The 42,045-nt window shown below is 66.0% G+C and carries 41 protein-coding genes and 1 tRNA gene; 25 read left to right on the forward strand and 17 right to left on the reverse strand.

Going from position 1 to position 42,045, the window contains the following annotated elements:
* Positions 1–216: 216 nt before the first annotated feature.
* On the reverse strand, positions 217–687 hold the full coding sequence (locus DBV14_RS01300; protein WP_185545889.1) for an Lrp/AsnC family transcriptional regulator: 471 nt from the start codon (positions 685–687) through the stop codon (positions 217–219).
* Between the two features lie 266 nt (positions 688–953).
* On the opposite strand from DBV14_RS01300, the gene DBV14_RS01305 reads away from it, so the two are divergent.
* From DBV14_RS01305 to DBV14_RS01320, 4 genes are all read left to right on the forward strand, one after another.
* Positions 954–1,880, forward strand: a complete 927-nt coding sequence (locus DBV14_RS01305) for an ABC transporter substrate-binding protein (RefSeq protein WP_260396774.1) — start codon at positions 954–956, stop codon at positions 1,878–1,880.
* Positions 1,881–1,960: 80 nt separating this feature from the next.
* Positions 1,961–2,905, forward strand: a complete 945-nt coding sequence (locus DBV14_RS01310) for an ABC transporter permease (protein WP_124457393.1) — start codon at positions 1,961–1,963, stop codon at positions 2,903–2,905.
* Positions 2,905–3,699: an ABC transporter ATP-binding protein gene (locus DBV14_RS01315; protein WP_124457394.1), complete on the forward strand. Its 795-nt coding sequence runs from the start codon at positions 2,905–2,907 to the stop codon at positions 3,697–3,699. The genes DBV14_RS01310 and DBV14_RS01315 overlap by 1 nt, the downstream gene beginning before the upstream one ends.
* Positions 3,699–4,217 (forward strand): GNAT family N-acetyltransferase, encoded by a 519-nt coding sequence (locus DBV14_RS01320; RefSeq protein WP_124457395.1) that lies wholly within the window; start codon positions 3,699–3,701, stop codon positions 4,215–4,217. The genes DBV14_RS01315 and DBV14_RS01320 overlap by 1 nt, the downstream gene beginning before the upstream one ends.
* Before the next feature lie 7 nt (positions 4,218–4,224).
* Here the strand turns inward: DBV14_RS01320 and DBV14_RS01325 are convergent, their stop codons facing one another.
* Positions 4,225–4,503 carry a hypothetical protein gene (locus DBV14_RS01325; RefSeq protein WP_124457427.1) on the reverse strand — a complete coding sequence of 93 codons (279 nt, stop codon included), beginning with the start codon at positions 4,501–4,503 and terminating at the stop codon, positions 4,225–4,227.
* A 101-nt stretch (positions 4,504–4,604) separates the two neighbouring features.
* Between DBV14_RS01325 and hemA the strand changes: the two genes are divergently transcribed.
* The 5 genes from hemA (at position 4,605) to DBV14_RS01350 (ending at position 9,715) form a co-directional block, all read left to right on the forward strand.
* Complete coding sequence (gene hemA / locus DBV14_RS01330) at positions 4,605–5,876, forward strand: glutamyl-tRNA reductase (RefSeq protein ID WP_124457396.1); 1,272 nt, start codon at positions 4,605–4,607, stop codon at positions 5,874–5,876.
* A 105-nt stretch (positions 5,877–5,981) separates the two neighbouring features.
* Complete coding sequence (gene prfA, locus DBV14_RS01335) at positions 5,982–7,070, forward strand: peptide chain release factor 1 (protein ID WP_124457397.1); 1,089 nt, start codon at positions 5,982–5,984, stop codon at positions 7,068–7,070.
* The gene (prmC, locus tag DBV14_RS01340) at positions 7,070–7,921 is read left to right on the forward strand and encodes a peptide chain release factor N(5)-glutamine methyltransferase (RefSeq protein WP_124457398.1); all 852 of its coding nucleotides are present in this window, start codon (positions 7,070–7,072) and stop codon (positions 7,919–7,921) included. The genes prfA and prmC overlap by 1 nt, the downstream gene beginning before the upstream one ends.
* Before the next feature lie 31 nt (positions 7,922–7,952).
* Complete coding sequence (gene grxD, locus DBV14_RS01345) at positions 7,953–8,279, forward strand: Grx4 family monothiol glutaredoxin (RefSeq protein ID WP_013543189.1); 327 nt, start codon at positions 7,953–7,955, stop codon at positions 8,277–8,279.
* 125 nt (positions 8,280–8,404) lie between these two features.
* Positions 8,405–9,715 carry a hemolysin family protein gene (locus DBV14_RS01350; protein WP_124457399.1) on the forward strand — a complete coding sequence of 437 codons (1,311 nt, stop codon included), beginning with the start codon at positions 8,405–8,407 and terminating at the stop codon, positions 9,713–9,715.
* Positions 9,716–9,725: 10 nt separating this feature from the next.
* Here DBV14_RS01350 and DBV14_RS01355 read toward each other — a convergent pair whose 3' ends face one another.
* Positions 9,726–10,436: a lytic transglycosylase domain-containing protein gene (locus DBV14_RS01355; RefSeq protein WP_124457400.1), complete on the reverse strand. Its 711-nt coding sequence runs from the start codon at positions 10,434–10,436 to the stop codon at positions 9,726–9,728.
* A complete protein-coding gene (locus DBV14_RS01360; protein ID WP_124457401.1) occupies positions 10,433–12,178 on the reverse strand; it encodes a proline--tRNA ligase in 1,746 nt (581 codons plus the stop codon). The genes DBV14_RS01355 and DBV14_RS01360 overlap by 4 nt, the downstream gene beginning before the upstream one ends.
* A 134-nt stretch (positions 12,179–12,312) precedes the next feature.
* Here DBV14_RS01360 and DBV14_RS01365 point away from each other — a divergent pair, with 134 nt between their 5' ends.
* Together DBV14_RS01365 and DBV14_RS01370 are read left to right on the forward strand one after the other, a co-directional pair.
* Positions 12,313–12,972, forward strand: coding sequence for an RNA pyrophosphohydrolase (locus tag DBV14_RS01365; protein ID WP_124457428.1), 660 nt, complete (start codon positions 12,313–12,315; stop codon positions 12,970–12,972).
* On the forward strand, positions 12,959–13,513 hold the full coding sequence (locus DBV14_RS01370) for a CNP1-like family protein (protein WP_124457402.1): 555 nt from the start codon (positions 12,959–12,961) through the stop codon (positions 13,511–13,513). The genes DBV14_RS01365 and DBV14_RS01370 overlap by 14 nt, the downstream gene beginning before the upstream one ends.
* 27 nt (positions 13,514–13,540) lie before the next feature.
* On the opposite strand, the gene proB is transcribed toward DBV14_RS01370, so the two are convergent.
* From proB to rplU, 4 genes are all read right to left on the reverse strand, one after another.
* Entirely contained in the window at positions 13,541–14,680 is a 1,140-nt protein-coding gene (gene proB, locus DBV14_RS01375; protein ID WP_124457403.1) for a glutamate 5-kinase, read from the reverse strand.
* A gap of 81 nt (positions 14,681–14,761) precedes the next feature.
* Entirely contained in the window at positions 14,762–15,838 is a 1,077-nt protein-coding gene (cgtA, locus tag DBV14_RS01380; protein ID WP_124457404.1) for an Obg family GTPase CgtA, read from the reverse strand.
* Between the two features lie 73 nt (positions 15,839–15,911).
* Complete coding sequence (rpmA, locus tag DBV14_RS01385; protein WP_124457405.1) at positions 15,912–16,172, reverse strand: 50S ribosomal protein L27; 261 nt, start codon at positions 16,170–16,172, stop codon at positions 15,912–15,914.
* A 12-nt stretch (positions 16,173–16,184) separates the two neighbouring features.
* Positions 16,185–16,496 (reverse strand): 50S ribosomal protein L21, encoded by a 312-nt coding sequence (rplU, locus tag DBV14_RS01390; RefSeq protein ID WP_007833243.1) that lies wholly within the window; start codon positions 16,494–16,496, stop codon positions 16,185–16,187.
* A 183-nt stretch (positions 16,497–16,679) separates the two neighbouring features.
* On the opposite strand from rplU, the gene DBV14_RS01395 reads away from it, so the two are divergent.
* From DBV14_RS01395 to DBV14_RS01440, 10 genes are all read left to right on the forward strand, one after another.
* Positions 16,680–17,672 (forward strand): polyprenyl synthetase family protein, encoded by a 993-nt coding sequence (locus DBV14_RS01395; RefSeq protein WP_124457406.1) that lies wholly within the window; start codon positions 16,680–16,682, stop codon positions 17,670–17,672.
* 51 nt (positions 17,673–17,723) lie between these two features.
* Positions 17,724–17,800 (forward strand) — tRNA-Pro (locus tag DBV14_RS01400).
* 112 nt (positions 17,801–17,912) lie between these two features.
* A complete protein-coding gene (pilB, locus tag DBV14_RS01405; protein ID WP_124457407.1) occupies positions 17,913–19,649 on the forward strand; it encodes a type IV-A pilus assembly ATPase PilB in 1,737 nt (578 codons plus the stop codon).
* A 24-nt stretch (positions 19,650–19,673) separates the two neighbouring features.
* Positions 19,674–20,903 carry a type II secretion system F family protein gene (locus DBV14_RS01410; protein WP_124457408.1) on the forward strand — a complete coding sequence of 410 codons (1,230 nt, stop codon included), beginning with the start codon at positions 19,674–19,676 and terminating at the stop codon, positions 20,901–20,903.
* Complete coding sequence (locus DBV14_RS01415; protein WP_124457409.1) at positions 20,903–21,868, forward strand: A24 family peptidase; 966 nt, start codon at positions 20,903–20,905, stop codon at positions 21,866–21,868. The genes DBV14_RS01410 and DBV14_RS01415 overlap by 1 nt, the downstream gene beginning before the upstream one ends.
* Before the next feature lie 8 nt (positions 21,869–21,876).
* Positions 21,877–22,485, forward strand: a complete 609-nt coding sequence (gene coaE, locus DBV14_RS01420) for a dephospho-CoA kinase (RefSeq protein WP_124457410.1) — start codon at positions 21,877–21,879, stop codon at positions 22,483–22,485.
* Between the two features lie 73 nt (positions 22,486–22,558).
* Entirely contained in the window at positions 22,559–24,055 is a 1,497-nt protein-coding gene (locus tag DBV14_RS01425) for an MBOAT family protein (protein ID WP_124457411.1), read from the forward strand.
* Between the two features lies 1 nt (position 24,056).
* Positions 24,057–25,082, forward strand: coding sequence for a hypothetical protein (locus DBV14_RS01430; protein ID WP_124457412.1), 1,026 nt, complete (start codon positions 24,057–24,059; stop codon positions 25,080–25,082).
* Between the two features lie 31 nt (positions 25,083–25,113).
* The gene (zapD, locus tag DBV14_RS01435) at positions 25,114–25,869 is read left to right on the forward strand and encodes a cell division protein ZapD (RefSeq protein WP_124457413.1); all 756 of its coding nucleotides are present in this window, start codon (positions 25,114–25,116) and stop codon (positions 25,867–25,869) included.
* Positions 25,866–26,075 (forward strand): DNA gyrase inhibitor YacG, encoded by a 210-nt coding sequence (locus DBV14_RS01440; RefSeq protein WP_124457414.1) that lies wholly within the window; start codon positions 25,866–25,868, stop codon positions 26,073–26,075. The genes zapD and DBV14_RS01440 overlap by 4 nt, the downstream gene beginning before the upstream one ends.
* A gap of 58 nt (positions 26,076–26,133) precedes the next feature.
* Here the strand turns inward: DBV14_RS01440 and DBV14_RS01445 are convergent, their stop codons facing one another.
* Genes DBV14_RS01445 through secA form a run of 6 tightly spaced genes read right to left on the reverse strand, consistent with a single transcriptional unit; the run spans position 26,134 to position 35,540 of the window.
* Positions 26,134–28,104: an acyltransferase family protein gene (locus DBV14_RS01445; RefSeq protein WP_124457415.1), complete on the reverse strand. Its 1,971-nt coding sequence runs from the start codon at positions 28,102–28,104 to the stop codon at positions 26,134–26,136.
* Between the two features lie 30 nt (positions 28,105–28,134).
* On the reverse strand, positions 28,135–30,108 hold the full coding sequence (locus tag DBV14_RS01450; RefSeq protein ID WP_124457416.1) for an acyltransferase family protein: 1,974 nt from the start codon (positions 30,106–30,108) through the stop codon (positions 28,135–28,137).
* Positions 30,109–30,151: 43 nt separating this feature from the next.
* Positions 30,152–30,625 (reverse strand): (deoxy)nucleoside triphosphate pyrophosphohydrolase, encoded by a 474-nt coding sequence (locus tag DBV14_RS01455; RefSeq protein WP_124457417.1) that lies wholly within the window; start codon positions 30,623–30,625, stop codon positions 30,152–30,154.
* A complete protein-coding gene (locus tag DBV14_RS01460; RefSeq protein WP_124457418.1) occupies positions 30,622–31,497 on the reverse strand; it encodes an ATP-binding protein in 876 nt (291 codons plus the stop codon). The genes DBV14_RS01455 and DBV14_RS01460 overlap by 4 nt, the downstream gene beginning before the upstream one ends.
* On the reverse strand, positions 31,494–32,723 hold the full coding sequence (gene argJ / locus DBV14_RS01465; protein WP_124457419.1) for a bifunctional glutamate N-acetyltransferase/amino-acid acetyltransferase ArgJ: 1,230 nt from the start codon (positions 32,721–32,723) through the stop codon (positions 31,494–31,496). Before argJ ends, DBV14_RS01460 begins: the two co-directional genes overlap by 4 nt.
* A gap of 30 nt (positions 32,724–32,753) precedes the next feature.
* Positions 32,754–35,540, reverse strand: coding sequence for a preprotein translocase subunit SecA (gene secA, locus DBV14_RS01470; protein WP_124457420.1), 2,787 nt, complete (start codon positions 35,538–35,540; stop codon positions 32,754–32,756).
* Positions 35,541–35,730: 190 nt separating this feature from the next.
* On the opposite strand from secA, the gene DBV14_RS01475 reads away from it, so the two are divergent.
* The 3 genes from DBV14_RS01475 to DBV14_RS01485 all read left to right on the forward strand — a co-directional run bounded on the left by DBV14_RS01475 (position 35,731) and on the right by DBV14_RS01485 (position 37,755).
* Positions 35,731–36,039 (forward strand): hypothetical protein, encoded by a 309-nt coding sequence (locus DBV14_RS01475; RefSeq protein ID WP_124457421.1) that lies wholly within the window; start codon positions 35,731–35,733, stop codon positions 36,037–36,039.
* A gap of 82 nt (positions 36,040–36,121) precedes the next feature.
* Entirely contained in the window at positions 36,122–37,108 is a 987-nt protein-coding gene (locus DBV14_RS01480; RefSeq protein ID WP_124457422.1) for an ornithine cyclodeaminase family protein, read from the forward strand.
* Positions 37,109–37,128: 20 nt separating this feature from the next.
* Complete coding sequence (locus DBV14_RS01485) at positions 37,129–37,755, forward strand: transcriptional regulator (RefSeq protein WP_124457423.1); 627 nt, start codon at positions 37,129–37,131, stop codon at positions 37,753–37,755.
* A 19-nt stretch (positions 37,756–37,774) separates the two neighbouring features.
* Here DBV14_RS01485 and DBV14_RS01490 read toward each other — a convergent pair whose 3' ends face one another.
* Both DBV14_RS01490 and DBV14_RS01495 read right to left on the reverse strand, forming a co-directional pair.
* Positions 37,775–38,758 (reverse strand): tripartite tricarboxylate transporter substrate binding protein, encoded by a 984-nt coding sequence (locus DBV14_RS01490; protein ID WP_124457424.1) that lies wholly within the window; start codon positions 38,756–38,758, stop codon positions 37,775–37,777.
* 19 nt (positions 38,759–38,777) lie between these two features.
* On the reverse strand, positions 38,778–40,025 hold the full coding sequence (locus DBV14_RS01495) for a pyridoxal-phosphate dependent enzyme (protein WP_260396772.1): 1,248 nt from the start codon (positions 40,023–40,025) through the stop codon (positions 38,778–38,780).
* Between the two features lie 102 nt (positions 40,026–40,127).
* On the opposite strand from DBV14_RS01495, the gene DBV14_RS01500 reads away from it, so the two are divergent.
* Positions 40,128–41,048 carry a LysR substrate-binding domain-containing protein gene (locus tag DBV14_RS01500; RefSeq protein WP_124457426.1) on the forward strand — a complete coding sequence of 307 codons (921 nt, stop codon included), beginning with the start codon at positions 40,128–40,130 and terminating at the stop codon, positions 41,046–41,048.
* Positions 41,049–41,090: 42 nt separating this feature from the next.
* On the opposite strand, the gene DBV14_RS01505 is transcribed toward DBV14_RS01500, so the two are convergent.
* A complete protein-coding gene (locus DBV14_RS01505) occupies positions 41,091–41,807 on the reverse strand; it encodes a hypothetical protein (RefSeq protein ID WP_260396773.1) in 717 nt (238 codons plus the stop codon).
* Positions 41,808–42,045 lie beyond the last annotated feature (238 nt).

Genomic DNA, 42,045 nt, shown 5'->3' on the forward strand with positions numbered 1-42,045 from the left:
GCGCAGAGCACACCGCCAGCGTGAGCGAGTTCAGAGCACTGGTTGATCAGCGAAGCACTCAGAGCGTGTCCATGTGAGAATGGCATCGGGTGCTCCCCGCAGCGAAATAAAGGAGGAGCGAAGCGGGGGACATTCGCGGAGGGGAGCACCCGGTGTCAGTCGCACGCGCCCCGGATGCGTCAGTCGCACGCGCCCTGAACGGACCCCGCCCCCGACTCAATCCAGCGGCAGCGCAGTAGTGCACTTGATCTCGTTGAGGCACACGCTCGAGCGCACCGCCGACACGCCCGGCATGTGCATCAACGTGTGCATCAGGAACTGCGAGAGCGCCTCCAGGTCCTGCGCCACGACCTTCAGCACGTAGTCGAAATCGCCCGTCACCGAATAGCACTCCAGGATCTGCTTCAGGTCCGCAATCAGGTCCTGGAACTTCGGCAGTTCGTCCACATGGCCGCGCGCCATCGTCACGTGGATGAAAGCGATCACCCCCAGACCCACGTGCCGCGCATTCAACCGCGCCGCGTAGCCGCTGATCAGGCCCAGCTCCTCCAGCCGCCGATGCCGCCGCAGGCACTGCGCGGGCGACAGATTGGCCACTTCCGACAGCTCCAGGTTCGACGCGCGGCCGTGCACCTGCAGGTGCTCCAGAATCTTCCGGTCGATCCTGTCGAGTTCGATCTCATGCAATTTCATCTCTTACATCCTCCGATAGATGAAATTATGTTGCCTAAAGCGGGGTAAGCACTACCGGTTGATGCACCTTAATTGTGCAAAGTACGATCTAGACTCCGAGGCTGCCGGAATTGCACGCTGCGATTCCGGACCGCTGAATTCCCTGCCCCGGCACGCGCCGGCGGCCTACTCAGACGCATCAATCCCCCAATCTGGAGACCTTCCACGTGAAAAACGCTTTGCTTCGCACTCCTTTCAGCGCCGTCGCCCTGGCCCTCGGCATGCTGGCCGCCGCGCCCTCCTTCGCAGCCGACACCAAGTCGGTGGCCGTGACGGCCATCGTCGAACACCCGGCGCTGGACGCCGTGCGCGACGGCGTGAAGGCAGAGCTCAAGGCGGCCGGCTACGAAGAAGGCAAGAACCTCAAGTTCAGCTACCAGAGCGCGCAAGGCAACGTGGGCACCGCCGCCCAGATCGCCCGCAAGTACGTGGGCGACGCGCCCGACGTGATCGTCGCCATCGCCACGCCGTCGGCACAGGCCGTGGTGGCCGCCACCAAGAGCATTCCGGTCGTGTACTCGGCCATCACCGACCCGGTCGCCGCCAAGCTGGTGAAGAACTGGGACGCCACCGGCACCAACGTGACGGGTGTGTCCGACCTGTCGCCGCTCGAAAAGCACATCGGCCTGATCAAGCAGGTGGTGCCCAACGCCAAGCGCATCGGCGTGATCTACAGCCCGGGTGAAGCCAATTCGGTGGCCATCGTCGCCTCGCTGAAGAAGGCCGCCGCCGACGCCGGCATGACCGTGGTCGAAGCCGCCGCCGCGCGCACCGTGGACGTGCCGACCGCGGCGCAAAGCCTGGTGGGCAAGGCCGACGTGATCTACACGCCGACCGACAACAACGTGGTCTCGGCCTTCGAAGGCATCGTGAAGGTGGCGCAACAGGCCAAGCTGCCCGTGGTTGCCGCCGACACCGCCACCGTCGAGCGCGGCGCCGTGGCGGCGCTGGGCCTGAACTACAGCGACATCGGCCGCCAGACCGGCAAGATCGTGGTTCGCATCCTCAAGGGCGAGAAGCCAGGCACCATCGCCTCGCAGACCAGCACCAACTTCGAACTGGTGGTGAACCCCGGCGCGGCCAAGCTGCAGGGCGTGACGCTGTCCGAATCGCTGCTGAAGTCGGCCAAGGTCGTCAGCACCAAGTAAGAAGCCTCGGCAGGCCGCCGTCCTCGTTGTTGCTTCAACGCGGGCGGCGGGCCTGTTTCTGCCTCGCCGGAAGCCCCCACATGTCCCTCATTGCATCGCTGGGCGCCATCGAGATCGGTCTGATATTTGGACTGGTCGCGCTGGGCGTCTTCATGTCGTTTCGCATCATCAATTTCCCCGACCTCACGGTGGACGGCAGCTTTCCGCTGGGCGCCGCCGTGGCCGCTACGCTGATCGTCGCCGGCTGGAACCCGGTGCCCGCCACCGTGGTGGCCTGCATCGCCGGTGCCGTGTCGGGCTGGGTCACCGCGTGGCTCAACGTCAAGCTGAAGATCATGCAGCTGCTGGCGAGCATCCTGGTGATGATCGCGCTGTACTCCATCAACCTGCGCGTGATGGGCAAGCCCAACGTGGCGCTCATCACCGAGCCGACCGTGTTCAGCATGGTCAGCTTCGGCGGCATGCCCGAGCAGTGGGCCAAGCCCCTGCTGCTGTTGCTGATCGTGATCGCGGCCAAGATCGTCGTCGACATGTTCTTCGCCTCCGAAGCCGGGCTCGCGATGCGCGCCACCGGCGGCAACGCGCGCATGGCGCGGGCACAGGGCATTTCGACCGACTTCCACACGATGGCGGGCCTGGCGCTTTCCAACGCGCTGGTGGCGCTGGCCGGCGCACTGTTCGCGCAGAGCCAGGGCACGGCCGACATCTCGATGGGCGTGGGCACGATCGTGATCGGCCTGGCCGCGGTGATCATCGGCGAGACGCTGCTGCCGGCGCGCAGCTTGGGTCTCACCACGCTGGCCTGCGTGCTGGGCGCGCTGCTGTATCGCTTTTTCATCGCGATGGCGCTGAACACCGATTTCATGGGCCTGCAGGCGCAAGACCTGAACCTGGTCACCGCCGTGCTGGTGGCGTTCGCGCTGCTGGTGCCGGCCTACAAGCGCAAGCTGGGCAAGCTGTTCGGCCGCTCCGGGAACGGCAATGGAAACAGCAATGGCAACGGCGCTTCGAAAGGGAACAACTGATGCTGCGCGCCCAACACCTTGAAATGACCTTCAACCCGGGCACGCCGATCGAGAACCGCGTGCTGCGCGGGCTCGACCTGGAAATCCCCACGGGCCAGTTCGTCACCGTGATCGGCTCGAACGGCGCGGGCAAGTCGACCTTCCTGAATGCGGTGAGCGGCGACCTGATCGTCGACAAAGGCAGCATCGAGATCGACGGCAAGGACGTGACCCGCATGAACGCCTGGCAGCGCTCGGGCATGGTGGCCCGCGTGTTCCAGGACCCGATGGCCGGCACCTGCGAGGCGCTGACCATCGAGGAAAACATGGCGCTGGCATGGAAGCGCGGCGAGCGCCGGGGCTTCGGCTTCTCGCTGAACCGCAACCTGCGCGAGCTGTTCCGCGAAAAGCTGTCGATCCTGAAGCTGGGGCTCGAAAACCGCCTGGCCGACCGCATCGGCCTGCTGTCGGGCGGGCAGCGGCAGGCCGTGAGCCTGCTGATGGCCTCGCTCAAGCCCTCGCGCATTCTTCTGCTCGACGAACACACTGCGGCGCTCGACCCCAAGACCGCGGCCTTCGTGCTGGAGCTGACGGCCAAGATCGTCGAAGGCAGCCAGCTGACCGCGATGATGGTGACGCACAGCATGCGGCAGGCGCTGGACTACGGTTCGCGCACGGTGATGCTGCACGAAGGCCAGGTGATCCTCGACGTGGCCGGGCCGGAACGCTCGGGCCTCGACGTGCCCGACCTGCTTCGCATGTTCGAGCAGACGCGCGGCGAAAAGCTCGACGACGACAAGCTGCTCCTGGCCTGATGGCACCGCCGGATACCGCACCGCTGGTGCGCGCCATGCGCGCCGACGACCTCGATGCCGTGCTCGCGATACAGCTCGCCTGCTACGGCGCGGGGTTCGTGGAGGACGGCGCGCTGATCGCACGACGGCTCGCCGCCGCGCCGCACACGGGCTGGGTCGCCGAGCACCAGGGCCGCGTGCGGGCCTACCTGGCGGGTTACCCGTCGACGGCCGGAAAGCTCACGCCGCTGCACGGCGAGTTCGAGGTCGCACCAGCCCCCGATTCGCTGTACCTGCACGACCTGGCGGTACACCCCGAGGCTTCGGGGCTGGGCCTGGGGCCGCGCCTGGTGCGCCACGCATGGGCCCATGCTGCGCAGGCGGGCTGGCGGCAATCGACGTTGGTGTCGGTGCAGGCCTCGGTGGGTTTCTGGGAGCGCCAGGGCTATGCGGCCGCGCAACCCGCCGGCCCGGCGCAGCAGGCCCGGCTCGCCACCTACCCCGGCGACTCGGTCTACATGGCCCGGCGGCTGGACTGACGCGGTTTCAGCGGCGCCAGCCGCGCATCGACAGCCACTGGACGGTGCCGCTCACCACCACCAGCGCGGCATAGGTCGCCATCGCCCCGTCGCGCCCGAACACCACCAGCCCGGCCACCAGCACCAGCACGCCAGCCACGAAAGTCGACGCCCATTGCACCCACCAGCGGGGCACGCCGGCGCGATGGCCGCCCAGGTAACGGCCCGCGAAGACCAGCACCAGCGCCAGAAAGGCCGCGGGTGCAACAAAATTAAGCAGGTGGTTGAGGAGGGCCAGCAGGTCCATCAGAGGGGCCGCGGACATGCGGCGAAGGTTATGGCTGTCATAGGGAATGCCATTTGTCCCTCGGCACGCGGGGAGCGGCTGCTGATTTTATAATCACGGCCATGTCAGTCTGGGCTCTCGGCTTGAACCACACGACCGCGCCGCTCGATCTGCGCGGTCGTTTCGCGTTCGCGCTCGATCAGATCGCCCCGACGCTGCAGAGTTTGCGCAGTTCCTTTGGCAGCGGCAGCCACCCCCAGGTCGAGGCCGCGATCATCTCCACCTGCAACCGCACCGAGATCTATTGCGCCTCCGAGCACATCGCGCTGGACCACACCTTCGGCTGGCTGGCCCAGAGCGGCGGCGTGGCCCCTGCCCTGCTGCGCTCGCATGCCTACACGCTGCACGACGACGAAGCCGCCCGCCATGCCTTCCGCGTGGCCAGCGGGCTCGACTCGATGGTGCTCGGCGAAGCCCAGATCCTCGGCCAGATGAAAGACGCCGTGCGCGCGGCCGAAACCGCCGGCGCGCTCGGCAGCACGCTCAACCAGCTGTTCCAGCGCTCGTTCGCCGTCGCAAAAGAAGTGCGCACCGCCACCGAGATCGGCGCGCATTCCATCAGCATGGCGGCTGCGGCCGTCCGGCTGGCCGGGCAGCTTTTTGAAGACCTGCACCAGACGCGCGTGCTGTTCGTCGGCGCGGGCGAAATGATCGACCTGGCCGCGACGCACTTCGCGGCCAAGGACCCGAAGTCCATCGCCATTGCCAACCGCACGCTCGAGCGCGGCGAAAAGCTGGCCTCGCGCTTCGGCGGCGAGGCGATGCGGCTGGCCGACCTGCCGGCGCGGCTCGCCGAATTCGACATCGTGGTGAGCTGCACCGCGAGCACGCTGCCGATCATCGGCCTGGGTGCCGTGGAACGCGCGCTGAAGGCGCGCAAGCACCGCCCGATGTTCATGGTCGACCTGGCCGTGCCGCGCGACATCGAACCCGAAGTGAAGGCGCTCGAGGACATCTACCTCTACACCGTCGATGACCTTGCGCAGGTGGTGCAGCAGGGCCAGGCCAACCGCCAGGCCGCGGTGGCCCAGGCCGAAGTGATCATCGACGCCGGCGTGCAGAGCTTCATGCACTGGCTGGGCCAGCGCGGCACGGTGCCGCTGATCCAGCAGCTCAACGCCCAGGCCGACGAATGGCGCGCCGCCGAAATGGCACGCGCCCGCAAGCTGCTGGCCAAGGGCGAATCGGTCGATGCGGTGCTCGAAGCCATGTCGCGCGGGCTCACGCAGAAGATGATGCATGGCGCCATGGCCGAGCTGCATTCGGGCGACGCCGCATCGCGCGAGCAGACGGCACAGACCATCTCGCGCCTGTTCCTGCGCAAAGAGCGTTAGCGACGCTGGTCGGCGGCCCGCCTTCAACGGCGCGGCCTTCTTTCTCGATGCGTCCTGCCGCTGCATCGCGGCGTCCCTCCTCTTTCTTTTCGAGCCCCTTTCGCCGTGAAATCCTTTCTGCGCCACCAACTCGAACGCTACGCCCAGCGCCTGGGCGAGCTCGACTTCCTGCTTTCGCGCGAAGACATCATGAGCGACATGGCGCAGTACCGCACCATCTCGCGCGAGCATGCCGAAATCACCCAGATCGCCGGCCGCTACGAGCGCTACAAGCAGCGCGAAGCCGACATCGCGGGTGCGAAGGACATGCTCGACGACCCCGACATGGCCGAGATGGCGCGTGAAGAAATCGCGGGCGCCGAAGCCGAGCTGGTTCAGCTCGAAGACGAGTTGCAGCGCCTGCTGCTGCCCAAGGACCCCGACGACGCGCGCAACGCCTTCATGGAAATCCGCGCGGGCACCGGCGGCGACGAATCGGCGCTGTTCGCGGGTGACCTGCTGCGCATGTACACGCGCTACTGCGAGCGCGTAGGGCTGCGCTGCGAGATCGTGAGCGAAAGCGCCAGCGAACTCGGCGGCTACAAGGAAGTGGTGATCCGCATCGTCGGCGACGACGTGTTCGGCAAGCTGCGCTTCGAATCGGGCGGCCACCGCGTGCAGCGCGTGCCGGCCACCGAGACGCAGGGCCGCATCCACACCAGCGCCTGCACGGTCGCCGTGCTGGCCGAGCCCGACGAAACAGTGGCCGTGCAGATCAACCCGGCCGACCTGCGCATCGACACGTACCGCGCCAGCGGCGCCGGCGGCCAGCACATCAACAAGACCGACTCGGCCGTGCGCATCACGCACATTCCGACCGGCATCGTGGCCGAGTGCCAGGACGACCGCAGCCAGCACCGCAACAAGGCCAAGGCGCTGCAGGTGCTGTCGGCGCGCATCCAGGAAAAAGACCGCAGCGAGCGCGCCGCCAAGGACGCGGCGATGCGCAAGGGGCTGATCGGCAGCGGCGACCGCTCGGACCGCATCCGCACCTACAACTTTCCGCAAGGGCGGCTCACCGACCACCGCATCAACCTCACGCTCTACAAGCTGCTGGCGATCATGGAAGGCGATCTGGGCGACGTGCTGGAAGCGCTGCGCGCCGCGCGCGAAGCCGAGCAACTGGCCGAGCTCGAATCGAGCCTGCCGGCCTGATGACCACGACCGCCTCCACGCCCTCCACCGTGTCGCAGGCGCTGGCCGCGGCCGTCGCGCTGGGCATCGACCGGCTCGACGCGCAGTTGCTGCTGCTGCACGCGCTGGGCCGTGCGCCGCACGACCGGGCATGGCTGCTGGCGCACGACACCGATGCGCTGGCGGAGCCGGCGTGGACCGCACTCGCATCGCAGTTGTCGCGCCGGCTGGCGGGCGAACCCGTTGCCTACCTGCTGGGCGAAAAAGAATTCCACGGCCTGAGCCTGCAGGTCGATGCACGGGTGCTGGTGCCGCGTCCGGACACCGAGACGCTGGTTGAATGGGCGCTGCAGTGCCTTGAAGGCCAAGCCGCCCCGCGCGCGCTCGACCTCGGCACGGGCAGCGGCGCAATTGCGCTGGCCCTGCAGCAGGCCCGCCCCGATGCACAGGTCGATGCGGTCGATGCCAGCGCCGACGCGCTGGCTGTCGCGCAGGCCAACGCACAGCGCCTGGGCCTGCCGGTTCGCTTTGCCCTGGCCCACTGGCTCGATGGCGCCGCCGGCGGCTATACGGTCATCGCCAGCAACCCGCCCTACATTGCCGCCGGCGACCCGCACCTGCCCGCGCTGCGCCACGAGCCCCTCGCCGCGCTGGTGGCGGGCGCCGACGGGCTCGACGACATCCGCCAGATCGTGCGGAACGCCCCCGATCACCTCGCCCAAGACGGCTGGCTGTTGCTCGAACACGGGCACGACCAGGCCGCGGCCGTGCGGCAGTTGCTCGCCGAACGCGGCTTCGCCGAAGTCCAAAGCCGGGAAGACCTGGCCGGCATCCAGCGCTGCTCCGGCGGAATCTGGCGCACGGTGAAATAATCCCCTCAGCCCCCACTTTTCAGGAGTCCCCATGTCCGACGCTCAGCAACGCATCGACGATCTCGTCAAAACCAACGAACTCGTGCTCTTCATGAAGGGGAATGCGAGCTTTCCGATGTGCGGCTTCTCGGGCCGCGCCATCCAGATCCTGAAGGCGGTCGGCGTCGACACCAAGACGCTGAAGACCGTCAACGTGCTCGAAGACGACGGCATTCGCCAGGGCATCAAGGAATACAGCAACTGGCCCACGATTCCCCAGCTCTACGTGAAGGGCGAATTCGTCGGCGGCTCGGACATCATGATGGAGATGTACGAGTCGGGCGAACTGCAGCAGGTGCTGAACGGCAACCCGGCCTGAGGCTGATGGCGCGCAAACCCGCGCCCTGAGCCACGCCCCCGCGGATCACGGCCATTCGCGAGGTTGCAGCTGATTGTTTTTCCCGGGCCGAGTCATGGCACCATGGCACTCTTCGCCGTGCCACCATGACCCTTACCCAAAGCCTGCTCATCATCGCGTTGCTGATCGCGATGAGCGCCTTCTTCTCCCTTGCCGAAATCACGCTGGCCGCCTCGCGCCGCCTGCGCTTGCGCCAGATGGCCGACGAGGGCGACCCGCGCGCCGAGAAAGTGCTGCGCGTGCAGGAGCAGCCCGGCCACTATTTCACCGTGGTGCAGATCGGCCTGAACGCCGTGGCCATCCTCGGCGGCGTCGTGGGTGAGGGCTCGCTCAGCCCGTATTTCGCGCGCTTCTTCGAGAACTGGTTGAGCGTGGAAGCCTCGGCCAGCGTGGCCTTCCTGTGCTCGTTCGTGATCGTCATCGCGGTGTTCCTGGTGTTCGCCGACCTGTTTCCCAAGCGGCTCGGCATGAGCAACCCCGAGCAACTGGCGGTGCGCATGGTCGGGCCGATGCAGGTGCTCATCACCACCTTCAAGCCGCTGGTGTGGTTCTTCACGCGGTGCACCGACCTGCTGTTCAAGCTGCTCGGCATGCCGATGGCGCGCGACGACAAGATCACCTCGGCCGACATCCTGGCCATGACCGAGGCCGGCGCACGGGCCGGCGTGCTCGCGGTGCGCGAGCAGCAGGTGATTGCCAATGTGTTCGAGCTCGAAACGCGGCTGGTCAGCAGCGTGATGACGGCGCGCGAGAGCATCGCGTGGTTCCTGCACGACGACCCCGAGTCGGTGCTGCGCGCACGCATCGTGGCCGAGCCCTTCTCGGCCTACCCGGTGTGCGACGGCGACATCGACCACGTGCTGGGCTACGTGGATGCCAAGGACATGTTCCAGCGCGTGCTGAGCGGGCAGCCGCTGGCCTTCGACCAGGGCCTGACGCTGCACAAGGCACTGGTCATTCCGGACCGTCTCTCGCTGACCGAAGTGCTTGAGCAATTCCAGCAGGCGCACGAAGACTTCGCGATCATCGTCAACGAATACAGCCTGGTGGTGGGCGTGATCACGCTCAACGACGTGATGAGCACGGTGATGGGCGACCTGGTGTCGATGCCCGACGAGGAGCAGATCGTGCAGCGCGACGAGAATTCGTGGCTGATCGACGGCATCACGCCGATCCAGGACGTGCAGCGCGCACTGCACATCGACGAACTGCCGCACGCCGAGGAATACGAGACGCTCGCCGGTTTCCTGATGGTGATGCTGCGCCGCGTGCCCAAGCGCACGGACAGCGTGACCTGGGGCGGCTACACCTTCGAGGTGATGGACGTCGACAGCTACCGCATCGACCAGGTGATGGTGACCAAGGGGTCCGCCACCGCCAAGGCCGTGTCCGCCTAGACGAACGCGTTCAGGCCGCCGAGCGGTCCCGTTCGCGCTCGCGGTCCTTGTCGTTGAACGCCCAGAGCCGCTGGTTCGCGAACACGGCATTCGGATACGGCGACTTGCCGCGGCTGCCGTTGTAGCGACCGAGCGTCATGTACAGGTCGCCGTTCTCGCGGTCGAGGTAGTGGCGCAAGATGACGCAGCCGAAGCGCAGGTTGGTCTGCATGTGGAACAGCTTGGCCGGGTCGCTGTCGCCGATCACGCGGGTCCAGAACGGCATGACCTGCATGTAGCCGCGCGCGCCGGCGCTCGACACCGCGAACTTGCGGAAATTGCTTTCGACCTGCACCAGCCCCAGCACCAGGCTCACGTCGAGCCCCGAGCGCTTGGCCTCGTACCAGACGGTCTGCAGGAATTCCTTGCGCGACGGCCAGTCGGCAATTTTCTTCTTGAGCCGCTCGCTCATTTCACCGAGCCAGCGCAGGTAGGCCAGCCGAGCTTCGGTGTTCGAGAACTCGGGGACCGGCGGCGCCTTGTTGTGGATGGCCGAGCTGAGCGCGGAGCGAACCGAGTCGATCAGCGGTTCTTCGAGCTGGGCGCCGGCGAAGGCGATGCGCGGCAGCGAGGCCAGCGACAAGGCACTGGCCGCCACCGCACCGGTCATGCACTGGCGGCGCGTGAGGCCGCCTTGCGTGGCCGTCACTGCCTGGTCGCCAGGACGGCCCGACAAACTCATGCGGCCAGTTTGCCCGTGATGAAGTCGGCAATGCCGGCGGCAGGCACCTTGGTCGCGGCGGTGTCGCGACGGTGCTGGTATTCGAGCTGGCCTTCCTTGAGGCCACGGTCGGAGATCACCACGCGGTGCGGCACGCCGATCAGTTCCCAGTCGGCGAACATCGCGCCGGGGCGCTCGCCGCGGTCGTCGAGCAGCACGTCGACACCGGCCGCGAGCAGTTGCTCGTAGAGCGCCTCGGCGGCCACCTTGACCTCGGGGCTGCGGTCCATGCCGATCGGGCAGACCACCACGGTGAACGGCGCCAGCGCGTCGGGCCAGATGATGCCGCGCTCGTCGTGGTTCTGTTCGATGGCGGCGGCGGGCAGGCGTGTGATGCCGATGCCGTAGCAGCCCATCTCGAGGAATTGCGGCTTGCCGCCTTCGTCGAGGTAGGTGGCGTTCATGTCCTTGCTGTACTTGGTGCCCAGCACGAAGACGTGGCCGACTTCGATGCCGCGCTCGATGGCCAGCACGCCCTTGCCGTCGGGCGAGGCGTCGCCGGCGACCACGTTGCGGATGTCGGCGACGAGGTCGGGCTCGGGCAGGTCGCGGCCCCAGTTGACTCCGGTCATGTGGAAGTCGACGTCGTTGGCGCCGGTGATCCAGTCGGCCAGCACGGCGGCCTCGCGGTCGGCCACGAGCTTGACCGGCTTCTTCAGGTTCAGCGGACCCAGGTAGCCGGGCTTGCAGCCGAAGTGCTCGTCGATTTCGGCCAGCGTCGCAAAACGGAAGCCCCTGTCCAGGCCGGGCAGCTTGGCGACCTTGATCTCGTTCATGTCGTGGTCGCCGCGCAGCAGCAAGAGCCAGACTTGCGAGCCCTTGATGTTGCCTGCCGCATCGACGATGTCGGTGGCCAGCACCAGCGACTTGATGGTCGTGGCAAGTGGCACGCCGAGCAGCTCGGCCACGTCGGCGCAGGTGCTCTTGCCGGGGGTGGGCGTCTTTTCGAGCACCTTGGCGGCCGCGGGACGCGGACCGGCCGGGGCCAGTGCCTCGGCCTTTTCCATGTTGGCGGCGTAATTGCTGTCGGGGCAGTAGACGATGGCGTCTTCGCCCGTGGCGGCGATCACCTGGAACTCTTCGCTCAGGTCGCCGCCGATGGCGCCGCTGTCAGCCGCGACGGCGCGGTAGCGCAGGCCGAAGCGGTCGAAGATGTTGCGGTAGGCCTGCGCCATGACTTGGTAGCTGGCCTTGGCCGCGTCGAGGTCGCGGTCGAAGCTGTAGGCGTCCTTCATGATGAATTCGCGCCCGCGCATCAGGCCGAAGCGCGGACGGCGCTCGTCGCGGAACTTGGTCTGGATCTGGTAGAAATTCTTCGGCAGCTGCTTGTAGCTGCGGATTTCCTGGCGCGCGATGTCGGTCACCACTTCTTCGCTGGTGGGCTGGATCACGAAGTCGCGGTCGTGGCGGTCCTTGATGCGCAGCAGCTCGGGGCCCATCTTGTCGAAGCGGCCGGTCTCTTGCCAGAACTCGGCGGGCTGCACCACCGGCATTGCCATCTCGACAGCGCCGGCGCGGTTCATTTCCTCGCGCACGATCGCCTCGACCTTGCGGATCACGCGCAGCCCCATGGGCATGTAGGTGTAGATGCCCGTGCCGAGCTTCTTGATCATGCCGGCGCGCATCATGAGCCGATGGCTCGCGACCTCGGCGTCAGCGGGCGCTTCCTTGAGGGTGGAGACAAAAAATCGGGAAGCTTTCATCGGGATCGCGGTGATGGATTCAGAACGGAAGTGGGGGACTGCTCCCCCGGAGAGACCCTGAGAGCCTGCATCGTGGCTTGCCGAGGGCAACCCGGCATGCATAATCGACTCAGTTCAAAAATTGGGGTTTGATTATGCTCGACCGGGACGGCTTCAGGCCCAACGTCGGCATCATCCTGCTCAACCAGAGAAACCAGGTTTTCTGGGGCAAACGCATACGCACACATTCCTGGCAGTTCCCGCAAGGCGGCATCGATCGCGGCGAGAGTCCCGAGCAAGCCATGTTTCGGGAACTGCATGAGGAAGTGGGGCTCCATCCGGAGCATGTGCGCATCGTGGCCCGTACCCGCGACTGGTTGCGCTACGAGGTGCCGGATCGGTTCATCCGCCGTGACGCACGGGGCCACTACAAGGGCCAGAAACAAATCTGGTATTTGCTGCAACTCACCGGCCACGACTGGGATCTCAACCTGCGCGCCACCGACCATCCCGAATTCGACGCATGGCGCTGGCACGACTACTGGGTGCCTCTCGACGTTGTGGTCGAGTTCAAACGCGGCGTCTACGAGATGGCGCTGACCGAGCTTGCTCGCTACCTGCCACGGCAGGATTTTCGTAATCGCTTCCTGCGCAGCAACGTGCGCGCCCGAGAGTTCGAGCGCCACCCCGGTGCGCCAGGCCATGAACCCAATTTCGAGCTGCCTCCGGGCGCGAGCTTCGACCCGGATCCCAATGCCAAACTTGCGAACGACGCCCCTTCTCCCCCGACGGGGCCTTTCCATGCGCCGCGCTGAGCGCGCACTGCTTCTTGCCTGCTTCGCCGTCCTCGCCGGGTGCGCTTCGGGCAAGCACGACACCGACAACCCCGACTGGGCGCAGTCCGGCATGCCGCCACCGCCCAAGCGATCCGAGGCCGACAGGGAGTGGGAAGAATCCGCTGCACCGCCTGCACCGAAGTTCGAGGAGAAGCGGCTGGTGCCCATCGCCATGCCGCCCTACATGTCGCTGACGTTCGGCGTGGACCCGCAAACCATCGCCATTACCCCGGAAGGGATCGTGCGCTATGTGGTAGTGGCCAGCAACAAGAACGGTGGTGCCGTGAATGCCTTCTATGAAGGCGTGCGATGCTCGACGTCGGAAGCCAAGACCTACGCCCGCTACAGTGGCGGCGCATGGCAGGACGTGGAAAAGCCGGAGTGGAAACGCTTCTACGACCTGAACTCGCGCTATACCAAGGCGCTGTCGGAACAGGGCTTGTGCCGCGGCAACGCGCCGCGCGCTTCGGTGGGAGAGATGCTCAGGAACATCCAGAATCCGGTTCGCGAAGTGCAATGAACCGACGGGGCCCTGGGCCCCGTTTTTTCAATTGGGCATCAGCACCATGTTGTCGCGGTGCACCATCTCCGGCTCCGCCGCGTAGCCCAGGAGGCGCTCGAATTCGACCGACGGCTTGCGGCACAGCAGGCGCGCCTCCACGCTCGAGTAGTTGGCCAGGCCGCGCGCGAGCTCGACGCCATCGACGTCCCTCACGGCAATGACGTCGCCGCGCGAAAACTCACCCGACACGCTGGTCATGCCGATCGGCAGCAGGCTCTTGCCTTCGGCGCGCACCTTGGCCGCGGCACCCGCATCGACCACGACCGCACCTCGCAGTTGCAGGTGATCGGCCATCCAGCGCTTGCGCGCCTGGTGCTTGGCGGTCTGTGCGACCAATAACGTTCCTATGGCTTCGCCGCGCGAAAGGCGCAGCAGGGCATCGGATTCGCGGCCCCAGGCGATGACGGTGGAGGCTCCCGATCCTGCCGCGCGCTTGGCCGCAAGAATCTTGGTGATCATGCCGCCGCGGCCGATGCTGGAACCCGCGCCGCCCGCCATGGCTTCGAGCGCCGGGTCGCCCGCGGCGGCTTCGTGCACGAATTTGGCGTCGGGGTCTTTGCGTGGATCGGCGGTGTACAGGCCCTTCTGGTCGGTCAGGATGACGAGCGCATCGGCTTCGACGAGGTTGGCCACGAGTGCGCCCAGCGTGTCGTTGTCGCCGAACTTGATCTCGTCGTTGACGACCGTGTCGTTCTCGTTGATGACCGGCACGACGCCCAGGCGCAGCAGCGTGACGAGGGTCGAGCGCGCATTGAGGTAGCGCTCTCGGTCGGCCAGGTCGGCATGGGTCAGCAACACCTGGGCACTGCCTATCTGGTTCTCGCGCAGCTTGGTCTCGTACATCTGGGCAAGGCCCATCTGTCCGACGGCCGCGGCGGCCTGCAACTCGTGAATTTCGTGCGGCCGGGTGCGCCAGCCGAGGCGCTTCATGCCCTCGGCAATTGCGCCGCTGGACACCATCACGACCTCGCGGCCATCGCGCACCAGTTCCGCCAGTTGCCGGCACCACTCGCCGATGGCGCCCTCGTCCAGGCCCCGGCCCTCGTTGGTCACAAGGCTGGAGCCCACCTTGACGACGATACGGCGGGCATCCCGCAAGGCAGTGGATCCAGAGTTCGAGGTCATGTGTGGCTGCAACGGGCGTGAATACTGCGTATTTTGCTATCTATTCAATAGCATCGGAAGGCGGTGCCCGGCCAGGGCGAATCAGGGACGCTCGGGCGGGAGCTCCACGAAGCGCGGATCGATTTCGGCAGGCTCCTGCTCGGCCACCTGCTGCGCCTTGACCTGCTGGTAGACGGCCTGGACGAGGTGCTCGCAGCCTTCGCGGGTCAGCGCCGAGATTTCGAACACCGGCCCCTTGAAGCGCAGGCGCTTGACGAAGTCCTTGACCAGTGCGGCGCGCTCGTCGCCAGGCACCATGTCGAGCTTGTTCAGCACCAGCCAGCGCGGCTTTTCGTAGAGCGCGGCATCGTATTTCTTCAGCTCGCCCACGATGGCTTTGGCCTGGGCAACGGGGTCGACGGCATCGTCGAACGGTGCCATGTCGACCACGTGCAGCAACAGGCGCGTGCGCTGCAGGTGGCGCAGGAACAGGTGGCCGAGGCCCGCGCCTTCGGACGCGCCCTCGATCAGGCCGGGCAGGTCGGCGACCACGAAGCTCTGCTCCGGACCGACGCGCACCACACCCAGGTTGGGGTGCAGCGTGGTGAAGGGGTAGTCAGCGATGCGGGGGCGCGCATTCGAGATCGCGCTGATCAGGGTCGACTTGCCCGCATTGGGCATGCCCAGCAGGCCGACGTCGGCCAGCACCTTGAGTTCGAGCTTGAGGCTCTTCTTGTCGCCCGGCCAGCCAGGGGTTTTCTGGCGCGGTGCGCGGTTGATGGCGCTCTTGAAGCGCATGTTGCCGAAGCCGCCGTCACCGCCCTTGGCGATGGTGACGACTTCGCCTTCCGTCAGCAATTCGTACAGCACCTCGCCGGTTTCGGCGTCGGTGATGATGGTGCCGACCGGCATCCTGAGCGTGATGTCCGCGCCCGCGGCCCCGAACATGTCGGAGCCCATGCCGTGCTCGCCGCGCTTGGCTTCGTGCCGGCGCGAGTAGCGAAAGTCCACCAGCGTATTGAGATTCGAGTCGGCTACCGCGAAGACGTGGCCACCGCGGCCGCCGTCGCCGCCGTTGGGGCCGCCGAACTCCTTGTACTTCTCATGACGGAACGACACGCAGCCGTTGCCGCCATCGCCGGCGGCGATGTCGATGAAGGCTTCGTCGACGAACTTCATGGGATGTCCAGTTTACAAATGAAGAAGCCCCGGCAAAGCGGGGCCTCGGAAAGGTCGAAGTGAGCTTCGGGGCTTACGCCGCGGGCGTCACGTTGACCATGTGCTTGTTCAGCGCACCCTTGTGACCGAACGACACGTGGCCGTCGACCAGGGCGAAGAGCGTGTGGTCCTTGCCCACGCCGACGTTCAGGCCGGGGTGGAACTGGGTGCCGCGCTGGCGCACGATGATCGAGCCTGCGCTGATCAGTTCGCCGCCGAAGGCCTTCACGCCGAGCATCTTGGGCTTGGAATCGCGCCCGTTTCGCGTTGAGCCGCCGCCTTTTTTCTGTGCCATGGAATGTGCTCCTTAGCCGGCGATCGCGCCGATTTGCAGTTCGGTGAACTGCTGGCGATGGCCTTGACGTTTCTGATAGTGCTTGCGACGGCGCATCTTGAAGATGTGCACCTTGTCGTGCTTGCCGTGCGACAGTACCGTGACTGTCACCGTTGCGCCGGACACCAGGGGCGTGCCAACCTTGATTTCAGCGCCGTTTCCGACGGCCAGAACCTGGTCGATCACGATTTCCTGGCCTACGTCCGCAGCAATCTGTTCTACTTTAATTTTTTCGCCGGAAGCAACGCGATACTGCTTGCCGCCGGTTTTTATGACCGCGTACATGTAAACCTCTTAGAAATGAGTCTCCGCAGCGAATTCCGCAGAGCCCAAGATTATAGCGCGCTTTGCCTGAGCCAGCCAGCACTGGCCCGCCCCGACTGCAGCAAGCGGTGACGGCTCCCTATAATTTGCGCCTTCCGACCCCTCGGGTCGCCCTCATCCTCAGCAGCGCCCCGCGCCTCCGCTTTGCCAGTTCCCGCCGCCGACACCTCCCCCACCGCCACCGTGCTGGACCTGATTGCCGGCGACATGGTCGAAGTCGACCGTGTGATTGCCCGCCGCCTCGATACAGGCGTGCCGCTGGTCAGCCAGGTTTCCAAATACATCATCTCCGCCGGCGGCAAGCGCCTGCGGCCCGCGCTTTTGCTGCTGATGTCCGGCGCGCTGGGCTACACGGGCGAACAACGCTTCAACCTGGCCGCCGTGGTGGAGTTCATTCATACGGCCACCCTGTTGCACGACGACGTGGTCGACGAATCGACGTTGCGGCGCGGGCGCGCGACCGCGAATGAATCATTCGGCAATCCGGCCAGCGTTCTGGTCGGAGACTTCCTGTACTCGCGCGCCTTCCAGATGATGTTGGATGCGAACAACATGCGCATCATGCAGATCCTGGCGGAAGCGACCAACGTGATCGCGGAAGGTGAAGTGCTCCAGCTGATGAACATGCACGACGCCTCGCTGGACGAAGCGGCGTACCTGCGCGTCATCCGCTCGAAAACAGCCAAGCTCTTTGAAGCCAGCACGCGGCTCGCAGCAGTGCTCGCAGGCGCGACGCCCGAGGTCGAGGAGGCCTGCGCCACCTACGGCCAGGCACTCGGCACCGCCTTCCAGGTGATCGACGACGTGCTCGACTACGCAGGCGACGCCCTTGAAACGGGAAAAAACGTGGGCGACGACCTGCGCGAAGGCAAGACCACCCTGCCACTGATCTTCGCCATGCAGCGCGGCACACCCACTCAAAGTGCGCTGGTGCGCGCGGCCATCGAGGCCGGCGACACAGCGCAGCTGGGGAAAGTCGTTGAAATTGTTCGCGAAACCGGGGCATTGGATGCCTCCCGGGCCGCGGCGGCCGCCGAAGCTCAACGCGCAATTCATGCATTGAGTGGCTTTCCGTCCAATTCGCACGCTTCCGGTTTGCTACAATTGGCGGCTCAGTTGCTTGAGCGACGTGCCTGAACACCTCTCTGAGTTGGCATCTAGGACGATTTCTTTTTTCTTGCAACCAATCGGGGTGTAGCTTAGCCTGGTAGAGCGCTACGTTCGGGACGTAGAGGCCGGAGGTTCGAATCCTCTCACCCCGACCAGCTTTGGCTGGAACAAATAAATGCCCACGCCTGTTGCTGTGTAGCGATTTACAGCACAGGGGTGTTCAGCGATGATCGTGAAGCACTTTTTCACATCTCTTGCATTCGCTGAATGGCCGCTGCCGAACTTCCTGTTAAAGAACCTACGCAGATTGCCCTACCCGGGCTTGCGCGCGCCCTGGTCTCAGCCGGCAAATTGCCCGCCAAGATCGCCGAAGACATCTATCAGAAGTCGCTGAGCGGACGCACCAGCTTCATTGCGGAATTGACCGGCACTGGCGCCGTCTCGGCTGCCGATCTCGCCCACACCCTTTCGACCGCCTTCGGCGCCCCGCTGCTCGACCTGGATGCCATCGACCATCAGCGGCTGCCCAAGGACCTGCTCGATCCGAAGCTGTGCCATGCGTACCGCATCGTCGTTCTCAGCAAGCGCAACAACCGTCTGATTGTTGCAACAGCCGATCCATCGGACCAGCAGGCAGCAGAAAAGATCAAGTTCGCCTCCCAGATGGGCGTGGACTGGGTCATCGCCGAATACGACAAGCTCTCGCGAATGATCGAAGCCGCCGCGGTGAGCGCGGCGGAGACCATCAACAACATCGTTGGCAGCGGCGAGTTCGAGTTCGACGACGTCACCGCCGACACCTCGGGCGAAACCAGCGAGCAGGCCGTCGCCGAAGTCGAAGATGCGCCCGTCGTTCGCTTTCTCCACAAGATGCTGCTCGACGCCGTGGGCATGCGGGCCTCGGACATTCACTTCGAGCCCTACGAGCACCAGTACCGCGTGCGTTTTCGCGTCGATGGCGAGTTGCGCGAAATCGCCAGCCCGCCGACGGTCATCAAGGACAAGCTGGCTTCGCGGATCAAGGTCATTTCCCGCCTCGACATCTCCGAAAAGCGCGTGCCGCAAGACGGTCGGATGAAGCTCAAGATCGGCCCGGACCGCGTGATCGACTTTCGCGTGAGCACCTTGCCCACGCTGTTCGGCGAAAAGATCGTGGTCCGTATTCTTGACCCGAGCAGCGCACGCCTGGGCATCGACGCGCTCGGCTACGACGCGGTCGAGAAAGAGCGGCTCCTGCATGCCATCGGCCGACCTTACGGCATGGTGCTCGTCACCGGCCCCACGGGCTCGGGCAAGACGGTGTCGCTCTACACCTGCCTGAATCTCCTGAACCAGCCAGGCGTCAACATCGCGACGGCGGAAGACCCGTCCGAAATCAACCTGCCTGGCGTCAACCAGGTCAATGTGAACGAACGCGCCGGCCTCACCTTCGCCACCGCGTTGCGCGCGTTCCTGCGCCAGGATCCCGACATCATCATGGTCGGCGAAATTCGCGACCTCGAAACCGCGGACATCTCGATCAAGGCGGCGCAAACGGGCCACCTGGTGCTTTCGACGCTGCACACCAACGACGCACCCACCACGCTCACGCGGATGCGCAACATGGGCATTGCGCCCTTCAACATCGCGTCGAGCGTGATCCTCATCACCGCTCAGCGTCTTGCACGCCGGCTTTGCACGGTATGCCGCGTGCCAGCCGATATTCCACGCGAGGCATTGCTCGAGGCGGGCTTCAAGGAAACAGACCTGGACGGCACGTGGAAGCCTTACCGCCCCGTGGGGTGCTCGGCATGCAGCGGCGGCTACAAGGGACGTGTCGGCATCTACCAAGTGATGCCGATCAGCGAAGCCATCCAGGAAATCATCCTGCGCGATGGCAGCGCACTCGACATTGCGCAGCAGTCCGAAGCCGAAGGCGTGCGCTCGCTGCGCCAGTCGGGTCTCGCCAAAGTCATGCAGGGCCTCACTTCGCTTGAAGAAGTGGTGGCGTGCACCAACGAATAACGAACACTGAAAACCGGAGATCGAATGGCAACAGTGGCAACCTCCCGCGCCAAAGTCACCCACAAGGAATTTGTCTTCGAGTGGGAAGGCAAGGACCGCAATGGCAAGCTGGTCCGGGGCGAACTTCGGGCCGCCGGCGAAAACCAGGTGCAGGCCGCATTGCGCCGCCAGGGCGTGCTCGCCTCGAAGATCAAGAAGCGCCGCATGCGCTCGGGCAAGGCCATCAAGCCCAAGGACATCGCGATCTTCACGCGCCAGTTGGCGACCATGATGAAGGCTGGCGTGCCCTTGATGCAGTCCTTCGACATCGTCGGGCGCGGCAATGCCAATCCCAGCGTGGCCAAGCTCCTCAACGACATCCGCAGCGACGTGGAAACCGGCACCTCCTTGTCGGCCGCCTTTCGCAAGTTTCCGAAGTACTTCGACAACCTCTATTGCAACCTGGTGGAAGCTGGTGAAGCGGCTGGTATTCTTGAAGAGTTGCTCGACCGTTTGGCCACGTACATGGAGAAAACCGAGGCGATCAAGTCCAAGATCAAATCGGCACTGATGTATCCGACGTCGGTGGTGGTCGTTGCTTTCGTGGTAGTGGCCATCATCATGATTTTCGTGATCCCGGCCTTCAAGGAAGTATTCACGTCATTCGGCGCAGACCTGCCGGCCCCGACGCTGTTCGTGATGGCCGTCAGCGAGTTTTTCGTCTCCTACTGGTGGCTGATCTTCGGTGGCATCGGTGGCGGCATCTACTTCTTCCTACAAGCCTGGAGACGCAATGAACGCGTGCAAAGGGCCATGGATCGCTTGCTATTGCGCGTTCCGATCTTCGGCACCCTGATCGAGAAATCCTGTGTTGCCCGCTGGACCCGAACCCTCGCCACCATGTTCGCAGCCGGCGTGCCGCTGGTCGAAGCCCTCGACTCGGTGGGCGGCGCGTCGGGCAATACCGTCTACGGCGATGCCACCGCCAAGATCCAGCAGGAAGTGTCGACCGGCACCAGCCTCACCACGGCCATGACCAACGCCAACCTGTTCCCTTCAATGGTGATCCAGATGACGTCCATCGGCGAAGAATCCGGCTCCATCGACCACATGCTGGGCAAGGCGGCCGACTTCTACGAGTCCGAGGTCGACGACATGGTGGCGGGCCTGTCGAGCCTGATGGAGCCCATCATCATCGTGTTCCTCGGCACGATCATCGGTGGCATCGTGGTGTCGATGTACCTGCCCATCTTCAAGCTCGGCCAGGTCGTTTGATGCTGGTTTCGCGGGAATTCGACACCGCTTTCGCCGGTGTGCTGGGGCTATTGATCGGCAGCTTCCTGAACGTGGTGATCTACCGCGTGCCAGTCATGATGTACCGCGACTGGCTGGCCGATGCCGTCGCGAACCTCATGCCGTCGAAGGACGCCCCTTCGCTGTGGTCACTGGTATTCGGTCCGAAGGCCACGCCACCCGAGGGGCTGGAAGCAGCAGCCGACAAGGCTGCAACGGCCATCGAAGCCTTACCCCCCTTCGACCTCACACGCCCCGCGTCGCGCTGCGGGGCCTGCGGCCACCAGATCCGCTGGTACCAGAACATCCCCGTGCTCAGCTACCTGCTGCTGCGCGGCCGATGCGCGTCCTGCAAGACCACGATCAGCCCACGCTATCCGCTGGTCGAACTGCTCACCGGCGGCCTGTTCGCCCTGTGCGCCTACCGCTTCGGCCTCACGCCCACCGCGGCGCTGTGGGCGGCTTTCGGAGCACTGCTGATCTGCCAGTTCCTGATCGATTTCGACACCCAGTTCCTGCCCGACTCGCTCAACTATCCCCTGCTCTGGCTCGGCCTCATCGGTGCCGCCATGGGCTGGACCGGCGTCACGCTGAGCGCATCCGTCTGGGGCGCGGTGTTCGGCTACCTCAGCCTCTGGCTTGTGTACCATGGCTTTCGCCTGGTCACGGGCAAGGAAGGCATGGGCTATGGAGATTTCAAGCTGCTCGCCGCGCTGGGCGCATGGCTCGGCGCCGACTACCTCATCGCGATCATCCTCGTCTCTTCGCTGGTGGGCGCCGTGATCGGCCTGACGCTGCGCTTTGCCGGCAAGCTCGCGCACAAGGACATCCCCATCGCCTTCGGCCCCTTCCTGGCCGGCGCGGGCCTCGTGTGCCTGGTCGCGGGCCCCGATGTCGTGAGGCAATGGATTCCGTTCGCGTTCCCGCTCGGCGCGCTGGTCCATTGACACGGGGCATGGTCCGGCGCATCGGCCTGACGGGCGGCATCGGCAGCGGCAAGAGCACCGTCGCCGCCTTGCTGGTCGCCCAAGGCGCCGTGCTGGTCGACACGGACGCCATCGCACGCGCCATTGCACAGCCAGGCGGCATTGCCATGCCGGCCATCGAGACCGCGTTCGGCCCCGGCGTCATCACCCCGGACGGCGGCATGGACCGGGCAGCCATGCGCCAGATCGTCTTCGCCGATGCGGGCGCCAAGACTCGCCTCGAATCCATCCTGCACCCGCTGATCGGCGCCGAAACACAGCGCCAGGCCACGGCGGCGGGCAACGATGCCATCGTTGTCTTCGACGTTCCGCTGCTGGTCGAATCCGGCCGCTGGCGCGCCATCGTGGACCGGGTGCTGGTGGTCGACGCCACCGAAGACACCCAGCTGAAACGTGTTGTTGCACGCTCGGGATGGACACCCGAAGCAGTCCGGGCCGTGATCGCCCAGCAGGCCCCGCGCAAGGCACGCAGGGCCGCCGCCGATGCCGTCATTTTCAATGAGTCGTTGACGCTGGCGGAACTAGACACTGCCGTGCGGGGTCTCTGGAAGCACTGGTCCGCGGCCAGCACGCGATAATCCGAGACCAGCCTCCCTCGCGGCGGCACAACGACTACGACAAAAAGGCGCTCGCTGAAGCGCCCTCCCCGAGATGCTGTTCAACTCGTACCCCTTCATTTTTGTCTACTTCCCGCTGGTCCTGATCGGGTTCTTTTTGATCGGCAAGCGCAATGCCCGGGCTGCCGCCGGGTTCCTCGCGCTGGCTTCGCTGTTCTTCTACGGCTGGTGGAGCGTCAAGGCCCTGCCGCTGCTGCTGGCCTCCATCTGCGTCAACTACTGGTTCGGCCTGCGGCTGTCCCCCGCGCCGGGACGCGACGACAGGCAACGCAAGACCCTGCTGGTGATTGCCCTGGTGGTCAATCTGGCGGTGCTGGCGGTGTTCAAGTACGCCAACTTCTTCGTTGCCAACGTGAACGACGGGCTTGCCGCGGCGGGCCTCTCGCAGATTCCGATGCTGCACATCGTGCTGCCGATCGGCATCTCGTTCTATACCTTCACCCAGATCGCCTTCCTGGTCGATTGCTGGCAAGGCAAGGTGCACGAGCGCAGCTTCATTCACTACGTGTTGTTCGTGACCTACTTCCCGCACCTGATCGCGGGGCCGGTGCTGCATCACGCGCAAATGATGCCGCAGTTCGCCAACCCGGCGACCTACAAGATCAGCCCCGACAAGCTGGCGCTCGGCATCGCGATCTTCACATTCGGCCTTGCCAAGAAGCTGCTCATCGCCGATCCGATGGGGCAGTACGCCGACATGATGTTCAACGGCGTGCACCAGGGCCACAACCCCACGCTGTACACCGCGTGGTTCGGAGCGCTGGCCTACACGCTGCAGATCTACTTCGACTTCTCGGGCTACTCCGACATGGCCGTCGGCCTGTCCATGTGCCTGGGCGTGCAGTTGCCGCTGAATTTCCGCTCGCCCTACAAATCGACCAGCATCATCGAATTCTGGCGCCGCTGGCACATCTCGCTGTCGACCTTCCTGCGCGACTACCTCTACGTGCCGCTCGGCGGCAACCGCAAGGGCCCGGCACGGCGCTACCTGAACCTCTTTCTCACCATGCTGCTGGGCGGCCTGTGGCACGGCGCCGCCTGGACCTACGTGATCTGGGGCGCCCTGCACGGCATGTTCCTGATGATCAACCATCTGTGGAACGCCAAGGTGCGGCGCCACGCCTCGCCCGGCCGCCTTGCAAAGTTCCTGGGCTGGCTGCTTACCTTCCTGTGCGTCGTCGTGGCCTGGATCGTCTTCCGCGCCGAAAGCATGCAGGCCGCCATCGCCATCTACAAGGGCATGCTCGGCATGCATGGCGCACCGGTTTCGGCATTCAGCGAACTGGGCAGCGCCATCCCGTACCGCAAGCCGAAGTTCTTCCAGACCATGCTGGTCGCACTCGTCATCTGCCTGGCATTTCCGCCGACCATCACGCTCGAGCGCTGGGTGCCGCGGGTTCAGATGCTCGCCGGCCGCGCTCGCCTGGCGTGGGCCTCGACCGCCCTGATGGCGATCTTCACGGTGGTCCTCCTGGGCTTCTGCATTTCGCGGCTCGGCAGCTACAGCCCGTTCCTTTACTTCCAGTTCTAAGATGGCACGCCTCAAGACGCCGGCGAAGCTCTGGCTTCAGATTTTCGCGGCAGGTTTCGCGGTCCTCAGCACGATGCTGGCCATCACGCTGTTGACGCCCATTTCCTATGGCGACCTCACCCGCATCGGCCGCCTGTCGGACCATCAGTTCGGCTGGCTCAAGCCACCGCCGAAGGTCGACCCCAAGAACCTGAAGGGCGTTCCGCTGGACCAGGCCGACATCGTCCTGATCGGTGACAGCTTCTCCATGACGCACCGCTGGCAGTCGGTACTGACCAAGGCCGGCTACCGCATCACCACCACCTACTGGCCGCAATTCGGCGTCGAGGCCATCTGCAGCGACTTCGACGACTGGCTCGAACGCAGCGGTTTTCGCGGCAAGCTGATCATTGTCGAAAGCGTCGAGCGGTACCTGGGCGAGCGGCTGGACGTGGGCGCCAAATGCGCCACCATGACACGGCCTTTCATGACCAAGGCCGATCCCTACGTGCCTCCGCTGGAAGATGTTCCCGGTTTCGAACTCAACTGGGGCGCGCCCATCACGCAGGGGCCCATCACCTACTGGAACACCCGCCGCGCCATCAAGACGCCCGGCGATACCGTCTACAACAACGACGCGATGGTTCGCGTGGTGCCCGACGGCTGCAAGTTCTTCAGCCACCGGCTGTGCGACAAGGCGCTCTTCCTTGCCGAAGACGTCACGCACCGCGAGCTGACCCCACGCGACGTCGAGAGCATGAAGGCCTTCGCCGCCGCTCGCCGCACGCCCATGCTGTGGATGGTGATCCCCAACAAGACCACGGTCTACATCGAGCACAACCATTCGAAGGATTTCGTTACCGCTTACCGGAACACCGGCCTCGGCCCCGACCTGTTCGGTTGGGCCGAGACGCGGCATGCGCTGACCCGCGACTTCTATTTTCCGAACGATACTCACCTCTCGATGCACGGACAGCTCGAGCTGGGTGAGTTGATGCTGAACGAAGTCCGCAAGAAACTGCCCGAACCGCCCTCGCGCCACCCGTGAGATCATTCGATTCGACGACAGGAACCCGCCCGTGATCCTCTACGAATACCCCTTCAACGAGCGCATCCGGACCTACTTGAGGCTGGAGCACCTGTTTCGCCGCCTGGGCGAACTGGTGCCCTCGGAATCGCCGCTCTCCCATCACTACGCCCTGATCACGATCTTCGAGATCATGGACGTCGCCGCGCGCGCCGACCTCAAGGCCGACGTGCTGCGCGACCTCGACAAGCACAAGAACGTCTTCAACAGCTACCGCGGCAACCCGGCCATTGCCGAAGCCGTGCTCGACCAGGTCGTGAGCCAGCTCGAGCGCAACTTCACCGCGCTGAACGGCGTGTCGGGCAAGGCCGGCCAGGCCCTGACCGAAAACGAGTGGCTCATGAGCATCCGCAGCCGCGCCGGCATTCCGGGCGGCACCTGCGAGTTCGACCTTCCCGCCTACTTCGCCTGGCAGCACCGCGCCGCGCCCAGCCGCCGCGCGGACCTCGAGCGCTGGTCCAACACGCTGTCGCCGCTGGCCTCGTCGATCTACCTGCTGCTCAAGCTGCTGCGCGATGCCGATGTGCCCTACAAGGTGATCGCCAGCCATGGCCAGTTCCAGCAGAACCTGCCGCAGGGCCGCAGCTTCCAGTTGCTGCGCCTGCGCATCGACCCCAAGCTCGGACTGGTGCCTGAAATCAGCGGCAACCGCCTGATGGTGTCGGTGCGCCTGATGCGGCACGAGGCCGACGACCGGCTGCACCAGAGCACCGAAGACGCACCTTTCGAACTGACCCTCTGCGCATGAGCAAGTTGAACGACATCGGCGAGCGCATCGTCCGTTGTCCCGCGTGCCGCGGCGACAGCGTCTACGCTGCCAGCAACCCCTACCGGCCCTTCTGCAGCGCGCGCTGCAAGGGCATCGACCTCGGCGCCTGGGCGAGCGAGGAATTCCGCATGCCGGCCGAAGCGCCGCCCGACGAAGAGCCTTTCGGCGATCCAAAGATCCAATAGCCGAGAGCCAATAGCCGGCTGCCAGTAGCGACGAAAGCCGGCCTCGCCGTCGTGCGGCCTATCGATTGCCGACCGGTGACGGCCCGCCGCGGCCATCCCCAAGGAACATCCGGTCCACATAGCCCGCGTTCTGCCGCGTGTAGTACGGCCGCAGGTGCTCCTTGTCCTTGTAGATCGGATTGCCATCGGGCATGGCCCGCAGACACTCCCCCGCCTTGCACAGCTGGGCAATCACGTCGACCGCTTCCGCGCCGCTGGCCTCGGCGATGCGCCGCAGCCGTTCGTTGAGCTGCGCCTCCGCGGGCGGCAACGGCGCCGTCGGCGTGCTTCGCGTGGCCGTCATCGTGCCCAGGCGGTTGCCCTCCAGCAGCCGCAGCGGCTCGAAGGCCGGGCCGCTCGGGTTGTCCAGCAGCAGGTAGACCTTCTTCTTGCGATTCACAAGGTCCGCCAGCAATGCCTGAAGCGCATCCAGCGAGCGGTCGATGCCGGGGCCGCCGTTGTTCACCGCATAGGCCGAAACGCCATCGCGGAACTCGAAGTCCAGCGGGAAATTCCCGGTGAAGTAGCAGTTCCAGCACGCCCCGACCACCACCGTGTCGATGCGTGGGTCGCGCGCCATCTCGAGCATCCGGTCGCGCTGCTTTTCGCAGCCCGGATTGCCTTCGGCCACCAGCCCCGGAATGGGCGGGCAGGCGCCATAGGTCGAGAAGTAGGCCGTGGCCATCCGCTCGGGCGACGTGCGTGCCAGCTCAGCGGCGCGCGGCCCGTACTGCTGCACGTGGCTGTCGCCGATCAGCAGCACCTTGCCGCTCCCGTTGCCCACGCGATTCACGAAGCGCGAGCCCCATTTTTCGCGCGGCACGTCGTCGTAGTAGCCGTCGTCGGCCGCGGCGTCCGACACCATGCGAAGCGTGTCCGAGCCATTGCGCGGCGGCATGCCGCCGAAGGCCAGCAACCCCACCAGCACGATCAGGACACCGCCGCCCAGCAACGCCCGCAGCATGCCGACGCTGGTGCGCGCCCGGGTGTAGCGCTCGACAAAACGGTAGGTGGCCCAGGCCAGCACCACGCTCGCCGCCACAGCGGCCGCACGCACACCCGCCGAGGGCGTGCCCTCTTCGACGATGCGCGCATACACCAGCAGCGGCCAGTGCCACAGGTACAACGGATAGCTGATGAGCCCGATCCACACCATCACGCGGTTCGACAGCAGATACCGGTTGAGCAAGCCGTTCGGCCCCGCGGCAATGCAGCTCACCGCACCCAGCGTCGGCAGCAGCGCCCACCAGCCCGGAAACGCCTTGTAGGCGCGTATCTCCACCAGCCCGTACACGATCAGCCCCACGCCCAGCACCGACTGCGCATGGCTGCGCCAGGCCGAAGGCTGCACCGGCTTCAGCCGCATGCAGGCCAGGATGCCGCCCACCATCAGTTCCCAGAAACGCGAGCCCGGCGAATAGAAGGCGGCCTCGCGGTACGGATGCACCATCAACACATTGGCGATGAACGACAGGGCCGCCAGCACCCAGAGCATCCGCACGATCGGCCAGCGAAGCCGCCACGCGAACCCCAGCAGCAGCGGCCAGAAAATGTAGAACTGCTCCTCGATGCCCAGCGACCAAAGGTGCAGCAGCGGCTTGGTCTCGGCCACCGTGTCGAAGTAGCCGGACTCGCCCCAGAAGATGAAGTTGGCCACGAAGGCCATGCCGCCCGCGGCCTGCTTGCCGAGTTCGGAAAACTCCCTTGGCAACAGCACATACCAGCCCAGTGCCAGCGCAGTCGCCAGCACCAGCGTCAGCGCCGGAAAAATGCGCCGGATGCGTCGCGCATAGAAGTCGCGGTAGCTGAAATCGCCCGCCGCGTGGCTTTGCAGAATGATCGTCGTGATCAGGAAGCCCGAGATCACGAAGAAGATGTCGACGCCGATGAAGCCGCCAGGCAGCGCATCGGGAAACGCGTGATACGCCAGGACCGACGCCACGGCCACGGCGCGCAGGCCATCGATGTCGGGGCGGTATTTGGGGTGCATCGGTGCGTTGTCCGGGCCTGTGCCAGCCGCTCAGCGCGGCGCGGCTTCCTTGCGGTCGCCAAGGAAGATCGGGTCGAGATAGTTCGCGAAATGCCGGGTGTAGCCGGCCCGCAGATGCTGGTCGTCCGTGTAGACCGGGGTGCCATCCGGCATGGACCTCAGGCACTGGCCGTCCTTGCACAGGTGGGCCGTGACATCGATGACCTCCACGCCACTCGACGCCGCGATGCGCCGCAACCGCGCATCAAGGTTGGCCTCGTCCTGCGACAAAGCAGCCGTTCGCGTTGCGGACACGGACGGCGTGCCCAGCCGGCTCCCCTCGATCAGGCGCTTGGGCGCAAATTGCGTGCCCGTCGGGTTGTCCAGCAGCAGGTAGACCTTCTTGCCGCTCCCGGCCAGGCTCTTGAGCACGGCCTCCAGCATGTCCAGCGCCGGAGAAATGCCGGGCCCGCCATTGTTCAACGGATACGCCGCCGCCCCGGTGCGGAACTCGTAGGTCAGCGGCAGGTTGCCCGTGAAGTAGCAGTTCCAGCATCCGCCGATCACCACGGCATCGAACTTCGGATCGAGCGCCTGCTGCAGCACTTTCTCGCGCCCCTGGCCGCATTCGGGAATGGCATTGGCCACCACGCCGGGAATCGGCGGGCAGGCATAGAAGGTCGCAAAGTAGGCCGTGGCCATCCGGTCGGGCGCGGAACGGGCAAGCTCTTCGGCGCGCGGCGCGTATTGCATGACGTGGCTGTCGCCGATCAGCAGCACCTTGCGGTCGCCGGTGCCGTAGCGGCGCACCGGAAACGAACCCAGGTCGTCCAACGCGAAGTTCTCGTAGAAGACACGGTCCGATTCGGCATCGGCCACCTTCTGCAGCAGTTCGCTGTTGTTGCGCGGCGGGGCACCCGCCAGCACGACCAGGCCCGCCACGATGACCACGACACCGCTTTGCCACAGCAGCCGCAGCGTGCCCGCCCCCGAGCGCTCCCGCACGAAACGCTCCACATACCGGTAGGTCAGCCACGCCAGCGCCACGCTCGCCACCACCATCGCCACGCGCACGCCGAGCGGCGGCTCCGCACCCTCGACGATGCGCGCGAATGCCAGCAACGGCCAGTGCCACAGGTACAGCGGGTAGCTGATGAGGCCCAGCCACACCATCGCGCGGTTCGACAGCAGGTATTTGTTCAGCACCCCGGCCGGACCCGCGGCGATGCAGCTCGCCGCCCCGAGCACGGGCAGCAATGCCCACCAGCCGGGGAATGCCTTGTCGCTGCGGATCGCAACCAGGCCCAGCGCAATGAGGCCCACGCCCAGCACCGACTGCACATGGCCACGCCAGGGCTTGAGTGCAGTCGTTGCAGTCGTCGCCACAGGCGCCAGCCGCATCGCCGCCAGGATCGCCCCCGCCATCAGTTCCCAGAACCGCGAGATCGGCGAGTAGAAAGCCGCCGTGCGAAATGGATGGATCGTCAGCACATTGACGAGAAAGGAAACCGCCGCCAGCGCCCACAGCACCCGCACGATCGGCCAGCGCCTGCGCCACGCGATGCCGAGCAGCAGCGGCCAGAAAATGTAAAACTGCTCCTCGATGCCCAGCGACCACAGGTGCAGCAGCGGCTTCACCTCGGATGCCGTGTCGAAGTAGCCCGCTTCGCTCCAGAAAACGAAATTGGCGATGAAGGCCGCACCGCCCGCCACCTGCTTGCCAAGCTCGACGAACTCCTTGCTCAGCAGCACATGCCAGCCGAAGGCCAGCGTGGCCGCCAGCACCAGCATCAGCGCCGGAAAAATCCGTCGGATGCGCCGTGCATAGAAGTCGCGGTAGCTGAAGTCGCCCGCCGCATGGCTCTGCAGAATGATCGTCGTGATCAGGAAGCCCGAGATCACGAAGAAGATGTCGACGCCGATGAACCCGCCGGGCAGCAGCCCCGGGAAGGCGTGATAGATCACCACCGACGCGACGGCGACCGCACGCAGGCCGTCTATGTCAGCGCGGTACTTGGGATGCATGTCTCTTCAAGGGGGCGGGCCTGCGGCGTCTTACCGCGGGCCACTATGCGAGCGTTGAAACGGCCTGCGCCGCCGACGCCGGCAGGCCACGCTCCTGCACCAGCCACTCCAGCACGGGCAGCGCGCCAGGCAGCACCGGCGCCACGTCGAGCGGCAGTTGCTGCCACGCCATGGCCTGGCCTTCGCGCATCTCGAACTCGCCGGTCCAGGCCGTCACCTTGCACCAGTGCAGGCGCACCAGCGCATGGGGATAGTCGTGCTCGGTGATCTTCCAGACCTCGGCGTTTCCGATGGTGATGCCGAGCTCTTCCTGCAGCTCGCGCCGCAGGGCCTGCTCGACGGTTTCACCGGCTTCGATCTTGCCGCCGGGAAATTCCCAGTAGCCCGCGTAGGCCTTGCCTTCGGGCCGGGTCGAGAGCAGCAGCGCGTCGTCGCCCGGACGGATCAACACGCCAACGGCAACCTCGGTGTGCTTGCGGCCCTGCTGCGATGCCTGCGGCTCGCCCACACCACTCATGCCGTGGCCCGCCCTGCGTAGTCGCGCGCAAACTGGTAGGCCACGCGGCCGCTGCGCGAACCGCGCTCCAGCGCCCAGACCAGCGCCTCGGGCCGTGCCGCCGCGATGGCGGCAGCATCGACGCCGAACGACGAGAGCCATTGGCCCACGATCGCCAGGTATTCGTTCTGGCTGAAGGGATAGAAGCTCACCCAGAGGCCGAAGCGCTCCGACAGCGAAATCTTTTCCTCGATCACCTCGCCGGGATGCACCTCGCCATCGTCCGTGTGCTTGTACGTGAGGTTGTCCTTCATGTACTCGGGCAGCAGGTGGCGCCGGTTGCTGGTCGCGTAGATCAGCACGTTGGGCGTCGACGCGGCAATCGAGCCATCGAGAATCGACTTGAGCGCCTTGTAGCCCGGCTCGCCTTCGTCGAAGCTCAGGTCGTCGCTGAAGACGATGAACTTCTCGGGGCGCTGCGAGACCACTTCGACGATGTCCGGCAGGTCGGTCAGCTCGGCCTTGTCGACTTCGATCAGGCGCAGCCCCTGCGGCGCATAGGCCTGCAGGCAGGCACGGATCAGCGACGACTTGCCCGTGCCGCGCGCGCCGGTCAGCAGCACATTGTTGGCCGGCTTGCCTTCGACGAACTGGCGCGTGTTGCGCTCGATCTTTTCTTTCTGGACGTCGATTTCCTTCAGCGAATCGAGCGCCATCGTGGCCACGTGCTTGACGGGCTCCAGCACGCCGTGGCCCGAATTGCGGCGGCGGTAGCGCCAGGCAATCGACGCATTCCAGTCGGCGGGCGCCGCCAGCGGCTGCGGCAGGATCGATTCGATGCGGGTAATGAGCTGTTCGGCGCGCTCGATCAGCTTCTGGAACTGCTCGTTCATGACCGGTAGTCGGCGTTGATGGTCACGTAGTCGTGGCTCAGGTCGCAGGTCCACACGGTTTCGCTCGCGTTGCCGCGGCCGAGGCCGATGCGCACCGTGATCTCGCTCTGCTTCATCACGCGCTGGCCGTCTTCCTCGCGGTACGACGGATTACGGCCGCCCTTGACGGCCACGTGCACGTCGTCGAGGAACAGGTCGATGCCGGTCTGGTCGAGGTCGGCAATGCCCGCATAGCCGACAGCCGCCAGGATACGGCCCAGGTTCGGGTCGCTGGCGAAGAACGCGGTCTTGACCAGCGGCGAATGCGCCACGGCATACGCCACCTGCTTGCACTCGGCGCCGTCGCGGCCGCCTTCGACCTGGATGGTGATGAACTTGGTCGCGCCTTCGCCGTCGCGCACGATGGCTTGCGCCAGCTGGCGCGCCACGTCCTGCATGGCCGCCACGAGTGCCTGGCCGTCGGCCGAGTCGAGCGAGGTGATGGTGGCGTGCACCGCCTTCTGCGTCGCGATGACCACGAACGAATCGTTGGTCGAGGTGTCGCCGTCAATGGTCACGCGGTTGAAAGAGGCATCGGCCAGCAGCCTGGCCAGCGGCTGGATCAGCGACGGGTCGATCTTCGCGTCGGTGGCCATGAAGCCCAGCATGGTCGCCATGTTCGGGCGGATCATGCCGGCGCCCTTGCTGATGCCGGTAATGGTGACGGTGGCGCCGCCGACCTGCGCCCGCTGGCTGAACGCCTTCGGGATCGTGTCGGTGGTCATGATGCCTTCGGCGGCACGGGCCCAATGGTCGGCCGACGCGTCGGCCAGCGCGGCCGGAAGGCCGGCTTCGATGCGGTCCACGGGCAGCGGCTCCATGATCACGCCGGTCGAGAACGGAAGGATCTGCTCGGGCGCGATTTCCAGCTTGCGCGCCAGCGCAATGCAGGTGGAGCGCGTGCGCATCAGCCCGTCTTCGCCCGTGCCCGCGTTCGCGTTGCCGGTGTTGATGACCATCGCGCGAATGCCGTAGTTCAGTGCCAGGTGGTCGCGGCAGACCTGCACCGGTGCCGCGCAGAAGCGGTTCTGCGTGAACACGCCGCCGACCGCCGAGCCTTCATCGATCAGCACGACCGTCAGGTCCTTGCGATTGGCCTTGCGCACGCCGGCTTCGGCCACGCCGATGCGGACGCCGGGCACCGCGAACAAGGCGGCGGGATCGGGGGCGGACAGGTTCACGGGCATGGAATATCTCTCAGTGAAAGGTTCTGGACTTCAGCTCAGCTTGCCGTGGCATTGCTTGAACTTCTTGCCGCTGCCGCAGGGGCAGGGGTCGTTGCGGCCCACGCGCGCAAAGGCCAGGGCCTCGGCGCTCAGCGCGCCGGCACCGGCGGCCGCCATGCGACGCTGGCTTTCTTCGTCGACACGCACCTCGACCTCGCCCGTTTCGGTGGGCGCGGTGTAGGTGATGTTGGCAACGTTCTCGCCGCGGCTTTCAAGGGCTTCGGCGGCTTCCTCGAGCTGTTCGCCCGACTGCACGCGCACCGTCATCAGCTGGCGTGTGACTTCGTTCTTGACCGAGTCGAGCAACTGGCCGAAGAGCTCGAAGGCTTCGCGCTTGTATTCCTGCTTGGGCTGCTTTTGCGCATAGCCGCGCAGGTGGATGCCCTGGCGCAGATAGTCGAGCGAGGCCAGGTGTTCGCGCCAGTGGGTGTCGATGCTCTGCAGCAGCACCATGCGCTCGAACTGGGTGAAGTTTTCCTGGCCGATCAGCGCCAGCTTGGCTTCGAAGGTTTCGTTGGCGGCCTTGACCACCTTCTCGAGCACGTCTTCGTCGGAGATGGCGTCGGAGGCCTCGACTTCCTTCTTGAGCGGCATGTCCAGGCCCCACTCGTTGAAGAGGCTCTTCTCCAGGCCCGCCAGGTCCCACTGCTCTTCGACCGACTCGGCCGGCACGTACTGGCGCACCAGGTCCATGAAGCAGCCTTCGCGCAGCGCCGCGATCTGTGCCGTGAGGTCGGCCGCGTCGAGGATGTCGTTGCGCTGCTGGTAGATCACCTTGCGCTGGTCGTTCGACACGTCGTCGTACTCGAGCAGTTGCTTGCGGATGTCGAAGTTGCGCGCCTCGACCTTGCGCTGCGCGCTCTCGATGCTGCGCGTGACGATGCCGGCCTCGATGGCTTCGCCATCGGGCATCTTCAGGCGGTCCATGATCGCCTTCACGCGGTCGCCCGCGAAGATGCGCATCAGCGGATCGTCCAGGCTCAGGTAGAAGCGCGAGGAGCCCGGGTCGCCCTGGCGGCCCGAACGGCCGCGCAGCTGGTTGTCGATGCGGCGCGATTCGTGGCGCTCGGTCGCGATGATGCGCAGGCCGCCGAGCGACTTGACGAATTCATGGTCCTTGGTCCACTCGGCGCGAATGTGCGCAATGTCGGCTTCCTTGGCGGCGTCGTCGCGGCCTTCGTCGTTCTCGACCGCCTCGATCATCTTCTCGATGTTGCCGCCCAGCACGATGTCGGTGCCGCGGCCGGCCATGTTGGTCGCGATGGTGATCATCTTCGTGCGGCCGGCCTGCGCCACGATGTCGGCTTCGCGCGCATGCTGCTTGGCATTGAGCACCTGGTGCGGCAGACCCGCCTGCGTGAGCAGCCCGTCGATGATTTCGGAGTTCTCGATGGACGAAGTGCCCACCAGCACCGGCTGGCCACGCTCGTAGCACTCGCGGATGTCCTGAATGGCCGCCTCGTACTTCTCGCGCGTCGTCTTGTAGACGCGATCGAGCTGGTCTTCGCGCTTGCTGATGCGGTTGGGCGGAATGATCGTGGTCTCGAGACCGTAGATTTCCTGGAATTCGTAGGCTTCGGTGTCGGCCGTGCCGGTCATGCCGGCCAGCTTGCCGTACAGGCGGAAGTAGTTCTGGAAAGTGATCGAGGCCAGCGTCTGGTTCTCGGCCTGGATTTCCACGCCTTCCTTGGCTTCCACGGCCTGGTGCAGGCCATCGCTCCAGCGGCGGCCCGTCATGAGGCGGCCGGTGAATTCGTCGACGATCACCACTTCGCCCTGCTGCACCACGTAGTGCTGGTCGCGGTGGTACAGGTGGCGGGCACGCAGCGCTGCATTCAGGTGATGCATCAGCGTGATGTTGGCCGGGTCGTAGAGCGAAGCGCCTTCGGGCAGCAGCTTGAATTCGCCCAGGATGCGCTCGGCGTTCTCGTGGCCGTCTTCGGTCAGGAACACCTGGTGGGTTTTCTCGTCGACCGTGAAGTCGCCGGGCACCGTGACGCCTTCGCCCGTGCGCGGGTCGGCTTCGCCTTCCTGCTTGGTCAGCAGCGGCACCACCTTGTTGATGGCCAGGTACAGGTCGGTGTGGTCTTCGGCCTGGCCGCTGATGATCAGCGGCGTGCGGGCTTCGTCGATCAGGATGGAGTCGACCTCGTCGACGATGGCGAAGTTCAGGCCGCGCTGAACCCGGTCGCCGGGCTCGTACACCATGTTGTCGCGCAGGTAGTCGAAGCCATACTCGTTGTTGGTGCCGTACGTGATGTCGCTGCGGTAGGCTTCCTGCTTTTCTTCGCGCGGCATCTGGGGCAGGTTGATGCCCACCGACAGCCCCAGGAAGTTGTAGAGCCGCCCCATCCACTTGGCGTCGCGGCTGGCCAGGTAGTCGTTCACCGTGACCACGTGCACGCCCTTGCCTGACAGCGCATTCAGGTACACCGGCAGCGTGGCGGTCAGCGTCTTGCCTTCGCCGGTGCGCATTTCAGAGATCTTGCCGTTGTGCAGCGCCATGCCGCCCAGCATCTGCACGTCGAAGTGGCGCATCTTCATGATGCGCTTGGAGCCTTCGCGCACGGTGGCGAAGGCTTCGGGCAACAGGGCATCGAGCGATTCGCCCTTGGCCACGCGGTCCTTGAACTCCTGCGTCTTGGCGCGCAGTGCGTCGTCGCTGAGCTTCTCGAACTCGGGTTCGAGCGCATTGATGCGTTCCACCGTCTTGCGATACTGCTTGAGCAGCCGATCGTTGCGACTGCCGAAAATCTGGGTCAGGAAGTTGGTTGCCATGGGTGGAGATGGACGGGCACCTGACGCGACAGGCACTTCGACCGGATTCCCTAAGATATGGTGAAAGCAGTTGGGCGCGTCCTCTTCGAAATCAAGTTGCCTGGTTTCGAAGGCGAGCGGCCCTTTTTCCGGCGCGAACGCCGGCAAACCGGGCATTTTAGCTGTCTTGTTTCTAACCCCTGGATTACCCATGTATCGCCGCACGCCCCCGCCCATTTCGCTGCAGCAAGCTGCGGAAGGCTCGCCCACCCTGGGCAGCCTGATGGCGCGCGCACGCGATGCGTCGGACCGCCTGAAGGCGGTCGAAGGGCTGATTCCCCCAGCCATGCGCGCGGCCATCCAGGCCGGTCCGGCCGAGGGCGATGTCTGGTGCCTGCTGGTGAAAGGCAGCGCCGCGGCCGCCAAGCTGCGGCAGCTGTCGCCGATGCTGGTGACGCGGCTGAAGAACAAGGGCTGGGACGTGGCGACCATCCGCATCAAGGTGCACACGGGCCGCTGACTCCGCCCGACAGGGCTGGCGGCACGGGCTGCACCAGCCGTCAGAATTTGATATTTCGTCTGAAAATAGATAATATTTCCAGATGACATCCCCGACCGCGCCCGCCGACGCCCAACTCCTGCTGCTCGACAAGCACCAGGTCGACGCCCTTCTTTCTCCCGACGACGTGCTCCAGGCCGTGCGCGAGGCTTTCGTCTTGCACAGCGAGCGCGAAGGCCGCGTGTTCCCGGTCGTGCGCGAGCCGCTGTCCACCGGCGGCGTGTTCGGCATCAAGTCGGGCGACGTGCAGGCGCAGGGGCTGCTCGGCTTCAAGGCCGCCGGCTTCTGGCCCGCCAACCGGCAGCGCGGCGGCGAGCCGCACCAGGCCACGATCCTGCTGATCGACCCGGCCACCGGCCGGCCGCTGTGCGTCATCGACGGCAACGCTGTCACCACCGTGCGCACCGGCGCGGCGGGCGGGCTCGGACTTCAACGGCTGGCGCGGCCCGACAGCGCGCGGCTGTGCGTCTTCGGCACCGGCGTGCAGGCGCAGATCCAGCTCGACTTCGCGCTGCGCCTGCTCCCCTCGCTGCGCGAAGTTCTTTATGTCGGCGTGGACGGCCAGCGCAACGCGGCGTTCGAGGCCCGCTTCGCGCAGCGCTGCAGCATCGCGCCCGCCGAAGACCGCAACGCGGCCGTCGCGCAAAGCGACATCGTGATCACCGCCACGCCGGGCGGCGGCGCGCTGTTCGACCTGCAGGCGGTGCAGCCCGGCACGCACCTGAACTGCGTGGGCGCCGACACCCGCGGCAAGCGCGAGCTGCCCGAGGGCCTGCTGCAGCGCGTCCGCCTCGTGGTCGACGACCGCACCCAGGCAAGCCAGATCGGCGAGACCCAATGGGCGCCCGACACGGCCAGCATCGAACTGGGCGACCTGCTGACCGGCAAGGCTCCCTTCGAACGTACCGCTGCCGACATCACCGTGTTCGACATGACCGGCCTCGCACTGCAGGACCTGACCGTCGCGCGCCTGCTGCACCAGCGCGCGGAAGCCACCGGCACGGGCACCTGCCTGGCGTGGCCCTGGTGAATCCGCCCATGACCCCGGCCATGAAAAAGAAACCGAACGCGCAGTTGCTCGAAATGCTCGGCCAGATGGCCGAAGGCCTGGGCGAAACCTTCGCGCCCTTCTGCGAGGTGGTGGTGCACGACCTGAGCAATCCGAAGAACGCCATCTACGCCATCGAGAACAGCCTGAGCGGACGGCAGGTCGGCCAGTCGGCCACCGAGCTCGGGCTGGCGCGCATCCGCGATCCGCAATTCCCCGCCGTGATCGCCAACTACGCCAACACCTTTCCCGACGGGCGCAAGGTCAAGAGCACCTCCATCGGCATCAAGGACGAGAGCGGCGAGTACGTGGCCGCGCTGTGCCTGAACGTCGACCTGACGCTGTTCCAGAGCTTCCAGGGCGCGATCTCGCAGTTCACACGCACCGAAGACAGCCAGGTACACGAGCACCTCGACGCCGGCGGCAACCCTTCAGGCCGCATCCACGCGCGCATCGACGAATTCGCGGCCTCGCGCGCAACCACCTCGCGCTCGCTCAAGCCGGCCGACCGCAAGCAACTGGTGCTGGAACTGAAAAAGGCCGGCCTGCTGGAAGTGCGGCGCGGCGCCGAGATTGCCGCGGCGCACATGGGCGTGTCGCGCGCCACGGTCTACAGCGACGCCAAGTGAATCGACCGGGCCGCGGCGGCTACTGGGGCTGCAGCCCGACCTCGCGCGCGGTCTTCTGCCAGCGCTCCGCTTCGTAGCGCAGGAAGGCCCGCAGCTCGCCCGGCGTCGAGCCCTTCATCTGCACGCCCAGCACCGACAGCCGCTCCTTCACCTGCGGATGCTCGAGCGCGGCGATGGCTTCGCGGCGCAGTTTCTCGATCACGTCGAGCGGCGTCGTGGCAGGCGCCACCATGGCCCACCACTGGTCGATCTCCATTCCCTTGAGGTTGTTCTCGGCAAGCGCGGGCACGTTCTGCAGGCCGGGAATGTTCACGCGCTGCGTGCTCGTTACCAGCAGCGGGCGGATGCGGTTGGCGCCCAGCAGGCTGGCACCGCTGGCCAGCGTCGCGAAGTGGCCTGCCACCGTGCCCGCCGCCACGTCGGTGAGCGCCGGCGCCGAGCCCCGGTACGGCACCATGTTGAAACGGATCTTCGTGCGGCTCGCCAGCAGCTCGGCCGCAAGGTGGCTCACCGTGCCCGCGCCGCTGTGGGCAATGGCGGGGGGCGCCGGTCTGGCGGCGGAGGTTTTCAGGAAGGTCTTGAAGTCCTTGCTGTCGTCGTCCATGCCCGCGAAGAACACCAGCGGCGAGGTGCCGATCATGGTCACCGGCGTGAAGTCGCGCAGCAGGTCGTAGGGCAGCTTCGCGGTCACGGCCGGCGCAATGGCGTGCGGCAGTTCGACGATGGCGATGGTGTAGCCATCGGGCGCGGCCTTGGCGGCGGCGTCGGTGCCGATCATCCCCGCGGCACCGGGCCGGTTGTCGACGATCACCGGGCTGCCGATGGTCTGGCTCATGCGCTGCGCCATCGCCCGCGCAATGGCGTCGGTGCTGCCGCCGGCGGCCCAGGGCACGACCAGCTTGATGGGCCGGTCGGGGTACGTCGCCGCCCACGTCGTTCCGGTTGCAGTGAGCAGGGCTGTAGAGCCGGCGGCCAGAAAGGCCCGGCGATGCATCGTCGGCATGGTGGATTCCTGAAGGGGGTTAGACGGGGCGGTCGGGCCAGCTCGGATCGCTCGACGCATTGGCGGTCAGCATCAGCACCACGTGCGCATCGGCCAAAATGGCATCGCTCTCGCGCAATTGCCGCAGGGCCGCCAGGCCGGCGGCCGCGCACAGCTCGGCACTGACGCCGGCCGCGGTGAGCAGGCGCCGCGCCGTGCGGGCTTCTTCGTCGCCCACCACCACCGCCCCGCCGCCGGTGGCGGTCGCGGCCTGCCATTGCAGGTAAGTCACGGTGGCGCCGGCGGTCGAGAACTGCGCCGTATGGCCCGGGTAGCTGCCGTTGAGCGCACCGCCCGCCAGCACGCGCGACAAGCGTGCAAAGGGCTCCACCAGCCACAGCCTCGGCATGCGCGCGATGCGCCCCGCAGCCAGCAGGTCGCGAAAGCCCGCGTAGATGCCCCAGGCGAGGTCGCCGCGCGCGGTCGGGATCACGATGTGGTCCGGCAGCCCGCTGTCGGCCAGGCATTCGAGCGCGATGGTCTTGTAGCCCTCGATCGCCAGCGGCGCACTGCCCAACGCGGGCAGGCGGTAGTTGGTCAGCGCGAAGTAGCCGGGGTGCTGCGAACGCTCGCGCACGAAGGCCCAGCGGCCCGCGTTGTCGGCGAACACATAGCGCCGTGCACCCAGTGCGTCGAGCTGCCGCGCGTAGGTGGCGGGCATGCCTTCGTAGGTGGCCACCTCGCAGCCCAGGCCCGCGGCCCATGCATAGTGCGCGGCCGACACCGCCGCATTGCCCGACGAAGCCAGCACCAGCGTGTGCGCGTCGAAGTCCAGCGCCTGCGCCACGCCCACGGCGGTCATCCGGTCCTTGTGGGAGCCGGTGGGGTTGCACGACTCGTCCTTGATGCCCAGCCGCGCCACGCCGAACTGCGCCGCCAGCGCGGGCATCTCGTGCATCGGGGTGTGGCCCTCGCCCAGCGTGAAGCCGGGCCCGTAGGGCATCGGTATCGCATCGTGGCCTTCGAGGCCATCCGGCCCCTCCGGCAGGTAGCTGGCGCGCAGCGCGACATGAAAGCCCGCGCGCTTGCACGCGGGGCAGCCGTCGTGCGTCAGCGTGACCGGGTAGAGCGCATCGCATCGCAGGCACTGCAAGCCCCGCAAGCGCGGGTTGCGGGCGGGCTTCGGCGTTCGGTCCCGCACCATGGCCGGGGCGTGGCCGGGAGGAAGGGCCAAGGTATCCGCTGGCGGCGCGGTGAACTTGAAGTCCAGGACTGGCGATGTCGTCACGAGGTGATGCGTTGGAAGTTGTGCCCAAATCTTATGCATTCGGAAATAAAATTACGCAGCCTCAGATACTCAACCGATAAATAAACTTATCGGTCTCCAGCGATGCGCTTCGCCGAAATCGAGACGTTCCGGGCCCTCATGCGCGGCAGCTCCACCCGCAAGGCGGCCGCCTTGCTGCACGTGACGCAGCCCGCCATCAGCCAGTCGCTCAAGCGGCTCGAGGCGCAGGCCGGCATGCTGCTGTTCCAGCGCACCGGCGGGCGGCTGGTGCCCACGCCCGAGGCGCGCGCGCTGTGGATCGAGGTCGAGCGCGTGTTCATCGGCATGGACGCCATCGAGCACCGGGTGCGCAGCCTGCGCGACTTCGGCGTGAGCCAGCTGGAGCTGAGCTCTTTTCCGGCCTACGGCCTGGGCTTCATGCCGCGCGCGCTGGCAAGGCTGAAGGCGCATCGCGGCGCAAGCCCGTGGCCCCAGGTGTCGCTGCAGGTGCTCAGCTCCAAGGATGTGCGCGACCGCGTGGCCATGGGCATCTCCGACTTCGGGCTGATGGCCGACGAGCTGTCGCTCGAAGGCATCGACCATTCGACCTTCTCGCGCTTCCCGGGCGTGGTCGTCATGCCCGAGGGCCATGCGCTGGCGCGCTTCAAGACCATCAAGCCCGAGCAACTGGCGGAGGCGCCCTTTCTTTCGCTCAACCCCGAAGACCCATCGCACCAGCGGCTGGAAGCCGCGCTGATGCCCTACGGCGTGGCATTGCGCGTGCTGGTGCAGACGCCCTACGCAGCCAGCGTGTGCGAGATGGCGCTGCGCGGCCTGGGCGTGGGCCTGGTCAACCCGATCACGGCGCTGGACTACGCGGAGCGCGGGCTGGTGGTGCGCCGCTTCTCGATCGACGTGTCCTTCACCTGCCTGCTGGCGCTGCCGGCCGGCAAGGTCCTGTCGGCCACGGCGCGGGATTTCATTTCGCTCATGCGGCTGCAGCTGGCCGAAGACGAAAAGCGCATGCAGCGCTACCTGCGATAGACACGATGGGCACGATGGGTGCGATGGGTGCGCGCCTTCTTCTTACTTCCAGGTGAACTCGTGGTTCAGCCCGACCGTGAAGCCCGTCACCGCGCGCCCGCCGGTCGGCCGCACACGCGAGGCACTGATGTCCACGCTGATCAGCGGCGTGAGGCTGAAGCGCCCGCCGATGCGCGAAGTCCAGAGCCCTGCCGCGCGATTGCGCTCCGCGATCAGCGACACCGCATCGTCGATGGCCCACTCGACGGCCAGGCCGCCGCGCGGCGTGCGCACGCCGGTGCCCAGCGCCCAGTCGGTGCCAATGTTGCCGTGAACCTGCAAGCTCGCCGCCGGCCGCCAGGTCAGCGGCACGACGAACTGCCCGCCCATGCGCCCACCGCGCCGCAGGTCGGACACGGTGCTCACCGACAGCGCGGCACTGAACGGCGCGTCCGCAGCCTGCCCGAAGAAATTCCACTTGATCTGCGGCCCACCGGTGACCGAGTGAACGCCGCCCACCGAGAGCCGGTCGAGGTTCAACCCCAGCTCGACAGGCCCGACCCGGCAGGCCGGCCCAAGATGAAAGCCCGTGACCGGCTCGGTGCCCGTGCGGCCCCACCAGGTTTCATACTGGCACTGGCCCGGATCGAGCGTGCCGGCATCGTCGACGTCGAAGTGCCCGGCCGCCTGCGCGCCCAGGCTGGCAAGCGCGCAGCACGTGGCCAGCAGCCAGCCGGAGCGTGGCGGTCGGTGTGTTGTTCTGTGCCTGTTGTTCTTCATCGCGAGCATCCCGGAACCCTCGAACCATTCTAGGGAGGCGGGAAGTCGGCGCCGTGACGTGGGGGGCTGCTGTGAGAGTCCGCAGGAGAGAAGTCCGGTTCAATTCAGGGCGACGCCCACGCCGACGGTGTGCTCTGCTCCGCGAATGTCCCCCGCTTCGCTCCTCCTTTATTTCGCTGCGCAGAGCACACCATCCGCGTGAGCGTCATCAGAGTGGTCGTTGATCAGCGGTACACCA

Origin of the sequence: Variovorax sp. KBW07 (genome assembly GCF_003852515.1) — a bacterium.
Lineage (GTDB): Bacteria > Pseudomonadota > Gammaproteobacteria > Burkholderiales > Burkholderiaceae_C > Variovorax.

Excerpts from the sequence above, each read along its gene's own strand:
- DBV14_RS01425 (WP_124457411.1), top strand. The coding sequence starts at position 22,559 with ATGCTGTTCAACTCGTACCCCTTCATTTTTGTCTACTTCCCGCTGGTC.
- rpmA (WP_124457405.1), bottom strand. The coding sequence starts at position 16,172 with ATGGCACAGAAAAAAGGCGGCGGCTCAACGCGAAACGGGCGCGATTCC.
- proB (WP_124457403.1), bottom strand. The coding sequence starts at position 14,680 with ATGACCTCGAACTCTGGATCCACTGCCTTGCGGGATGCCCGCCGTATC.
- secA (WP_124457420.1), bottom strand. The coding sequence starts at position 35,540 with ATGGCAACCAACTTCCTGACCCAGATTTTCGGCAGTCGCAACGATCGG.
- DBV14_RS01490 (WP_124457424.1), bottom strand. The coding sequence starts at position 38,758 with ATGCCGACGATGCATCGCCGGGCCTTTCTGGCCGCCGGCTCTACAGCC.
- DBV14_RS01475 (WP_124457421.1), top strand. The coding sequence starts at position 35,731 with ATGTATCGCCGCACGCCCCCGCCCATTTCGCTGCAGCAAGCTGCGGAA.
- DBV14_RS01355 (WP_124457400.1), bottom strand. The coding sequence starts at position 10,436 with ATGAGTTTGTCGGGCCGTCCTGGCGACCAGGCAGTGACGGCCACGCAA.
- DBV14_RS01445 (WP_124457415.1), bottom strand. The coding sequence starts at position 28,104 with ATGCACCCCAAATACCGCCCCGACATCGATGGCCTGCGCGCCGTGGCC.
- DBV14_RS01430 (WP_124457412.1), top strand. The coding sequence starts at position 24,057 with ATGGCACGCCTCAAGACGCCGGCGAAGCTCTGGCTTCAGATTTTCGCG.
- DBV14_RS01415 (WP_124457409.1), top strand. The coding sequence starts at position 20,903 with ATGCTGGTTTCGCGGGAATTCGACACCGCTTTCGCCGGTGTGCTGGGG.
- DBV14_RS01500 (WP_124457426.1), top strand. The coding sequence starts at position 40,128 with ATGCGCTTCGCCGAAATCGAGACGTTCCGGGCCCTCATGCGCGGCAGC.
- DBV14_RS01360 (WP_124457401.1), bottom strand. The coding sequence starts at position 12,178 with ATGAAAGCTTCCCGATTTTTTGTCTCCACCCTCAAGGAAGCGCCCGCT.
- prmC (WP_124457398.1), top strand. The coding sequence starts at position 7,070 with ATGACCACGACCGCCTCCACGCCCTCCACCGTGTCGCAGGCGCTGGCC.
- DBV14_RS01305 (WP_260396774.1), top strand. The coding sequence starts at position 954 with ATGCTGGCCGCCGCGCCCTCCTTCGCAGCCGACACCAAGTCGGTGGCC.
- DBV14_RS01410 (WP_124457408.1), top strand. The coding sequence starts at position 19,674 with ATGGCAACAGTGGCAACCTCCCGCGCCAAAGTCACCCACAAGGAATTT.
- DBV14_RS01365 (WP_124457428.1), top strand. The coding sequence starts at position 12,313 with ATGCTCGACCGGGACGGCTTCAGGCCCAACGTCGGCATCATCCTGCTC.
- argJ (WP_124457419.1), bottom strand. The coding sequence starts at position 32,723 with ATGCCCGTGAACCTGTCCGCCCCCGATCCCGCCGCCTTGTTCGCGGTG.
- grxD (WP_013543189.1), top strand. The coding sequence starts at position 7,953 with ATGTCCGACGCTCAGCAACGCATCGACGATCTCGTCAAAACCAACGAA.
- hemA (WP_124457396.1), top strand. The coding sequence starts at position 4,605 with ATGTCAGTCTGGGCTCTCGGCTTGAACCACACGACCGCGCCGCTCGAT.
- DBV14_RS01440 (WP_124457414.1), top strand. The coding sequence starts at position 25,866 with ATGAGCAAGTTGAACGACATCGGCGAGCGCATCGTCCGTTGTCCCGCG.
- DBV14_RS01450 (WP_124457416.1), bottom strand. The coding sequence starts at position 30,108 with ATGCATCCCAAGTACCGCGCTGACATAGACGGCCTGCGTGCGGTCGCC.
- DBV14_RS01370 (WP_124457402.1), top strand. The coding sequence starts at position 12,959 with ATGCGCCGCGCTGAGCGCGCACTGCTTCTTGCCTGCTTCGCCGTCCTC.
- DBV14_RS01310 (WP_124457393.1), top strand. The coding sequence starts at position 1,961 with ATGTCCCTCATTGCATCGCTGGGCGCCATCGAGATCGGTCTGATATTT.
- cgtA (WP_124457404.1), bottom strand. The coding sequence starts at position 15,838 with ATGAAGTTCGTCGACGAAGCCTTCATCGACATCGCCGCCGGCGATGGC.
- DBV14_RS01315 (WP_124457394.1), top strand. The coding sequence starts at position 2,905 with ATGCTGCGCGCCCAACACCTTGAAATGACCTTCAACCCGGGCACGCCG.
- pilB (WP_124457407.1), top strand. The coding sequence starts at position 17,913 with ATGGCCGCTGCCGAACTTCCTGTTAAAGAACCTACGCAGATTGCCCTA.
- DBV14_RS01350 (WP_124457399.1), top strand. The coding sequence starts at position 8,405 with ATGACCCTTACCCAAAGCCTGCTCATCATCGCGTTGCTGATCGCGATG.
- DBV14_RS01460 (WP_124457418.1), bottom strand. The coding sequence starts at position 31,497 with ATGAACGAGCAGTTCCAGAAGCTGATCGAGCGCGCCGAACAGCTCATT.
- DBV14_RS01505 (WP_260396773.1), bottom strand. The coding sequence starts at position 41,807 with ATGAAGAACAACAGGCACAGAACAACACACCGACCGCCACGCTCCGGC.
- rplU (WP_007833243.1), bottom strand. The coding sequence starts at position 16,496 with ATGTACGCGGTCATAAAAACCGGCGGCAAGCAGTATCGCGTTGCTTCC.
- DBV14_RS01325 (WP_124457427.1), bottom strand. The coding sequence starts at position 4,503 with ATGGACCTGCTGGCCCTCCTCAACCACCTGCTTAATTTTGTTGCACCC.
- DBV14_RS01455 (WP_124457417.1), bottom strand. The coding sequence starts at position 30,625 with ATGAGTGGTGTGGGCGAGCCGCAGGCATCGCAGCAGGGCCGCAAGCAC.
- DBV14_RS01320 (WP_124457395.1), top strand. The coding sequence starts at position 3,699 with ATGGCACCGCCGGATACCGCACCGCTGGTGCGCGCCATGCGCGCCGAC.
- DBV14_RS01480 (WP_124457422.1), top strand. The coding sequence starts at position 36,122 with ATGACATCCCCGACCGCGCCCGCCGACGCCCAACTCCTGCTGCTCGAC.
- coaE (WP_124457410.1), top strand. The coding sequence starts at position 21,877 with ATGGTCCGGCGCATCGGCCTGACGGGCGGCATCGGCAGCGGCAAGAGC.
- DBV14_RS01485 (WP_124457423.1), top strand. The coding sequence starts at position 37,129 with ATGAAAAAGAAACCGAACGCGCAGTTGCTCGAAATGCTCGGCCAGATG.